This is a genomic window from Streptomyces sp. NPDC030799 (genome assembly GCF_055572255.1).
In genome coordinates this window covers 348486-405456 of the sequence record NZ_JBVIDS010000008.1, presented here as the reverse complement: position 1 = coordinate 405456, position 56971 = coordinate 348486, and the positions used below count along the sequence as shown (strand labels likewise).

Here is a 56971-nt window from a genome sequence, read left to right as displayed (position 1 = left end):
CGGGAGGTCGTCGGGCGGTACCAGATCGACGCCATGAACCTCGACATCGCGGCGGACGGCGACCGGCTCACGCTCGCGGTCGGCATCAAGCCGGAGATCCGCGCGGCGTCGGATGCGGAGATGCCGCCGGACCATCCGGCGGCAGAGATCGGCTTCCTGCCGGGGGACGGCGACGGGTACCTCGTGGTGGAGGGCGGTCTGAAGGGCCAACGGGGCTTCTTCTCCCGCGGGGCCGACGGCACGGTGACCGGGGTGGACCTGGCGGGGCGCCTCTTCACCCGGTCCTGACCCGTTCCGGGGGCCGGGGCGGTGCCGGTCAGCTTTCGGCGCCGCCCGGCCGCAGTCCCTCCAGCAGTGCCCGCAACCCAGCCGCGTAAGTACCGTCGGGTGCGTCGCCGTGCCCCGTAGCCGCAGCCGTGTCCAGCCGGGCCCGCAACCGCGGGAACGGCTGCGCCACCTGCGCCGCCCTGGCCAGCGTTTCCTTGAACTGCTCCTCGGCGTCCCCGCCGGCCCTGCGCACCTTGCGCGTCAGTGACGTCACCGCGGACGCGCCCAGCGCATTGCCGAGCACATACGTCACCAACGCCCCCGCCGCCCGGTCCGCCTCCTGCGCCGGGAAGCCGGCGGTCTCGAAGACGCCGAGGAGATGGTCGTCGTAACGGGCCTTGCCGGTGCCGTAGAGCAGATGGGAGCCGATCGCCTGCACCAGCCACGGATGCCGCACGAGCATCGCGTGCAGCCGGTCGGCCATCGCCGTGGCGACCCCCCGCCAGTCCGCCGCGTCGAGCGCCGGCAGCTCGACATCGTGCCACACCCGGTCGGCGGCGAGCAGCACGAGGTCGTCCTTGTTCTTGACGTGCCAGTAGACGGCGGTCGCCGCGGCCCCCAGCCGCTTGCCCAGACTGCGCATGTTCAGGCCTTCGAGGCCCTCGTCGTCCAGAAGCTCCACGGCGGTCCGGACGATCTGTTCCGGGGTCAGCGTGTCGCGCGGCATGGGCTCACGATAGGTGAGTCACCACGGACTTGTACAAAGTTCAGACCACCGCGCCCCGCCCGGGGTCGTCGTCCTCCTCGTCGTCCGTGCGCATGCGCAGCACCAGCGTGGCGAAGCCGCCGAGGAAGCCGCCGATGCCGAGGGTCGTCAGCCACCAGGTCATCTGCCAACCGAACAGCACCGCCAGCAGCAACAGGATCGGCCCCCCGACGACACCCAGCCAGGCGAACTTCGCCGTGGTGTCGGCGGTCGGCAGCGGCGGCGGCTCCGGCGGGACGAAGTGGCCCTCGTCGTCCTCGTCGAAGTCGTCCTCGGACGGCTCCGCAACGGAGTAGTCGCGCGGGCCGACACCGGGCGCGAAGGAGACCGAGCTGCCCAGCGGCCGGACCGGCGCCTTGTCGGTGTCGCCCCCGGCGTCCTTCTCCGGCTCCGGCAGCGCCAGGTCCTCCACCGGCTTGAAGGGCTTGGCGCCCGGCGGATCCGGCGGCTCCTCGCCGTACCCGGCGACGATGGCGCGCCAGGCGGCGTCCTCGTCGAAGGGCACCTTCTGCTCGTCCGGCTCGCGGCCCTCGCGGTCCTCGCGGTCGGACTCGTGCTCAGCCAACTGTGGCCGTCCCTTCCTTGCCGAGACTGGGTGCGAGCCGGCCGATGAAGGCGAGGCTCTCCTCGAAGACCCGGTCCGCATCCTCGTCCAACGTCGCCACGTGGTAGCTGTGTTCCAGCACGATCTCCGTCACGTTCGTGGACGACACCCGGCTCAGCACCCGGGCCGAGTCGGCCGCCGGGACGACATGGTCCTGGGCGCTGCGCAGCAGCAGCAACGGCTGGGTGACCTGGGGCAGCTCGCCGTCCAGCCGGCGCAGGAACACCCGCAGCGAGTGCGCCGCGTGCAGCGGCACCCGGTCGTAGCCCAGCTCGGCCGCGCCCGGCTTCGCGATGTCGCTGGCGATGCCCTTCGTCGTCCGCACGAGATGCCGCGCCACCGGAAGGGCGTACGCCGACAGGCCGTGCACCTTGTTCGCCGGGTTGACGAGGACGACACCCTGCACCCGCTCGCCGTGCCGGGCCGCGAGCCTGAGCGCCAGGGCGCCGCCCATCGACAGGCCCGCGACGAATACCCGGGAGCAGCGCTCGGCGAGGACGCGCAGCTCGCGGTCCACCTCCGCGTACCAGTCCTGCCAGCCGGTGACCTGCATGTCCTCCCAGCGCGTGCCATGGCCGGGCAGCAGCGGCAGCGACACGGTCAGGCCGTGCGCCGCATGGTGCTCCGCCCACGGGCGCAGCGACTGGGGCGAGCCGGTGAAGCCGTGGCAGAGGAGGACCCCCACCTCCCCGCCCTCGTGGCGGTACGGCTCGGCTCCGGGGAGGACCGGCACCTTCGACGCTCCTGTTCCTGAAGGGGCCCCCGCCGGTGGCCGGCAGAGGCGTGGGACAACGCGCGGATGTGGTTCACCGTACGCGACCGCACTGACACCGACCAGGGTCGTCGGGTCCATTGACGGTCCTCCGGGTTAAGGTCTGTTCGACGGAAACAGGAGGCACACGGGTGTTGTACGGGACGATGAAGGTCGCCATCGGAGGGCCGCTGAAGGTTGCCTTCAGGCCGTGGGTGGAGGGCCTGGAGAACGTACCGGCCGAGGGCGCAGCCATCCTGGCGAGCAATCACCTGTCCTTTTCGGACTCCTTCTTCCTGCCCGCGGTCCTCGACCGCAAGGTCACCTTCATCGCGAAGGCCGAGTACTTCACCACCCCGGGCGTCAAGGGCAGGCTGACGGCGGCCTTCTTCAAGGGCGTCGGACAGCTCCCGGTGGACCGCTCCGGGGCGCGCGGTGCCGGCGAGGCCGCGATCAAGAGCGGAATAGAGGTGCTGGAACGCGGCGAGTTGTTCGGTATCTACCCGGAGGGCACCCGCTCGCCCGACGGCCGCCTCTACCGGGGCAAGCCCGGCGGCCTCGCACGCGTGGCGCTCGCCACCGGCGCGCCGGTCATCCCGGTGGCGATGATCGACACCGAGAAGATCCAGCCCCCCGGCAAGGTGATGCCGAAGCTGATGCGGCCCGGCATCCGCATCGGCAAGCCGCTGGACTTCAGCCGCTACCACGGCATGGAGCACGACCGCTTCGTCCTGCGCGCCCTGACCGACGAGGTCATGTACGAGATCATGAAGCTCTCCGGCCAGGAGTACGTCGACATGTACGCGACGGCCGCCAAGCGGCAGATCGCGGAGGCGGCGAAGGCGGCCAAGGAAGCGGAGAAGGCCAAGGAGGCCCAGGAGAAGGAAGCCGGGAAGAAGAAGGCGGAAGGGTAAGCGGGGATCCGCGGAGCCGGGGGAGTCGGGGGGCCGGGGGACATGCCCGAGCGCGAGCGCGTCATGAGGATGTCGGTCGAGCTGCCGCTGTGGCGCGCGCTCACCGGCTACCGCGTGCTGACCATGCTGTACGCGATCGGCCTGGGGGCCACCAGGCACGGCCTCTACACGCACCCCTGGGTCGCCGTCGGCTACTTCGCCGTCCTGTTCGTCTGGACCCTCGCCACCCTGCCGAGGGTGCGCAACGCGGCGAGCTGCACCAAGGGCTTCCTGACCGTCGACCTGGCCATCGCCCTCAGCGGCGTCCTGATCACCCCGCTCGCCGACAGCCATCAGCGGATCGCGGGCGGCCCCACGCTGCCGTCGATATGGACCGGCGGTGCGGTGCTGGCCTTCGCGATCAAGGGCGGCTGGCGCTGGGCCGCCGCGGCCTCCACGCCGGTCGCGCTGGCGAACCTGGTCGAACGCGGCCATCCCGCCCGGGACACCGTGCACAGCCTGATCCTCCTCTGGGTGGCCTCGATCGCCGTCGGCTACGTCGTGGAGGTCGCCCGTGCCTCCGAGCGCACCCTGGCGCGCGCGCTGGAGATCGAGGCCGCGACCCGGGAGCGGGAGCGGCTGGCCCGGGACATCCACGACGGCGTGCTCCAGGTGCTGGCGATGGTGCAGCGGCGCGGCGCGGTGATCGGCGGCGAGGCGGCCGAGCTGGGGCGGCTCGCGGGGGAGCAGGAGGCGGCGCTGCGCACGCTGGTCTCCGGCGGTCTGGTGCCGGTCCCCCGGGTGTCGGAGGACGCCTCGGCCGGGGCGGTCGTACGGGCCGTGGAGGAGCCGTACGAGGAGGAACCGGACGGCCCGCTCGATCTGCGCTTCCTGCTGGCGCCGTACGCGGGTGCCCGGGTCAGCCTCGCCGAGCCCGGTGCACCGGTCGAGCTGCCCCGGCCGGCCGCGCGGGAGCTGGCCGCCGCGGTCGGCGCCGCCCTGGACAACGTGCGCAAGCACGCCGGGGCCGGCGCCCGGGCCTGGATCCTGGTCGAGGACGAGCCGGACGAGATCGTCGTGACCGTCCGGGACGACGGCCCCGGCATCCCCGAGGGCCGGCTCGTCCAGGCCGAGGGAGAGGGCCGGCTCGGCGTGGCCCAGTCGATCCGGGGGCGGCTGCGCGATCTGGGCGGCAGCGCCGAACTCGTCTCCGTCCCCGGACAGGGCACGGAAGTGGAACTGAAAGTACCGAAGGGCGCCGGTCGGGCGCGGGGGAAGAAGGCGGAGCGGCGATGAGCGAGCAGCAGGACCCGATCAAGGTCATGGTGGTGGACGACCACCCCATGTGGCGCGACGCGGTCGCCCGGGACCTCGCCGAGTCCGGCTTCGAGGTGGTCGCCACCGCGGGCGACGGCGAGCAGGCGGTCCGCCGTGCCAGGGCCGCCGCCCCCGACGTCCTCGTGCTGGACCTCAATCTGCCCGCCAAGCCCGGCGTCCAGGTGTGCAAGGAACTGGTCGGCCACAACCCGGCGTTGCGCGTCCTGGTCCTGTCGGCGAGCGGTGAGCACGCCGATGTCCTGGAGGCCGTGAAGTCCGGCGCGACCGGCTATCTGCTGAAGTCGGCCTCCACCGATGAGCTGCTGGACGCCGTGCGCCGTACCGCCGTCGGCGACCCCGTGTTCACGCCCGGCCTCGCCGGACTGGTCCTCGGCGAGTACCGCCGGCTCGCCGCCGAGCCCGTGCCCGCCCCCGACACCGACGAGCCCGGGGCGCCCCGGCTGACGGACCGGGAGACGGAGGTGTTGCGGCTGGTCGCCAAGGGCCTGAGCTACAAGCAGATCGCCGAACGCCTCGTCATCTCCCACCGCACGGTCCAGAACCATGTGCAGAACACCCTCGGCAAACTCCAGCTGCACAACAGGGTCGAGCTGGTGCGGTACGCCATAGAGCGCGGCCTGGACGACGAGTAGCGCACCGGAATCACTCTTCCCGCCCCTCCCGATGTGACACGGATCACCACTAGCGTGACTCTCTGTCAGGAAACCGTGGTGAAGGGACATTTCCATGCGGGTCGGAGTACTGACCGGAGGCGGCGACTGCCCCGGGCTCAACGCCGTCATCCGGGCCATCGTCCGTAAGGGCGTGCAGGAGTACGGCTATGACTTCGTCGGCTTCCGGGACGGCTGGCGCGGACCTCTCGAAGGCGACAGCGTGCGCCTCGACATCCCCGCGGTGCGCGGCATCCTGCCCCGCGGCGGCACCGTCCTCGGCTCCTCGCGCACCAACCCCCTCAAGGCGGAGAACGGCGTCCGCCGCATCAAGGAGAACCTGGCCAAGCAGGAGATCGACGCTCTGATCACGATCGGCGGCGAGGACACCCTGGGGGTCGCCGCGCGCCTGTCCGACGAGTACGGCGTGCCGTGTGTCGGCGTGCCCAAGACGATCGACAACGACCTGTCCGCGACCGACTACACCTTCGGCTTCGACACCGCGGTCGGCATCGCCACGGAGGCCATCGACCGACTCCACACCACCGCCGAGTCCCATATGCGCGTCCTCGTCTGCGAGGTGATGGGCCGTCATGCCGGCTGGATCGCCCTCCACTCCGGCCTCGCCGGCGGTGCCAACGTCATCCTCATCCCCGAGCAACGCTTCGACCTCGACCAGGTGTGCGCCTGGATCACCTCCCGGTTCAAGGCGTCGTACGCACCGATCGTGGTCGTCGCGGAAGGCGCGATGCCGAAGGACGGGGACGCGGTCCTGAAGGACGAGTCGCTCGACTCCTTCGGGCACGTCCGCCTGTCCGGCGTCGGCGAGTGGCTGGCGAAGGAGATCGAGAAGCGCACCGGCAAGGAGGCCCGCACCACCGTCCTCGGTCACATCCAGCGCGGCGGCACGCCCAGCGCCTTCGACCGCTGGCTGGCCACCCGCTTCGGCCTGCACGCCATCGACTGCGTCCACGACGGCGACTTCGGCACGATGGTCGCCCTGCGCGCCACCGACATCGTCCGCGTCCCCCTCGCCGAGGCCACGGCCAGGCTGAAGACGGTGGACCCGAAGCTGTACGAGGAGATCGGGGTGTTCTTCGGCTGACGGCAGCCCCAGGACGGCTACACGGTCGTACGGCGCAGCTGACCGACCAGTTCCCGTACGACCGTTGCCCCGTTCAGGGTCAGGATCGACTCCGGGTGGAACTGCACCCCGGCGAACCCCGGACCCCGCAGCGCGTGCACCTCACCGTCGGGGGCCCGGCTCACCTCCACCCCGTGCGCGGCCAGCTCACGGGCCGTCTCCTCGTCGCAGCGGGCCACGAAGCTGTTGTAGAAGCCGACCGTCTCTGGCCGTCCGAACAGGTCGATCGTGGTCTGCGCCCCCTGGTGGGGGACCTGCTTGCGGACGATCTCCAGCCCGAGCTCCGCCGCGATCAGTTCGTGCCCGAGGCAGACGCCGAGCACGCCGTACCGGTGCGCCCGGATCACCTCGGCGGTGAGATTCCGCAGGAACCGCATCTTGGCGTCGTCGAGCTCGCAGGGGTCACCGGGACCGGGCCCGAGGACGACCGGCCCCTCGTGCGCGAGCACCGCCCTCCGCAGTCCCGGCTCGTCGTACCGCCGGACGGTGACGTCCAGCCCGCTCGACCGCAGCATGTGCGCGAGCATCGCCGTGAAGGTGTCCTCGCCGTCGACGACGAGAGCCCGGCCGGTGCGCTCCTGTGCCGGTTCCTGCATCCGCAGCCAGAAGGGCGCGAGCGCGGCCCGCCGCCCGTCCAGCGCCGCCCGCACCCGCGGGTCGTCGGCCAGCCGGGGCCGCTGACGCTCCGCGTGCGGCCGGGACGGCCGTACTCCGAGGGCCGCCAGCACGCCCGCCGCCTTCGCGTGCGTCTCCGCGACCTCGCCCGCCGGGTCCGAGCCGCGCACCAGCGTGGCGCCGACCGGCACCCGCAGACGTCCACCGGCGGAGATGTCGGCGGTGCGGATCAGGATGGGGGAGTCCAGGGTCTGTGCGCCCCCGGAGTCGCGGCCGAGCAGGGCCAGCGCGCCCGCGTAGTAGCCACGACCGCCGACTTCGTGCCGCTCGATGACCCGGCACGCGTTCTGCACCGGCGACCCGGTCACCGTCGCCGCGAACATGGTCTCCTTCAGCACCTCCCGTGCGTCCAGGGAGGACTTCCCGCGCAGCTCGTACTCGGTGTGCGCGAGGTGGGCCATCTCCTTCAGCCGCGGCCCGACGACGACGCCGCCCATGTCGCCGACGGTGCACATCATCTTCAGTTCCTCGTCGACGACCATGGACAGCTCCTCGATCTCCTTGCCGTCGGCGAGGAAGGAGAGCAGGTGCTCCGGGGTCGGCCCCCCGGCGGGATACCGGTACGTCCCGCTGATCGGGTTCATGACGACGGTCCCGCCGGACATCCGGACGTGCACCTCGGGGCTGGCTCCCACCAGCGTCCGGTCCCCGGTGTGCACGACGAAGGTCCAGTAGGCGCCGCGCTCGTCCTGCAGCAGCCGCCGGAACAGCGCGAGCGCGTCGGCCCGGCCGAATCCCGGGATCTCGCCCTCGTACGTGCGCCGGATCACGAAGTTCGCCCCCTCGCCCCGGCCGATCTCCTCGTCCAGCACCCGGGCGACGATCTCGCCGTACTCCTCGTCGCCGACGTCGAAGCCACCGCCCTCGACGCGCACCTCGTGCGCCGGCAGCCGGCCCAGCGCCACGTCGAGCGGGATCTCGTACGACTCCTCGGGGGTCAGCACCAGCAGGGGGGTGCCGTCGTCGCGGACGTCGAAGCCGCGCTCGCGGATCTGCCGGAACGGGACCAGCGCGAGGCCCTCGCCGGGCAGGTCGGCGAGCCGGTCGTGGCCGGTCACCGGGCCGAGGAGCACTTCGACCGGGTGCGTGTCGCGGCCGGGCGTGCGGCGGCGGAGCAGGGCGAAGGGGCGGTCGTCGTGCAGGAGCTGTGCCAGGTCCATGGTTCCTCTTCCGTCGATGTCGGTGAGGAACGGCCCCGGACACACCGAAGGCCGCCCCTCGGGCGGCCTTCGCGAAGTCTGGTGTACGCGCGATCAGTGGGCCGCCGGATGAGCGGTCCACCACCAGGTGCGGGTCGAGTGCGCGAACATGCCCGGCACCCTACCCCATGCCGGGGGAGACCGCGGGACGCCGCCGACGGTTACGATCTTCGTTCTGTACTTGACATGTCCCATTCGCTTTTACGGAAGGTACGCATGGGATTCATACGGGGTTCCAGGCTCCTGGCCTGCCTGGCGGCCACGGCGGCGCTGCTGACCGGCCTCACGGCCCAGCCCGCCTCGGCCGCGGATTCGCCGACGGTGACGAAGCTCTCCCTCGGCGCCGACCAGTTCAAGCTGACCGACACCAGCTATGTCTCGGCCGCGAACAATCTCTACAACAACCACCTCACCAGCCACGCCAACCTCACGGACGTCGTCACCACCGACTACACGAAGAACTCCTCCGGTGCGACGGACAGCTGGCTGAACCTGCGCTCGATGCGCTCCTGCGCCGGCACCGAGACCAAGGCACTGCCCCCGGTGGGCACCAAGAAGGCCTGGTGCTGGTCGAACGCCCACACCGACGACACCAGCCCGCACTGGTGGCCGCAGGGCCTGAGCAGCACGGGCACCGCCGACGGCGGCGACGGCGCCATCCAGGGCAAGCACGTCGTGGCGGTCTCCTGGCACTACCGGACCCTCAGCAACGAGGACTCCAGGGACTGCACGACCAACAACCTGCTCAAGATGACCTTCATCGACCGGGACACCGGCAAGTACCGCCACGTCCTGCTCGCCGAGCCCACCGACTCGGGCAACAACTTCAAGTTCGTGACCGGCCACGGCGGCGGCATCGTCTGGTACGCGAACTACCTCTACGTCACGGACACCGCGAACGGCATCCGGGTCTTCGACATCAACAAGCTCGCCAAGGTCGACACCTACGGCTCCGGCGTGGGCACCTACGGGATCGACGGCGCCGGCCGGTCCAGCGCCTGCGGCTACCCGTACGTCCTGCCGGAGGTCCACTACTACAAGCAGGCGGGCACGCCGTCCGACTGCTCGGGCAACACCATCGACCCCGAGCAGCTGTGCTTCTCCTGGCTCTCGCTGGACAAGACCGGCGGCGGCCCCTTCAAGCTGGTCGCCGGCGAGTGGCAGGGCTACGTCGACGGCGCCCGCGTGGTGCGCTACCAGCTGAACCCGACCAGCTCCTCCACATACCCCGGCCTGCTCAACATGTCCGGCGGTAAATCCGTGATCCAGGACGCCTACGCCGCCTCCCGCTACCGGGGCCTGCAGGGCGGTATGACCTGGACCGACAGCCAGGGCGTGCTGAACTTCGGCTTCCACAAGGGGTGCGGCACCGTGCCCGGCGTGTACTCGCACACCTGGGTGGGCGACACCCGCGCCGCGACCAGCTGCGCGGCCGGCGGCAACTGGGCGGCGGGCCCGCCGCAGGCCCTGAGCTACTGGCCGAAGCTCGACGCCGACCAGGTCGACGAGGTGTGGGGGCTGACCGAGGGCATCTGTGCGGGCAGCGACCTGCGAACGGCGCACACCGAGTTCAAGGCCGCCACGGACGACAGCGACGTGTGCTGGAACTACAAGGGCACGGACAACCTCTCCCTGCGCACGGTCTTCGCCGTCGGTTTCACCGACCCGGCGGTGCAGAACCTGCACTGACGGTCTGCGCCGACGTTCCGGACGGGTCCGCCGTGCACACCTCGCGCGGCGGACCCCTGCGTCTCACCTGGTGAGCCCGCGGCATGTATGCGTGCGGTGACCCCGTAATGTGGAGAACGTGACCGTGAACGCAACCAGCCCGAGCGCTGGCAACACCTGGCGAAACCTGCCCGCGGCGCAGCAGCCCGAGTACCCCGACCCCGAGGCTCTGCGCGCAGTGATCGCGGACCTCGAGTCGTATCCGCCGCTCGTCTTCGCGGGCGAGTGCGACCAGCTGCGCGCCCGGATGGCGGCCGTCGCCAAGGGAGAGGCGTTCCTCCTCCAGGGCGGCGACTGCGCCGAGGCCTTCGACGCGGTGTCCGCCGACCACATCCGCAACAAGCTCAAGACGCTGCTCCAGATGGGTGCCGTCCTCACCTACGCGGCCTCGGTGCCCGTGGTGAAGGTCGGCCGTATCGCCGGACAGTACTCCAAGCCCCGCTCCAAGCCGACCGAGACCCGCGACGGCGTGACGCTGCCGACCTACCGCGGCGACTCCGTCAACGGCTTCGACTTCACCGAGGCCGCCCGCGTCCCGGATCCCGAGCGCCTGAAGCGGATGTACAACGCCTCCGCCTCCACGCTGAACCTGGTGCGCGCCTTCACCACCGGCGGTTACGCCGACCTGCGCCAGGTGCACGCCTGGAACCAGGACTTCGTGAAGACCTCCCCGTCGGGCCAGCGCTACGAGCAGCTCGCGCGGGAGATCGACAACGCGCTGAACTTCATGCGGGCCTGCGGTGCGGAGCCGGAGGAGTTCAAGACCGTCGAGTTCTTCTCCTCGCACGAGGCGCTGCTGCTGGACTACGAGTCCGCCCTGACCCGGGTCGACTCGCGCACCGGCAAGCTGTACGACGTCTCCGCGCACATGGTGTGGATCGGTGAGCGCACCCGGCAGCTGGACGGCGCGCACATCGAGTTCGCCTCGCAGATCCGCAACCCGATCGGCATCAAGCTCGGCCCGACCACGACGGCCGAGGAGGCGCTGCAGTACATCGACCGCCTCGACCCCGAGCGGGAGCCGGGCCGGCTGACCTTCATCGTCCGGATGGGCGCCGACAAGATCCGCGACAAGCTCCCCGAGCTGGTCGAGAAGGTCACGGTCTCCGGCGCGACGGTGGCCTGGGTGACCGACCCGATGCACGGCAACACCTTCGAGGCGGCCTCCGGGCACAAGACCCGCCGCTTCGACGACGTGCTCGACGAGGTCAAGGGCTTCTTCGAGGTCCACAAGGCGCTCGGCACCCACCCGGGCGGCATCCATGTGGAGCTGACCGGCGACGACGTCACCGAGTGCGTGGGCGGCGGCGACGAGATCTTCGTCGACGATCTGCACCAGCGCTACGAGACGGCCTGCGACCCGCGGCTGAACCGCAGCCAGTCGCTGGACCTGGCGTTCCTGGTCGCGGAGATGTACCGGGACCAGTAGGCACCTGAAGGGGCGCGGATCACACAGGATCCGCGCCTCCTCCTCTTTTGCGGGTGCCGGGGGATGGGTAAGGTTAGGTTTGCCTCACCGAGAAACGGGATGGCAGTACACAGAGCGATCCCGTCGGGAGGTGAATCCGCGTGTACGTCTGCAGCTGCTTCGGGATCACCGAGGCCCAGGTCCAGCAGCACGCGCAGGACGGTGCCTGCACCCCGCGCCAGATAGCCTCCGCCTGCAAGGCGGGCACGGACTGCGGCTCCTGCGTCCGCCGGATCCAGGCACTCCTCGGCCGGGGTGCCTGTCCGCGCCGCGAGCTGGCCGACCAGGGCAAGCCGGTGCTGGCGGAGATCGCCGCGGACATACCCGCCGACCTCCCCGAGGCGGCGTAGGGTTCAGCTGCTCTCCGGCTGCTCGATCAGCTGGGAGAGGTAGAGCGCCTCGCCGAGCTTCTCCAGCAGTTCCAGCTGGGTGTCGAGGTAGTCGATGTGGTGCTCCTCGTCGGCGAGGATGTCCTCGAAGATGTTGGCGGACGTGATGTCCCCCTTCTCGCGCATCACCTTGATGCCCCGCCGGAGCCGGTCGATCGCCTCGACCTCGATCTGCCGGTCGGCCTCGAACATCTCCCGCACCGTCTGCCCGACGCGGACGTGGAAGAGCCGCTGGTAGTTGGGCAGCCCCTCCAGGAACAGGATCCGGTCGGTGAGCACCTCCGCGTGCTTCATCTCGTCGAACGACTCGTGCCGCGTGTACTTGGCGAGCTTGTACCAGCCGAAGTTCTCCTGCATCTTCGCGTGCAGGAAGTACTGGTTGATCGCGGTCAGCTCGCCGGTGAGCTGCTCGTTGAGGAACTCGATGACCTCGGGGTCGCCCTGCATCGCAGCGGCTCCTTCCACACGGGTTACGGGAGAGGGTGCGGCGGCATGATCGCACCGGCAACGAAGATCGTCCAGTAAGTGTCTACTTAGTAGATACGTCCTGAGTTGGTGCTGCTTGTCCGATTCTTGAAAGGGTGGTCAAGGGCACTGCCCGAGGTCTGTCAGGATGGATACATGGGTCATCCGGTGGAGCGCGAGTCTGGAGCAGCGGCAGGGCCCGAGCTTCCGCCGGGTCAGCGGCTCCAGCGCGGCTGGCCGGTCACGCACTACGGGCCCGTACCGAAGTTCCGGCCCGAGCGCTGGGAGTTCCGGGTCTTCGGCGCCACCGCCGACGGTGACAAGCACGTCTGGAACCACGAGGAGTTCACGGCCCTGCCGTACACCACCGTGGTGGCCGATCTGCACTGCGTGACGAAGTTCAGCATGACCGGCGCGGAGTGGGGCGGCATCCCCGCCCGCACCCTCCTGGAGCTGGCCCCGCCGGCGCCCGACGTCACCCACGTGATGGTGTGGGCGGAGTACGGCTTCAGCTCGAACCTCCGCCTGTCGGACTTCACGTCCGAGCGCACCATCTTCGCCACCCACAAGGACGGCGAGCTGCTCACCGCCGAGCACGGCTTCCCGGTCCGGCTGATCGTGCCCCACCTGTACGCCTGGAAGGGCCCCAAGTGGGTCCGCGGCGTGGAGTACATGACCGCCGACCGCCGCGGCTTCTGGGAGGAGCGCGGCTACCACAACATCGGCGATCCCTGGAAGGAGCAGCGCTACTCCTACCAGGAGGCACCGGGCGAGGGCCCGGAACTCTGACCGGCCTCAGCCGTCCCTGAGCTTCTTCAGCCGCTCCACGTCCGCCGCGTGCCCCTCCTTACCGCCCGGCGTCTCGATGATCAGCGGGACGCCCGCGGTCGCCGGGTGGGTCATCAGGGCGCGGAAGGGGTCCTCGCCGATGTGGCCGGCGCCGATGTTCTCGTGCCGGTCCTTGTGCGCGCCGGCCACGTCCTTGGAGTCGTTCGCATGGATCAGCTTCAGCCGGCCCTCGCCGACGGTGCCGACCAGCAGGTCGAGCGTCCGGTGCATGCCGCTCGGGCCGGTCAGGTCGTGCCCCGCGGCGAAGATGTGGCAGGTGTCCAGGCACACGCCCAGCTTCGGATGGGCGTCCAGTGCCTCGAAGTACGGGCCGAAGTCCCAGGTGCGGGAGCACAGTGAGGCGCCCTGTCCAGCGGTCGACTCCAGCAGCAGGAACGGATCGTCGTCGTGGGTCAGCTCGTCCAGCAGCGGCAGCATGTGCTCGCGCACCTGCTTCAGCGCCACGTCCCGGGCCCGCCCGCCGGTGGCGCTCCCGGTGTGCACGACCACACCCAGCGCGCCGATCTCCCGCCCGCGCCGCAGCGAGTGCCTGAGCGACTCCACCGACCGCTCCACGGTCGCCTCGGTGTGCGAGCCGAAGTTGATCAGGTACGGGGCGTGCACGTACGCCGGGACGGACCGCTCGGCACACTCCTGCCGGAACGCCTCGTCCTGCCGCGGGTTCCCGGCGGGTGTGGCCCAGCCTCGCGGATTGGCCACGAAGACCTGCACGGTCTCCGCACGCAGCTCACGGGCGTACGACAGCCCCACGGAGTGCAGACCGCCGGCCACGGGGACATGACCGCCGACGGGGTTGCGCGGAAGGGGCGAGGGGACGGGCGGGGGCTGAACGGGACTCACCCGTTCAGGGTGTCATGCCCGCCACGGCCGCCGGACCACGGCCTGCGGTGACCCCCGTCACCGGATGGTGATGGTGATGGTCGACCCCTTGGGAGCCGTGTCGCCGCCCTCCACCGACTGCTTCTTCACGGTGTCACCGAACAGACCGAGCAGCCCGCGGTCCTCGTCCACCGTGAAGCCCGCGCCCTCCAGCGCCTTGTGGGCGTCGTCCACGCTGTCGCCGACCACGTCCGGCACCTCGACCATCTGCGGCCCCTTGGACAGCGTCAGCGTCACCGTGTCGCCCTCGGCGGCCGGGCTGCCGTCGCCCGGGCTCTGCCGGGCCACCTTGCCCTTGTCGACGTCGGAGTTGACCTGCTGCGGGGCGATCACCACCTTCAGGCCGGCGTCCGTCAGCTCCTGCTTGGCCTCGTCCAGGTCGTCACCGGTGACGTCCGGCACGTCGATCGGGCTGCCCTTGCTGACGGTCAGCGCGATCGCCGAGCCGGCGTGCCGTTTGGTGCCCGCCTTCGGCGTCGTGGCGATCACCGAGCCCTTGGCGACGCTCTCGCTGAACTCCCGGGTCACCATGCCCGGCTCCAGCCCGTCCGCCTTCAGCCGCGCCCGCGCCTCGGCCAGCGGGCGGCCCGCGACATCCGGCACGTTCACCGTCTCGGGGCCCAGCGAGATGGTCAGCGTCACCGCGTCGTGATCGCGGATCCGGGCGCCGGGCGCCGGGTCGGTGCCTATGACCGTGCCCCGCTGGACGGTGTCGTTGTACGCGCGCTTGACCTGTCCGACCTCCAGCCCGGCCGCCTCCAGCCGGTCCCGCGCCTGCGCCTCGGTCTTCGACAGCAGCGGCGGGACCTTCGTGAACTGGCCGGAGTTGATATACCAGACGCCGGCGCCCACGCCGAACACCACCAGCACGGCGGCGACGATCGTCAGCACCAGACGCCTCGGCCGCCGGGGCGCCGGCGGTGGCGCCTGCAGCCGGCTGGTGTGCTGGACGGCACTCCCGGCCGGCCCGTCCTCGTTGACGGGCAACGGCCGCGGCACGGTCAGCGAGCGCGGGATCACGCTCGTACGGTCCTCGGCGTTGTCGTGCTCCGCGGTGAGCGCCTGCGGCGGCACCGCGTCCAACTGCTCGGCGCTCAGGCCGAGGCGTGCCTCGCGCAGCTGGGCGAGCAGCGCCACGGCGTCGTACGGCCGGATGTCCGGGGTGCGCGCGGTCGCCGACGCGACCAGCTCGTCCAGCTCGTACGGCAGGCCCGGCACCAGCGCCGAGGGCGGCGGCACGTCCTCGTGGATGTGCTTGTAGAGCACCTGCGCGGGGGAGTCCCCGGAGTGCGGCTTGCCGCCGGTCAGCATCTCGTACAGCACGACACCGCAGGCGTAGACGTCGACCCGGGGATCGGCGGTGCCCTGTTCGATCTGCTCGGGCGCGAGATACGACACGGTCCCGAGGACGGCGCCGGTCGTGCTGGTCACCGTGTCCACGGACCGCACCAGCCCGAAGTCGGCGACCTTGACCCGGCCGTCATCCCCTATCAGCACGTTCTCGGGTTTCATGTCCCGGTGCACGAACCCGGCCCGGTGCGCGGCACCCAGCGCGGCCAGCACCGGCTCCAGGATGTCCAGCGCGGCCCGCGGCTGCAGTGCGCCCCGTTCGCGCAGCACGTCCCGCAGGGTGCACCCGGCGACGTACTCCATCGCCAGGTACACGTACGACCCGTCGGTCCCCTGGTCGAAGACCTGCACCACATTCGGGTGCGCCAGCCGCGCGACGGACTTGGCCTCCCGGATGAACCGCTCCACGAACGAACCGTCCGACGCGAGCGTCGGGTGCATCACCTTCAGCGCGAGAACGCGGTCCAGACGGATGTCCAGGGCCCGGTAGACCGTGGCCATCCCGCCGACCGCGATCCGTGCGTCGACGCGATAACGGCCGTCGAGCACCTGCCCGACGAGGGGGTCCTGAAGGGTCGTATCCACGCAGGGGAGTCTACGAGGGCCGACCGACAGTGCCGCACGCTGTGCTGTTCCGGGGACGGAATGCAGCACAGCTGTGACTCGCCCGCGATCAGAAGGCCGGGCGCTCGGGATCGAGGTGGGCGCGCCCCTCGGCCGGGGAGGAGGCCTCCGCGAAGTGCCTGCGCGGAATCCGCCCGGCCAGCCGGGCCAGCCGGCCGCCCTCCACCGCATGCCGCATCGCGGCGGCCATCAGCTCCGGCTCCTGCGCCCGCGTCACCGCCGAGGCCAGCATCACCCCGGCACAGCCCAGCTCCATGGCCAGCGCGGCGTCCGAGGCCGTGCCCGCTCCCGCGTCCAGAATCACCGGCACCCGCGCGTGCTCGACGATCAGCTGGAAGTTGTGGGGGTTGCGGATCCCGAGCCCGGACCCGATCGGCGACCCCAGCGGCATCACCGCCGCACACCCGACGTCCTCCAGCTTCCGTGCCAGCACAGGATCGTCATTGGTGTATGGCAGCACCGTGAACCCGTCGTCGACCAGCGTCTCCGCCGCCTCCAGCAGTTCCACCGGATCCGGCAGCAGCGTCCGCTCGTCGGCGATGACCTCCAGCTTGACCAGGTCCGTGCCCAGTGCCTCCCGCGCCAGCCGCGCGGTCAGCACGGCCTCGCCCGCGGTGAAACAGCCCGCCGTGTTCGGCAGCACCCGGATGCCCAGCTTCTCCAGCACCGACAGCACCGAGCCGTGCACGGACGGGTCCACCCGCCGCATCGCGACCGTCGTCAGCTCGGTGCCGGAGGCGGCCAGCGCCCGCTCCAGCACCTCCAGGCTGGGCGCACCGCCCGTGCCCATGATCAGCCGCGACGAGAACGCCGTACCCCCGAGGACCAGAGGATCGTCGGCCATGGCTCAGCCTCCCTGGACCGCGGTGAGGACTTCGACGCGATCGCCCTCGGCCAGCGCCGTGGCCGCCCACTGCGCGCGCGGGACGACGGTCTCGTTGACGGCGGCGGCCACTCCGGAGGGCGCCGCGACCAGCGACCGTACGACGGTGTCGAGAGCGGTACCCGGGACGATCTCCCGGCGCTCTCCGTTGACGGAGATGGAAAGGGTGACGGAGATGGTCATGCGGGCTGCTCCATGAGGACGGCGGCGCCGAAGCGCTGGGGCGTGAACGGACGGGCCACTTCCGGAAGTTGACCGCCGGTCAGCAGCTGGGCCAGTACATCGCCGGTGACCGGTGTGAGCAGCACCCCGTTGCGGTAGTGCCCGGTGGCCAGCAGCAGCCCGTCGAGCCCGGACGGGCCGAGCAGCGGCGCGTTGTCGGGGGAGCCGGGGCGCAGCCCGGCCCGGGTCTCGGTGAGCGGCAGTTCGGTGATGCCCGGCACCAGCTCATGGGCGTCGCGCAGCAGCTCGTACACCCCGCCCGCGGTGACGGTCGTGTCCCAGCCCAGCTCCTCGCTGGTGGCACCGACGACGAGTTCGCCGTTCTCGCGGGGCACCAGATAGACCTGGCTGCCGCGGACGACGGCCCGTACGGTGCGGCTGAGGAACGGCGCGTACCGGCGCGGCACCGTCAGCCGCAGCACCTGGCCCTTCACCGGCCGCACCGGCGGCAGCAGCGCCTCGGGCACGCCCGCGAGCCGTCCGCTCATGCTCCCGGCCGCGAGGACGACCTGGCCGGCGCGCAGCCCGGTGCCGTCCGCGAGCGTGACCCCGGCGGCCCGGTCCCGTACGACGTCCAGCCGTTCCGCCCACGCCCGGTGGAACACCACCCCGGCCCGCTCGCACGCGGTCACCAGGGCCGCCGCGAGCCGGCGCGGGTCGATCTGGTGGTCGCCGTCGACCCGCAGGCCGCCGCGCACCCCGGGCGCCAGCATCGGCTCCAGACGCCGGCAGTCCCGCCCGGACAGCCACTCGGACTCCAGGCCGCAGCGCCGCTGCAGGGCGTGCAGTTCCCGCAGATGTGCGCGGTCGTCGGCGTCGAGCGCGACCTGGAGGGTGCCGCAGCGGCGGTAGCCGAGGTCGTGGCCGGTCAGCTCGGTCAGCTCGGCCGCGAAGTCCGGGTAGCGGCGGGCCGATTCCAGATTCAGGGCGAGCAACGTCTCCTCGCCGTAGTGCAGTTCGGTGACCGCGGCCAGCATCCCCGCCGCGACCCGCGCGGCCCCGCCGCCGGGCTCGGGGTCCGCCACGGCCGTGGCGAGCCCGCGCTGCGCCGCGCGCCAGGCCGTGACCAGGCCGATGATGCCGCCCCCGATGACGAGGACGTCGGACGTGTCGGACGTACGTGACGACATGGGCGTCCAGCCCCTCCCTTCGCCGGCATGACCCGGATCAGGTTCGTACGGTCGGAGGCCGCCAGCCTCCCTCTCAGCCCGGTGCGTCCGGGCTCCCGCGAGTGCTTGTACGGTGGCCACCCTAGCCCGCCCCGCTCGTCACCCGTAAGGGAGCCCCTGCCCGTGCCCCGGTCGCTCGACGGACTGATCCTCGCCCCCGTGGCGGACCAAGCCCCAGGTCAGGTGGGCTCCCGCACCCGGTTCGCCTACCACGAGAAGGCTGGCGAGATCTGGGCCGAGTACGCGGGCGGCGACGTGGTACGCGGCCATCTGGTCGGCACCCGGGAGGGCGACCGGCTGGACTTCCGCTATGTCCAGCTGAGGACCGACGGCACGACCGCCTCGGGGCACTGTGTGTCCACGGTCGTCGAGCTGCCGGACGGGCGGGTACGCCTGGAGGAGACCTGGGAGTGGGAGTCGCGGGCGGGCTCCGGCACGAGTGTTGTGGAACAGGTCACCGAGCACGCCCGCTGACTGACGCTGCGTCACTGTCTATGGTGATCAGGTGAGCCAGCAGACAGCACAAGAGGGCACGTCACAGGGGCGGCGCGTGGTCGTCGTCGGCGCCGGCATGGCCGGGGTGCAGACCGCGGTCGCCCTGCGCGAACAGGGCTTCAAGGGCACCGTCACCCTCATCGGCGCCGAACCCCACCAGCCGTACGACCGGCCGCCGCTGTCCAAGGCCGTACTGCTCGGCAAGGCCGAGGACTCCGCCTTCGACGTGGACTTCGAGTCGCTCGGCGTCGAGCTGCGGCTCGGCTGCGAGGTACTGGGCGTGCGCCCCGCCGCACACGAGCTGGACACCGAGCAGGGCCCGGTGCCGTACGACGTCCTGGTCCTCGCCACCGGTGCCGAACCGATCAGCCTGCCCGGCACCGAGGGCGTCCCCGGCGTGCACCTGCTGCGCACCCTGGACGATGCCGAACGGCTGCGGCCGGTGCTCGCCCGGCAGCACGAGATCGTGGTCGTCGGCGCCGGCTGGATCGGCGCCGAGTTCGCCACGGCCGCCCGCGAGGCCGGCTGCGCGGTGACCGTCGTGGAGGCAGCCGACCGCCCGCTCGCCGGCGCCCTGCCCGCCGAGGTCGCCGCCCCGATGGCCGCCTGGTACGCCGACGCCGGCGCCGAACTGCGCACGCACGCGCGCGTGGAGCGCGTCGAGGCCGGCGCGGTTGTGCTCGCCGACGGCACCCGGCTGCCCGCGGGCGCCGTCGTCGTCGGCATCGGCGCCCGCCCCGCCACCATCTGGCTTGCCGGTTCCGGCATCGAACTGGGCCCGCACGGGGACGTCCTCGCCGACGACCGGCTGCGCACCTCCGTGCAGGACGTGTACGCCGTCGGCGACTGCGCCTCCTTCCCCTCTGCCCGCTACGGCGAACGGCTGCTCGTCCACCACTGGGACAACGCCCTGCAGGGCCCCCGCACGGTCGCCGCGAACATCCTCGGCGAGACCCCGGCGGTCTACGACCCGGTCCCGTACTTCTGGTCCGAGCAGTTCGGCCGCTTCGTGCAGTACGCCGGCCACCACGCCGCGGCCGACCGCATGGTGTGGCGCGGCGACCCCGAGGGCCCCGCCTGGTCGGTGTGCTGGCTGCGCGAGGACCGCCTGGTAGCCCTGCTGGCCGTGGGCCGACCGCGTGATCTGGCGCAGGGCCGCAGGCTGATCGAGGCGGGCCGGACCATGGACGCGCAGGCACTGGCCGATCAGGGAAAGCCCCTGAAGGATGCAACCGCTGACTGAACAGCGCCCTGGTGACAGCGCCCCGTGAGGGGCGCGGGCCCAGTGATGTGCGGCGTTGCCGCGTGGGCGCGAGCCACCCCGACGTGCCGCAGCCGAAGGACGACCCGTCGCGGCACCGGCGGAGCAGATCGCGGCCAGTCCGGCGGAGCGCCTACCCTTGGTGCCGTGACCGAGATTGACGCAAAGATCGATGCTCTCGTCCCCGCCTGGCTCACCCTCCCCGACATCGCCGAACAGCTCGGCGTCGAGGTGACGCGCGTGCGGCAGCTGGTCAAGGAGGGCCAGCTCATCGCCGTACGCCGAGGTGAGAACCGCGCGCTGCACGTCCCCGCCGCCTTCATCGACGGGGACAAGGTCGTCAAGGGCCTGTCCGGCACCCTGACGCTCCTGCGGGACGACGGCTTCACGGTCGAAGAGATGATCGAGTGGCTCTTCACCCCCGACCCGACCCTGCCCGGCACCCCCGCGCAGGCCCTGAGCGAGAATCGCGGCACGGAGGTGAAGCGCCGGGCCCAGGCGCTCGCCGTCTGAGCCGACCCGCAGCGCGCGCGGTGGCGTGCCGGCCCTCATGGCCGTACGCCACCCGCGCCGGCCGCCCGCACACCCATCAGGGGGGACCACGTATGTCCGACACCGCACGCGCCGCGCTCGCCGACGCCCGTCTGTACCTCTGCACGGACGCGCGCACGCGCCAGGGCGACCTGCCCGAGTTCCTGGACGCGGTCCTGGCCGGCGGTGTCGACATCGTCCAGCTGCGCGACAAGGGCCTGGAGGCCGCCGAGGAGCTGCAGCACCTGAAGGTCTTCGCGGACGCCTGCGCCCGGCACGGCAAGCTCCTCGCGGTGAACGACCGCGCGGACGTCGCGCACGCCGCCCGCGCCGATGTGCTGCACCTCGGCCAGGGCGACCTGCCGGTCCCCGCGGCCCGCGCCGTCCTCGGCGACGAGGTGCTGATCGGCCGCTCCACGCACGCCGAGTCCGAGGCCGCCGCGGCCGCCGTGCAGGACGGCGTGGACTACTTCTGCACCGGCCCCTGCTGGCCCACACCGACCAAGCCCGGCCGCCACGCTCCGGGCCTCGACCTGGTCCGGTACACCGCCGGCCTGGGCACCGAACGCCCCTGGTTCGCGATCGGCGGCATCGACCTGTCCAACCTCGACCAGGTGCTGGACGCGGGCGCCCGCCGGGTGGTCGTCGTCCGCGCGATCACCGAGGCCGACGACCCCGGGGCGGCCGCGGCGGAGTTCGCGAAGCGGCTGCGGCAGGCCTAGCGGAGCCTGCTGTGCACCGGCCTGTGCACCGTCCCTGTCCACATTTCTGTCCAAGGAGTGGACAGGGGAGCGGCAATTCGGGCAAATTTCCGGCATTCGGTTGGGGGAGCGCCGAGCCCTGGCTAACCTGCCACGTATGGCCCTCGGAACCGCATCCACCAGGACTGATCGCGCACGCACCGTGCGCGAGATCCTCGCCACCGGCAAGACGACGTACTCGTTCGAGTTCTCGGCACCGAAAACCCCGAAGGGCGAGCGGAACCTGTGGAGCGCGCTCCGGCGGGTCGAGGCGGTCGCGCCCGACTTCGTCTCCGTGACCTACGGCGCCGGCGGTTCCACCCGCGCCGGCACGGTCAAGGAGACCCAGCAGATCGTCGCCGACACCACGCTCACCCCGGTCGCCCACCTCACCGCGGTCGACCACTCCATCGCCGAGTTGCGCAACATCATCGGCCAGTACGCGGACGCCGGGATCCGCAACATGCTCGCCGTGCGCGGCGACCCGCCCGGCGACCCGATGGGCGAGTGGATCCCGCACCCGCGGGGCCTGACCTACGCCGCCGAACTCGTCCGGCTCATCAAGGAGTCGGGCGACTTCTGCGTGGGCGTCGCCGCGTTCCCGGAGATGCACCCCCGCTCCACGGACTGGGACACCGACGTCGCCCGCTTCGTGGACAAGTGCCGTGCGGGCGCCGACTACGCCATCACACAGATGTTCTTCCGGCCGGAGTCGTATCTGAGGCTGCGCGACCGGGTGGCGGCCGCGGGCTGTGACACCCCGGTGATCCCCGAGGTCCTGCCGGTCACCAGCGTGAAGATGCTGGAACGGTTGCCCAGACTCAGCAACGCCGTCTTCCCGGACGCCCTGAAAGAGCGGATCCTCACAGCGAAGGACGATCCGGCGGCGGTACGCTCCATCGGTATCGACTTCGCCACGGAGTTCTGCGCTCGGCTGCTCGCCGAGGGAGTGCCCGGACTGCACTTCATCACGCTGAACAACTCCACGGCGACCCTGGAAATCTACGAGAACCTGGGCCTGCACCACCCCCCGCAGGCCTAGACCGGCCGCACCGCGATACGACACACTGCGTAGCGGTCACTGGGAGAGGGGCGTACATGGGCTGGACGGTCCTCTACATCGCGTTCGGCGTCGTCGCACTGTGGCTGCTGGGCGAGGTGCTGCTGCAGTACAAGGCACGCCTGCGCTGGCGGCTCCTCGCGTTCGCCGGTTTCCTCGGTGTCGTCGTCGGCGTGCTGATGCCGTCCGTGATCGTGATCGGCGTCGGTGCCATCGCCTTCGCGGTCGGCCAGACCTTCGTCACGGTCTCCTTCCGCCGTGGCTTCGCCGCGGGCTGGGCGGTCAAACGCCCGGAGGCCGAGACCGGCGGCGCCAGCAAGCGCCGCCGCGGCAAGGCGGACCGGTACGACCCGGAGGGCGCCGGCCTGGAGCCCGGTGGCCCGGACGACGACCGGGATCCCGGCCGGGCCGTCCCCTCGCAGGGCCACGGCGACTACGACGACGACTACCGCGACGACGTCTTCACCCCGGCCGCCCGTCCCGGGGACCCCACCGCCGCCGAGACCACCGCCGTCTACGAGCCGCAGCCCCTGCCCGAGGACACCGGCTCCTACGGCGTCTACGGCGACACCGCCTACGCCGGCGCCACCCAGGCCCAGGGCACCGAGCAGCAGAGCTACGCCTACGACTACTCGGGCTACGGCCAGCAGGGCTACGGCTATGACACCGGTGGACAGCAGGCCTACGCCAACTACTCCGACCCGTACATCGGCAGCCAGCCCTACGGCGCTTCGTACGACACCGGCTACTCCGGGCAGTACGGCCAGCAGGGCTACACCCAGGATCCGTACGCCGGCGGCTACGGCGAGACCCCGGGGGGCGGCGCGTGGGTGCCGCAGCAGCGCACCGACGAGACCTACGGCGGTGAACTTCCGCAGGAGCAGCCCTACCCGTACCAGGGACACGGCCATGCACAGCAGCCGCAGCCCGGCGCCGGGTACGACGAGCAGTACCGTTTCTGAGACCTGAGCCCGCTCACTGGGAGCCGCGGAACTCCGGCCCCTCCACGATCAGACCCGCCACCAGCGCACCGGACATGCCCGCGTGCGGCAGTCCGCCGCCGGGGTGCGACCAGCCGCCGACGGTGAAGAGGCCGGCCAGGTCGGTGCTGTTGCCCGGGTGCAGCAGGCGTCCGGCGCCGGCCGCGAGCGCCGGGGCCGGTATCGCGCCGCCCGCCGCGCCCGTGGCCTCCTCGACGGCGGCAGGGGTGCGCACCTCCTTCCAGAGGATGCGGTCCCGCAGACCGGGCACGGCCCGCTCCGCCGCCGTGATCATGTCCTCGGCGTGGTCGTCGAAGACCTGCCGCTCGGTCCCGCCCCGTCCCTGAGTCCGGGCGGGGACCGCCGAGAACAGCACGACCGACTCATGGGTGGCGTCCGGGACCAGCGCCGGGTCGCCGGGCCGCAGGACCGTGACCGTCGGGCGCGCCGCCATCCCCCCGGGGCTGCCGAACAGCAGCTTCCGCTCGCTCTCCGGGTCCTCCGCGTGCACCACGGTCCGGTGGGCAGCACCCTCGGGCCGCCCGCCGCGCAGCGCCAGCAGCACGGTCAGCCGACTCGGCATCCCGCGCTGCGGCGCGACCGCGCCCTCAGCGCGCCGGACCGCGCCCGTGACCGTCCGGCCGGGGGCGTCCGGGGCGACACCGGCCACCACGAAGTCCGCCTCGGCCACCGTCCCGTCCCTCAACTCCAGGCCCGCCGCACGGCCTTCCTTCTCCAGGATCCGTACGACCTCCGCCCCGAAGACGAACTCGACCCGCCGCTGCACGCACCGCTCGTACACCGCGCGCGCCAACTCTCGGATGCCGCCGCGCACATACCAGGTGCCGAAGGCGTGCTCCATGTAGGGCAGCACGGCCGCGCTCGCCGGAACGGTCCGCGGATCGAGGCCGTAGGCGAGGGCGGAGCTCTCCAGCAGAGCCGCCAGACGCTCGTCGCACAGTTCGAGGGAGCCGATCTCGGACAGCGTGCGCGCGTACCGCGTGCGCAGCAGGCGCCGGTGCGGGACGGCCGGATACGGCTCCTTCTCGGCCAGCACCTGCCAGTTCGGCCACAGCGGCTCCTCCAGCAGCGGCCTGCGCGTGCGGTCCCAGGCCTCCCGGGCCCGCACCAGGAACGCCCCCCAGCGCTCGCCCGCGCCCGCACCCAGCGCCTCGTCCAGGGCCGCGACCACACCCGCGCGCGAGGCGTTCGGCAGCGACACCTCGGTGCCGTCCGCGAAGACATGCCGCGCGGACGGATCGACCTGGACCAGCTCGACGCAGTCCTCCAGCGGCTCCTTGCCGGTCTTGACGAACAGGTCGCGGTACACGGCCGGCAGGGTGAGCAGTCCCGGGCCGGTGTCGAAGGCGAACCCGTCCCGCTCGAACCGGCGCACCGCGCCGCCGTACGTCTCCGTACGCTCGTACACCGCCACCCGGTGGCCCGCGACGGCCAGCCGGGCAGCGGCCGCCATCGCGCCCATCCCGGCGCCGATCACCGCAATCCGTGCCATGCCTGCGACTTTATCGACCGCCACTGACAATCCGGTCCGCGGGCGTGGGGTCGCGTGCGGGTGTCTGAGTATGCGTACTCAGGCCGCGAGATGAGTATGTGCGCGGATGGGCCGCGACCTGGGCGAACGGCAGAGTGGAGGCACGGCAAGGGGCGCGGCCCGGCACCGCCGGCACGGGGCGGCGGAACGGGGCTCGCCACCTGGCCGCTCCTTCCGCCGATCCGTCGGCGGAAGCGAGTCGGGGGACCCGGGGACGACCACCCACGGGGGACCATCGGGGGAAGACCGTACGGGGGAGTACGGGGAGTGCGAAGGCGCCGGTCCGGCAGCGGACCGGCGCCTTCCTCGTGTGTTCAGCCCTTGCCGCTCACGCGGCCCTGGAGCAGCCGGGACAGGGCGGAGTGGACGTCGTCCAGCGAGCGCTCCGGCTGGAAGGACTTCCAGTCCAGCGCGGCCACCAGGACCATGCCGACCAGCGCGGCCGCCGTCAGCTGCACGTCGATCTCGTCGCTGAACTCGCCGGCCGCCACGCCTTCGCGCAGCACGCCCTCGACGACCGCGACGGCCTCCTGCCGGACCACCATCAGCGTGGACTGCCAGGCCCGGTTGGTGCGCCACAGCTCGGCCACGTACAGCTGGGTGAAGGCCGGGTAGCGATCGATGAAGACCAGGCCCGCGCGGACCATCGCGTCCAGCGCGTCCACCTTGCTGCCGCCCTCGGCCGCGGTCTGCTCGGCCGCCTCCTTCAGGGAGGCGGTGAGCAGGCCCACACCGTGCCGCAGCAGCTCCTCGAAGAGGACCGACTTGCTCGCGAAGTTGTAGTAGACCGTGCCTTTCGCGACCCCGGCCCGCTCCGCGATCTCGTCCACCGTGGTGGCGGAGAAGCCCTGCTCGGCGATGAGCGTGACGGCCGCCTCGTAGAGCTTCTGCCGGGTGGCCTCGCGGCGCGTGCTGCCGCCTGACCTGGCGCTGCTGCTTTCCATGGCCCTGATTCTCACAGGTACGCGCGCGTGCGGTGGCCGCTTGCCGATCACAGACTCAGCTCGGGGTGCAGCCGGTCCAGCGTCCACACCTGGCGCTGCCGGGCCGCGAGGGCGGTCAGCGCGAGCGCGCCCGCGGTGAACGCGGCGAGCACACCGCACGCCTGCCACACCGGGCCGAGCCCGCCGCCCGTGATCAGCCGGCGCAGCGCCTCCACGATGTAGCTCATCGGCAGGAACGGGTGGATCGCGTTGAAGAAGCGCGGGCTGGTCTGCACCGGATAGGTGCCGCCCGCCGAGGTCAGCTGGAGCATCAGCAGCGCGAGTACCAGGATCCGGCCGGCCGCGCCGAAGCGGGCGTTCAGCCACTGCACGATCGCCGCGAAGCACCCCGTGACCAGGCACAGGAAGCCGATCGTGCCCGCCGCGCGCAGCATCTGCAGACCGATCGCCCAGTGCAGTACGGCCATCAGGGCCACCACCTGGAGCACGCCCACCGCGGCCACCGGCAGCCAGCCCGCGAGCGCGATCCGCCAGGCCGGCGAACCGGCCGCCAGGGCACGCTGGTTGAGCGGCGGGATCAGCATGTAGGCGACCATCGCGCCCACCCACAGCGACAGCGGGATGAAGTACGGGGCGAAGCCGGTGCCGTAGTTCGGTGCCTTGTGCAGGTCGTGGGAGGCCAGCTGGACCGGGTCGGCCATCACGCCGGTGCGCTGGTCGCGGTCCTTCTTGTCGTAGTCCGGGATCTTCCCGGCGCCGTCGTGCAGTCCGCCGGCGAGCCTGTCCGAGCCGTCGGACAGCTTGTACAAGCCGCCGTTCAGGGTCTGCGCGCCCGAGGCGGCCGTGCCGATGCCCTTGTCCAGCGTGGTCGCGCCGGTCTGGGCGGTGCCGAGGCCGGTGTGCAGCTTCTTGGCGCCGGCGGCGACCTTCTGTGCGCCGGTGTTCAGCTCGTTGATCTTCGTGACGGCGTCGTCGACGTCCTCGTACAGATGGGGCGCGCGCTGTTCGAGTGCCGTGGCCTGCTTCTGGAGGGTGCCGAGGTTGTCCCGCATCGTCTTGAGGTCGCCGTCCTGGTCGGCGACGAGTGTGTTGAGGTCGTCCGCGACGGTGGCCACCTCGGCGGTGGCCGTCCTGGCCCGCTTGAGGTCGGCGCAGTTCGGGTCGGGTATCGCGGCGGTCTCGCAGCGCGCCTTGTAGATCGCGTCCAGGATGTCGGCGTTCGCGTGGGCGAGCTTCGCGGCGCCCGGGGCGTGTTTCACCAGGACGTCGAGGTTGTCCTTGACGGTCTTGGCCGAGTCGGAGACCAGGCGGGCGGTGTCCCCGATGGTCTTCTCGTTGTCCTTCAGGAAGGGGCCGGCCGTGCCGTAGACACCGTTGACCTTGTCGGCGAGTGCCTTCGTGCCGTCGGCGACCTGCCGCGAACCGTCCTGCAGGTCACCGGCGCCCGTGTTGAGCTTCTTCAGGCCCGTGGCCAGCTTGCCGCTGCCGCTCTTGGCGTCCTTCAGCCCGTCGGCGAGGTCCTTGGAGCCCTTCTCCGCCTTTCCGATACCGGTGTTCAGCTTGTCGGCGCCCTCGGCGGCCGTGACGGTCTTGTCGTGGATGTCGGAGAAGGAGACGAAGATCTTGTCCAGGAAGGTGCGCGAGGTCTTCGTGGAGGCGGCCGAGCGGACCTCGTTGAAGACGCTGCGCGAGATCTGGCCGACGATGTAGTTGTTCGCGTCGTTGGTGCGCACCTGAAGGGCGCCGGTCTGCGGGGAGTCGCCGGAACTGGAGGCGATCCGCCGGCTGAGGTCGGCCGGCAGGGTCAGCGACAGGTAGTACGTGCCGTCCTCGACGCCCCGGCGGGCCTCCTCGTCGCTCACCTGGTGCCATGCGAAGGTGCGGCTGTCGCGCAGCCCGTCGACGATGTCGTCACCGGCGGTGATCTTCTTCCCGCCCGCCGTGGCGCCCTTGTCGTCGTTCACCAGGGCCACCGGGATGCGGTCCAGACGGCCGTACGGGTCCCAGAAGGACCACAGGTACAGGGCGCCGTAGAGCAGGGGCAGCACGAGCAGGGCGACGAGGGCGGCGCGCGGCAGCCTCCCGCGCCCGAAGCGCCTCAGCTCAAGCGCGGCCAGCCTAGGCGAGCGCATCGACGTCCTCCTTCGGGTCGCTGTTCCCGCCGCTCTTGCGGGCGTCCGTCTCGCCGTCGGTCCGGCTGTCCGTCTCACCGTCCGTCCGGCCCTGCGTCTCGCCGCTCCGGCCGGCCTCCGCCTCGGTGTCCGCGGGTCCCGTCCGTACGACGACGCAGTCACCGGGGGCGGTGCGGCACACGACCGCCACCGTCGTCCCCGCGCGCGTGAGGGACCGCAGCACGTCCCACAGTTCGGCGCGCTCGCCGTCCGAGAGCTTCATGCCGATGTCGTCGACGCCGAGCAGTCCGGGCCGCCCCAGCAGGGCCAGCGCGAGGGACAGGCGCAGTTCCTGCGGTCGCTCCAGGTCACGCACGGCCGTCCGGGAGCCCTTGGGCAGCGTTTCGAGATCGAGTCCGGCGGCGGCCAGGGCCGCGTCGACGCGCAGCCGTGCCTCGTGCGTGCGCTGGGGGCGGGGGCGCAGCAGGTCGCGCAGGGAGTCGCCGAAGCGGCTCTGCAGCAGGGCCCGTTCGCGCAGGTGCTCGCCGACGGTCAGGGCCGGCTCCAGGTCCGTCACCCCGGCCACGTTGGCGACCGCGCTGACGCGGCGCAACCCGGCCATGTGCCGGGGGAGTTTGAATCCGCCGACGGTGGCCACTCCCTCGGTGGGCTTCATCCGTCCGGTGAGCGCGAGCAGCAGACAGGTGCGGCCGGAGCCGGACGGTCCCTCGATCGCGATGAGTGAGCCGGGTCCCGCGTCGAGGGTGATGCCTCGGAAGGCCCACCCTCGCGGCCCTTTGAGCCCGAGGCCCTCGGCCCGGACGTGCATGCCGTCCACAAGCCCCCCTGCCTTGTTTTTGAACTGACTGGTCAGTGCAAAAATACGCCCGAATCTGTGATCGAGGCAAAGCCCCAGGTCAGAACGGATTGTCAGTGCCATACCTCACGATGGGCACATACGGCATTCGTGCCGTCACCCAGACGACAGGAGGTTCGTCATGGCCAGCCCGTCCGCAGCCGCCGCCCGCCGGCGCCGCGCCACCGGCCCTGCCCCCTCACTGACCGGCCCGGCGAGCGACGTGCACCCCGTGCTCCGCCGGGCCACGGCCCCGCCCGCCGCCCTCGACCTGCTCGCCCAGGCCCGCGCCGGACTGGACGAGGCCACCGTCCTGGAAACACCGAACGAGCGCTATGCGACGGCCCACCTCGCCGCCCTGCGCACCGCCGCCGCGGTGCTCGCCGCCCTGGGCCGCCCCGAGACCTCCCCGCGCCGCCGCGCCCGGATCCGCAGCGCCTGGGAAGTGCTGCCCCAGATCGCCCCCGAACTGACCGAGTGGAGCGCGCTGTTCGCCTCCGGCGCCGCCCGCCGTGCCCGCGCCGAGGCCGGCATCCAGGGAGCGGCGAGCCGGCGGGACGCCGACGACCTGATACGGGACGTGGGCATGTTCCTGCGCATCGTCGAGCGGATGCTCGTCCTCCAGCCCGTTCTGCCCCAGCCCCGTCAGGACACCGGTGAGCCGGACGGCCCGAGAGCGCGCGGTGACCTTCCGGACGCCGGCTGACCACCGGCCGGAGGCGCGAGGGGCCGCGAGCGCCGCGCGAGACCCACCGGCCGTCCCCGGCCGAGGTGACCAGGCAGGGCACCGGAGGCAATAGGGTGGAGTCACCCGAAGCCTTCCGAGCCCTGCCGAGGAGTCAACTGCCGTGTCGGACCCGAGCCGCCCCCGCTCCTCTCTCCGTACCGCCGTGGTCTGGGAGGTCCTCCGGGACGCCCTCGACCGCCGGGTCAAGGCCACGGGACGGGAGTCGCTGGACGTTCTCGACACCGGCGGCGGCAGCGGCAACTTCGCCGTGCCCGTAGCCCGGCTCGGTCACCGCGTCACCGTGGTCGACCCCAGCCCGAACGCGCTGTTCGCACTGGAGCGCCGGGCCGCCGAGGCCGGTGTCGCCGACCGGGTCCGGGGCGTCCAGGGCGATGCGCACGGGCTGTTCGACGTGGTCGAGCGCGGTGGCCATGACGCCGTGCTGTGCCATGGCGTCCTGGAGTACGTCGACGACCCGGCCGAGGGCGTGCGCAACGCGGTCGCCGCACTGCGCTCCGAGGGCGTCCTCAGCCTGCTCGCCGCCGGCCTCGGCGGCGCCGTGCTCGCCCGCGCCCTCGCCGGCCACTTCACGGAGGCCCGGCAGGCGCTGACGGACCCCGACGGCCGCTGGGGCACCGGTGACCCGATGCCCCGCCGGTTCACCGCCGAGCAGCTCACCGCGCTGGTCGAGGGCGCGGGCCTGAAGGTCGGTGCCGTGCACGGCGTACGGGTCTTCGCCGACCTCGTCCCCGGCGTCCTCGTGGACACCGAACCCGGCGCCCTCGACGCGCTCCTGAAGCTGGAGGCCGCCGCGGCCGAGCTGCCCGCGTTCCACTCCGTCGCCACCCAGCTGCATGTCCTCGGTGAGACGCAGGGTGCGCCCCAGGCCTGAGCGGACTGCCGTGACCCGCCGCTGATCAGGGCCTTGGCAGCGGATGGAGTACGCCACAAGACGCCCGATCGTGGGGTTTGCGCCGTATGATCGAGGTACACCACCCGGCATGACGGGTCGGCCGCCGGGGAATGGAAGCCTCAGCGAGCCGGGACGGTCATGGCGGTTCAGGTTGGCCAATTGGCGTAGAGGGGCGGGTTTCACGGGGGCGATTCCCTGCCTATCCTGAAGGGACCCCCCGGGTCGCCCCGGCGACTGCACGATGAGGAGGACTCCGTGCCGCTCTCGGAGCACGAGCAGCGCATGCTCGAGCAGATGGAGCGAGCGCTGTACGCCGAAGATCCCAAGTTCGCGTCGGCGCTTGAGGGAAGCGGGCTGCGCACGTACACCCGGCGGCGGGTCTACCAGGCGGTCGCAGGCTTCCTCGTGGGTATCGCGCTCCTCATGGCCGGAATGGTCGCGCAGCTGATCTGGGTCAGCGTGGTGGGTTTCCTCGTCATGCTGGGCTGTGCCGTACTCGCCGTCACGGGCTGGCGCAAGGGTCCGAAGCCGGGCGAGCAGCCCGCGGGCGCCGTTCGCAGCCCGGCGCGGCCGAAGCGCTCCATGATGGACCGCATCGAGGAGCGCTGGCAGCGCCGCCGGGACGAACAGGGCCGGTAGCCGTACGGCGGTTTCCGCGCCGCCGGCAGACACCCGCAGACAGACGAGATCGAGGGGCGACCACCACCGGTGGTCGCCCCTCGACGTCGTCTCAGCCCTGCTGTTGCGACGGCCGGCGCAGGTGGGGCCTGGCCGCCGCCCGTGACCGGAGCGATGCCCACCTGGCCGCCACCGCCCACACCACCCGCACCGACGAGCGGGGCAGGAACAGGGCCCGCAGCCGTCCGCCGGTGCCGGCCCTGCCGCGCAGCCCCTCGATCACCCGGCGCACGTCCTCGGCCGCGCCTGCCGCGGGGCGCGGCCGGGGAGCGTACAGCACCTGCTCCACCGCGTCCGCGACCCGGTGCACCGCGGCACCGGCCGCCGGGTCCAGCTGCCCGAGCCGGACGATCCGGTCGGCCGCCCTGCGCGGGGTCAGTGACTCGTCCGGCGGGATGCCGTGATCCCAGGCGCTGTCGGTCAGCTCCTGCCAGGCGGCCAGGGTGTGCGCCGCCGCGCCCTGCTCGGACCGGGCGTGCCCGCCCAGCCGCACCGACCGCACCCGCAGCCGCCACAGCAGCGGTGAGCACGGCACCGCCAGCACCACCAGCGCGGCCAGGCCGATCAGCAGATACCACCCCGGGCCCGACCCGGCGCCGCCGCTGCTCGGGGCCGCCGCGGCGGACGCGGTGTCGCAGCCCTGCAGCTTGATCAGCTGGGGCGTGCAGCTCTCGCTCGCCGAGGGCGCCGCCGAGGGCGCCGTGGACGAGTGGTGCGAGGGCAGGTCCTGGTCCGGCAGCGAGGTGCCGGGCGTGTCCGACTGGGTGTACGACGGCGTCGTACCGCGGGTCGGGGTGGGCTCGAAGCGGGTCCAGCCGGCGCCCTCGAAGTACAGCTCGGGCCAGGCGTGCGCGTCCTTCTGGCTCACCGCGATGGTGCCGTCCGCCTGCGGGGTGCCCGGCGCGAAGCCCACCGCGACCCGGGCCGGGATGCCGAGGGTGCGGGCCATCGCCGCCATGGCGAAGGAGAAGTGGACGCAGAAGCCCTCCTTCTTCTTCAGGAAGTTCGCGATGGCCCCCGGGCCGCGGCCGACCTCCACCTGGGTGTCGTACTGGAAGCCGCCGGTGACGGCGAAGTAGTCCTGGAGCTTGACCGCTTCCTCGTAGTGGCTCCTCGCGCCCGCCGTGATCTCCTTGGCGGTCTTCGCGACCACCTTCGGCAGCGTGGTCGGCACCTGGGTGTACTCCCGCTTGAGGACCGCGGGCGGCTCCGGCGCGGAGGACAGCTGCGCCGCGGTCGGCTGCACATCCAGGCTGGTCACCTGGTACGCCGCCCCGCGCGTGGTCTGGCCGTGGTCGCCGACCACGGCCATGCCGACCGGCTCGTAGCGCCAGCGTCCGCCGATCTTCACCCCGCTCGGCGGGTACGGCATCGGCAGCCAGTCCTGGGCGTACCAGTCCGCCGCCGTGACCATGGTCGTCACCGTGCTGCGCTTGACGTCCGCGCCGAGGCCGATCGGTGTGGGGAAGCGGTCCGGTACCCCGACGACGTGCCGCTGGGCCGGCTTCCAGGTGGTGCCGTCGAAGTCGTCCAGGGAGGCGATCCGCAGATACAGGCCCGAGGTGTCGTTGCTGCTGGTCTTCAGGGACAGCACCTGGCGGTCGTTGTCCGTGTTCAGGTTGTCGCGCAGCGCCACCAGCAGGTTGACCGCGCCGCCCCCGGTTCCCCGGCCGCTGCCCACCCCCACGCCCGTGCCGGCGGCGTCGAGCAGGCCGCCCTGCATCGCGGGCAGGACCAGCGGGACCATCAGGGCCACACCCAGCGCGACCGCGCCGATCCGGCGTCCCGTGCGCACCGGGGCCACCGCGCCGGCCTCGGGGGAGCCCGGAGAACGGGGAGCGCCGCCGAAGACCCGGCCCCACTGGGCCAGCCGGTCCCGGCCCTCCGCGAGCAGCAGCATCAGATAGCCGGCCGCCGCCACCAGGAACCACAGCCAGTCGGCCCCGCCATGGGACAGCCCGGCGGCCACCGAGTACAGCGCGAGCAGCGGCAGCCCGGCCGGGGCCGCGCTGCGGAAGGTCACCGCGAGCGTGTCCACGAGCAGGCCGATCAGCAGGGCGCCGCCGATCAGCATCAGCTTGATGCCGTCGGTGAGCGGCGCCGGTATCGCGTACTCGTTGACGTCGTCGGAGCCCTGCTGGAGCAGGTCGGCGAAGTGCCGGAAGGCGTCCGGGCCGGGGAGCAGCCCGATGACCGCGTGCTGCCGTGCGAAGACCAGGGTCAGCAGCACCAGCGTGGCCAGCGCCTGCGCCGCCACGGTCAGCGGCCGGCCCAGCGGCACCCGGCGGGCCGCCGCACCCACCCCGGTCTGCACGGCCACCAGCGGCACCAGCTGCAGCAGCCAGGTCGGCTCGGCCACCAGGGGCAGCAGCGAGCAGGAGGCCATCAGCGTGGCCGCGGCCGCACACAGCGCCAGTCGTGCCCGCCCGCTCATGCCCTCGCCTCCCCGCTCACGGCGGCCAGACCGGAGCGCTCCCGGTCCGCCCCCTGCCACAGTCCGTTCAGCGCGGCGCCGCGCGGCACGCTCAGTGCCGTCCAGCCCGCCTCGCGCAGCATGCGCAGCCGCTCGGTGTGCGGGTCGTCCGGGCCCGGCACGTCGGTCGACTCGCGCACCCAGGTGTCCGGGTCCAGCACGAAGGCGACCGCACCGCCGCTGCGGCGGCTCATCTTGGCGACCGTCGCGGCCTGCTCCTCGTCCAGATCGCCCAGGAAGGCGACCAACAGGCCCTCGTTGCCGCCGCGCAGCACGTCGTAGGCCCGGGACAGGCCCGTGCCGGCGGAGTGGTCGATCACCGCGAGGGTGTCCATCATCAGCCCGGCCGCCTCCGCGGTCTCCTGGCCGGTCCCCGCGAACCCGTCGGCGCCCTCGCCGGGCACCACGCTGCCGCTGTCGGTCAGCAGCCGTACCGAAAAGCCCCGTTCGAGCATGTGCACCAGCACCGAGGCGGCACCGGAGACGGCCCACTCGAAGGCCGAGTCGGGGCCCGCGCCCTCGTAGGCACCGCCCCGGGTGTCCAGCAGCACGGTGCACCGCGAGCGCCGGGGCTGCTCCTCGCGGCGCACCATCAGCTCGCCGTAGCGCGCGGTGGACCGCCAGTGCACCCGGCGCAGATCGTCGCCGTAGCGGTAGCCGCGCGGGATCACGTCGTCCTCGCCCGCGAGGGCCAGCGAGCGCTGCCGCCCGTCGCCGTACCCCTGGGCCTCGCCGCTGAAGCGGACCGGGGCGAGCGGTTCCACGCGAGGGATGACGGTCAGGGTGTCGTACGCCGAGAAGGAGCGGGTCAGTTCGCACATCCCGAAGGGGTCCGTCAGGCGCAGCTGGAGCGGGCCCAGCGGGTACCGGCCGCGCAGGTCGGAGCGGACCCGGTAGGACACCTCGCGGTGACCGCCCGGCTCCACCCGGTCCAGCACGAAACGGGGCCGCGGTCCGAGGACGTACGGCACCCGGTCCTGGAGCATCAGCAGGCCGGTGGGCAGCCGGGAGACGTTGTCCATCCGCAGATGCACCCGGGCCTCGCTGCCCGCCGGTACCCGCCCGGGGGCGAGCCGGCGGGTGCCGGCCACCCGGTAGCGCGTGCGGTACACCACGGTCGCGCAGATCAGCGGCAGCGCGGCCAGCAGCAGGCCGACCCGCAGCAGATCGCTCTGGCCCAGGACGTACGCGCAGATCGCGGCCGCGATCCCGGCCGCCAGGAAGGAACGGCCACGGGTCGTCAGACCCGCCAGGGCCGTACGGACGCCGCCCGTCTCCCCGCGGCCGGCCTCCGCCTGCCCGCTCCCCCCGGTGCTCATCACAGACTCCGCGGAGGCTGCTGGGGATACGCCGGGACGCCACGGCCGAGGCCGCCGAAGCCCGGTGCCTGCTGTCCCGGTGCCGCGGGCACGGCGGTGCGCTGGAGGATCTCCTGCACGACCTGCTCGGCCGTACGACGGTTCAGCTGGGCCTGCGCGGTGGGCAGCAGGCGGTGTGCGAGAACGGCGACGGCGAGCGCCTGGACGTCGTCCGGCAGCGCGTACTCCCGGCCGGCGAGGGCCGCGGACGCCTTCGCCGCGCGCAGCAGGTGCAGCGTCGCGCGCGGGGAGGCGCCGAGTCTGAGGTCGGGATGGGTGCGGGTGGCGGCGACCAGCTCCACCGCGTACCGCCGGACCGGCTCGGAGACGTGTACGGTGCGCACCGCCTCGATCAGCTTCACGATCTCGTGGGCGTGCGCCACCGGCTGCAGGTCCTCCAGCGGGCTCACTCCGCCGTGGATGTCGAGCATCTGCAATTCGGCCTCCACGCTGGGATAGCCGACGGAGACGCGGGCCATGAAGCGGTCGCGCTGGGCCTCGGGCAGCGGGTAGGTGCCCTCCATCTCGACCGGGTTCTGGGTGGCCACCACCATGAAGGGACTGGGCAGTTCGTACGTCTGCCCGTCGATGGTGACCTGCCGCTCCTCCATGGACTCCAGCAGCGCGGACTGGGTCTTGGGCGAGGCGCGGTTGATCTCGTCGCCGATCACGATCTGCGCGAAGATGGCGCCCGGCTTGAACTCGAAGTCCCGGCGCTGCTGGTCCCAGATGGACACCCCGGTGATGTCCGAGGGCAGCAGGTCGGGCGTGAACTGGATACGCCGCACCGAGCAGTCGATGGACCGCGCCAGCGCCTTGGCCAGCATCGTCTTGCCGACCCCGGGGACGTCCTCGATCAGCAGATGGCCCTCGGCGAGCAGCACGGTCAGCGCGAGCCGTACGACCTCGGGCTTGCCCTCGATCACGCCTTCCACCGAACCGCGCACCCGTTCCACCGTGGCGGTCAGATCTGTGAGGCTCGCTCGATCGTCATAGGTCGTCACCCGGCCCTCCTCGGCCCGTTCTTTCCGGGCCGACGCTGCTTGCGAAACCGGCCCACCCCGAAACACGGACACCACGCGGGAACAGTTCCGCGTGATGTCACACCCCGCATTCTTGCCGCCGTTACCGATTCGTGTCACTCGCCTGTGGACAACTGCCCGCACGATGTCGGTCTTACGTCTTTTTCGACCGCATTTTCGATACAGGGGCGCCGGGATGCTTTCGGGGCGGCCGGCCGGTGTGCCCGGTCAGGCCGGGTCGACCTCGCGCAGCGCACCGGTGCGCACGTCGAAGACGAAACCGCGCACGTCGTCGGTGTGCAGCAGGAACGGCGAGGTGCGCACGCGCTGCATGGACTGGCGTACGTCCTGGTCGACGTCCCGGAAGGCCTCCACCGCCCACGCCGGGCGCTGGCCGACCTCCATCTCCAGGTCGTGCCGGAAGTCCTCGGTGATGGACTCCATGCCGCAGCCGGTGTGGTGGATGAGCACGACGCTGCGGGTGCCGAGCGCGCGCTGGCTGATGGTCAGGGAGCGGATCACGTCGTCGGTGACGACACCGCCCGCGTTGCGGATGGTGTGACAGTCACCGAGCTGCAGGCCGAGCGCCTTGTGCAGGTCGAGGCGGGCGTCCATGCACGCCACCACGGCGACCTTGAGAACGGGACGGGCGTCCATGCCCGGGTCGGCGAACTCGGCGGCGTACCGCTGGTTGGCCTCCACCAGGCGATCGGTCACGGTGCCGCCATTCGGTATGGCGCCTTCGGATCCAGTGGGAACTGCTGCAGAAGTCGTCATAGTCATGACGTTACTGGTCACGGCAGGGCCTGGCTTGCTGTGATAGGGGACAAAGAACGTCATCACGGCTTGTTGTGAGCCAACCCACAGGTGGGACGAACATGGTCCGGACGGGTGAACACCGTCGAATTGCGGCTCCCGCCGCGATGCGGTAGGCGACGCGCAGGCCGGTTGATTGACCGCGAGACACGGTGGACTAAAGTGGCGCGAAGCGGGAGACGCGGCTCTCCCTGCTGGTGAAACCCCCGGAGACCCCGGCTCACACCCGGGCCGTCTCCCCACGTGCGCGGCGCGTACGTACGGCTCGGCCTCCTCCCGCTCCCGGTCCGGCTGACGCTTCCGGCGCCGGCAGGCCTCCCCTTCGCGAGCTGGCGGGGACCCGGCGGTGCGTGCGTCATCGCGCCGGAAGAGTGAGAGGCCCCCTTGAGCCAGAGTCGACACGTCCCGGTGATGCTCCAGCGGTGCCTGGACCTGCTGGCGCCCGCCCTGGAGCGCCCGGGAGCGGTGGTCGTCGACTGCACCCTCGGGCTCGGCGGGCACAGCGAGGCGCTGCTGACCCGGTTCCCCGAGGCGCGGCTGATCGGCCTCGACCGGGACAAGGAGGCGCTGCGGCTGTCCGGCGAGCGGCTGGCGCCCTTCGGTGAGCGCGCCACCCTCGTGCACGCCGTCTACGACGAGCTGCCCGACGTCCTGCACCGGCTGCGCATCGCGCGCGTGCAGGGCGTCCTGTTCGACCTCGGGGTCTCCTCCATGCAGCTGGACGAGGCCGACCGCGGCTTCGCCTACGCCCAGGACGCGCCGCTGGACATGCGGATGGACCAGACGACCGGCGTCAGCGCCGCCGAGGTCCTCAACACCTATCCGGCGGGTGAACTGGTGCGCATCCTGCGCGCCTACGGCGAGGAGAAGCAGGCCAAGCGGATCGTGGCCGCGATCGTGCGCGAGCGTGCGAAGGAGCCGTTCAGCAACAGCGCCCGGCTGGTCGAGCTGATCCGGGACGCTCTCCCGCAGGCCGCCAAGCGCACCGGCGGCAACCCCGCCAAGCGCACCTTCCAGGCGCTGCGGATCGAGGTCAACGGGGAACTGTCCGTCCTGGAGCGGGCGATCCCCGCTGCGGTGAAGGCCCTCGACGTCGGCGGGCGCATCGCCGTGCTCTCGTACCACTCGCTCGAGGACCGGCTGGTCAAGCAGGTGTTCGCGGCCGGCGCCGCGTCCACCGCGCCGCCCGGGCTCCCGGTCGTGCCCGAGCGCTACCAGCCGCGGCTCAAGCTGCTCACCCGGGGTGCCGAACTTCCCACCGAGGAAGAGGTCGCCGAGAACCGCCGGGCCGCACCGGCCAGGCTGCGCGGCGCCGAGCGCATCAGGGAGGACGCCGAGTGAGCCGGACGGGTCGGTTGGATTCCCGAACTGACCGGGGGAGCCGTGAGTAGGAAACCCGCACTGAGAGGGCGGGCCGCGCGGCTCGCCCGGCTCTTCCCGGCCGGCCGCGCCCGGGCCGCCCGCACCCCGTTCGTCCTGCTCGTCGTCCTGCTGCTCGGCGGCGGTCTCATCGGGCTGCTGGTGCTGAACTCCGCGCTCAGCGAGGGCTCCTTCAAACTCGACGCCCTGCAGAAGGAGACGAGGAGCCTCACCGACGAGGAACAGGCCCTCCAGCGGGACATCGACGCCTACTCGGACCCCGCCGCCCTCCAGCGCCGGGCCCGCCGACTCGGCATGGTCCCCGGCGGCGACCCGGCCTTCCTCGACCCCGACGGCACCGTCAAGGGCGTACCGCAAGTCGCGAGCCCCGGGCCCGCCGCCCTCACCGCCCCGGTCGCCCCCGAGGCCATGGCCCCGGCCGCCGCCCTTTCCACACCCCCGTCCACGCCCGCCTCCGCCCCACCGGCGCAGGGACAGCCCCAGCCCGTCCCCGCACCCTCCGCCCCGGCGGCGGCCGCGCCCCCGCCGCCCACCGCCCTCCAGCCCATCCCCACCCCGACTCCCGGCAGGTGACGGAAGTGTCCGACAGGGAAGCGCCGCGCCGTCGTGTGCCGGGGCCTGTGCATGCGCTCGGCCCGGGTGGCGGTGCGGTTGGTCGCCGGTTCCGGTGCGGTTCGGGTGCGGCCCCGCGTGCGTCGCGCTGTTGTCCGGCGCGGGCCCGGGTGCGCGCCGTCCCCCAGTCCATTGCGACCCCGACTCCTGGCAGGTGACGGAAGTGTCCGACAGGGAAGCGCCGCGCCGTCGTGTGCCGGGGCCTGCGAAGCCGCCGCGGCCGAGGAGTGCCGTGCGGCGGCAGCCCGGGCCCGGTGCGCGTCCGGCCCGGCGGCCGAGCGGCGCACGGCCCCCGGCCCAGCGCCCCCTCCGGCTCGGCAGCGCCCGGCCCCGGCTGCGGATGGTCAGCCTGGCCCTGACCCTGGTGCTGCTCGCCTTCGTCGTACGGCTGCTCCAGGTGCAGGCCGTCGACGCCAGCGCGTACGCCGCGCGGGCCGAGCAGAACCGGTATGTCGTGCACACGCTGGCCGCCGACCGCGGCGGCATCACCGACCGCAACGGTGTGGCCCTCGCCATCAGCGAGGACGCCTACGACATCACGGCCGACCCCACGATGTTCAGCAGGAAGCAGCTGAAGATCGACGACGGGCCGGAGCAGGCCGCCGCGCTGCTCTCGCCGATCCTCGGGCAGAGCCAGGCCGAGATCGTGAACAGACTTCGGCCCAAGGACAGCAGCTCCCGGTACACCCGGCTCGCCACCCGGCAGACCCCGCAGGTCTGGAAGCAGATCAAGGACCTGAAGAGCGCGCTCGCCAAGAAGGCGGAGACGGACCACACCACCGCCAACGTGCTGGCCGGTGTCTTCGCCGACCCCAGCAGCCAGCGCGTGTACCCCAACGGTGACCTCGCCGCCGGGATACTGGGATGGGTCAACTCCGACGGGCAGGGCGGCGGCGGTATCGAGCAGGAGATGAACAAGCAGCTGGCGGGCAAGGACGGCAAGATCCGCTATGCCCAGTCCGGCGGGCGCGAGGTGCCCACGGCCGGGTCCAACGAGACACCTGCCGTGCCCGGCTCCGACGTCGAGCTGACCATCGACCGCGACATCCAGTGGGCCGCGCAGAACGCCATCACCGATCAGGTGAGGAAGTCCGGCGCGGACCGCGGGTACGTCGTCGTCCAGGACACCCGCACCGGCCAGGTCCTGGCCATGGCCAACGCACCCGGCTTCGACCCGAACAACCTGTCCAGGGCGGACGCGGAGGCCATGGGCAACGCGGCCCTCCAGGACGCCTACGAGCCCGGCTCCACCGCCAAGGTGATGTCCATGGCGGCCGTGCTGGAGGAGAACGCCGCGACCCCGCTCACCCACGTCGTCGTCCCCAACCGGCTGCACCGCGGCGACCGGCTCTTCTCGGACGACGTCGACCACGACACCTGGTACCTCACCCTCAACGGCGTCCTCGCCAAGTCCAGCAACATCGGCACCATCCTGGCCACCGGCCAGCTCGGCAGAACGCAGTCCGAGGCGAACAAGGTCCTCTACTCCTACCTGCGCAAGTTCGGCATCGGCAGCTACACCGGACTCGGCTTCCCCGGCGAGACCCCCGGCATCCTCTCGCCGTACCGGAAGTGGTCCACTTCGCAGCAGTACACGATTCCTTTCGGCCAGGGCTTCTCCCTCAACGCCCTGCAGGCCGCCTCCGTGTACTCGACCATCGCCAACGGCGGGGTCCGGATCCAGCCGACCCTGGTGCGCGGCACCAAGGGTCCCGACGGTCGCTTCACCCCCGCGCCCAAGCCCAGGAAGACCAGGGTCGTCAGCCAGAAGACCGCCGCCTCCCTCGCCCAGATGCTGGAGTCCGTCGTGGACGACGAGCAGGGCACCGGCATCAAGGCCCGCATCCCCGGCTACCGGGTCGCGGGCAAGACCGGCACGGCCAACCGTGTGGATCCGGCCACCGGCAGGTACCACGGATACACCTCGTCGTTCGCCGGCTTCGCGCCCGCGGACAACCCCCGCATCACCGTCTACTGCGCCATCCAGAACGCCACCTCCGGCAGCTACTACGGCGGCCAGATCTGCGGTCCCATCTACAAGCAGGTGATGGAGTTCGCGCTGAAGACGCTGCAGGTGCCGCCGACCGGGGCGCAGCCCGCCAACCTGCCCGTCGACTACAAGCCCTGATCAGCACCTCGGAAACACCAGGAACCAGCCGTGACAACGATCACCCCGGAACCCGGGAACCAAGGCGCCCTGCGCCCCTCACTTCGCTCCGGAGCGGGTGCGCCGGGTACGCTCACCGCCGTGCCACACGCTGATCAGTCCCAAACCACCCAGAAGGGCGCTTCCGTGACATATCCGGGACCGCCGCGACCGGCCGAGGTCTCCGCCACACCCCTCGCGGAACTGGCCGATCAGCTGGGTGCCGCCGTGCCGGACGCCGCCGCCGAGATCACGGGGATCACCCACGACTCGCGCGCCGTCCGCCCCGGCGACCTGTACGCCGCCCTCCCGGGCGCCCGTCTGCACGGCGCCGACTTCGTCACCCAGGCCGCCGGCCTGGGCGCGGCCGCCGTGCTCACCGACCCGACGGGCGCCGAGCGCGCCGCCGCGACCGGACTGCCGGTCCTGGTCGTCGACGACCCGCGCGGACGGATGGGCGAGCTGGCGGCGACGATCTACGGCCGCCCCGGCCGGGACCTGCTCCAGATCGGCATCACCGGTACCTCCGGCAAGACCACCACGGCCTATCTGGTCGAGGGCGGTCTGCGCACCGCGAAGTCCACCGGTCTCGTCGGCACGGTCGAGATGCGCATCGGCGACGAGCGCATCAAGTCCGAGCGCACCACCCCCGAGGCCACCGACCTGCAGGCGCTCTTCGCCGTCATGCGCGAACGCGGCGTCGAGGCGGTCGCCATGGAGGTGTCCAGCCACGCCCTGGTCCTCGGCCGGGTCGACGGCTGCGTCTTCGACATCGCCGTGTTCACCAACCTCAGCCCGGAACACATGGAGTTCCACTCCGACATGGAGGACTACTTCCGGGCCAAGGCGCAGCTGTTCACGCCGGAACGCAGCAGGCTCGGCGTGGTCAACGCCGACGACGAGTACGGCCGCCGGCTCGCCGAGGAGGCGACCGTCCCGGTCGTCACCTTCTCCGCCGAGGGGCACCCCGACGCCGACTGGCGCGCCGAGCACGTCCAGGTCGGTCCCATGGACTCGACCTTCACCGTCGTCGGCCCGAACGGCGAGCGCGTCCACGCCAAGTCGCCGCTGCCGGGCCCCTTCAACGTGGCGAACACCCTCGCCGCCATCGTCGCCCTCGCCGCGGCCGGCCTCGACCCGCAGGCCGCCGCCGACGGCATCGCCGCCGTACCGGGCGTCCCCGGCCGCCTGGAGCGCGTGGACGCCGGGCAGCCCTACCTCGCGGTCGTGGACTACGCCCACAAGACCGACGCGGTGGAGTCGGTGCTCAAGGCGCTGCGCAAGGTCACCAAGGGCCGGCTGCACGTCGTCCTCGGCTGCGGCGGCGACCGTGACCGGACCAAGCGTGCCCCGATGGGCGCCGCCGCGGCCCGGCTCGCCGACACGGCCGTACTGACCTCCGACAACCCCCGCTCCGAGGACCCCCTCGCGATCCTCGCGACCATGCTCCAGGGCGCGGCCTCCGTGCCCGCGCACGAGCGCGGCGAGGTGCTCCTGTTCGAGGACCGGGCCGCCGCGATCGCCGCCGCCGTGGGCCGCGCCCGGGCCGGCGACACCGTGCTGGTCGCGGGCAAGGGCCACGAGCAGGGCCAGGACATCGCCGGCGTGGTCCGTCCCTTCGACGACCGCCAGGTGCTCCGCGAAGCCATCCAGAAAACCCAGGGATGAAAATCCAGAAGACCCAGGGGATGAACTTGTGATCGCCCTCTCCCTCGCCGAGATCGCAGCAGTCGTCGGCGGGCAGACGCACGACATACCGGATCCGTCCACGCAGGTCACGGGCCCGGTCGTCCGGGACTCCCGAGAGGTGGAGCCCGGCAGCCTGTTCGCCGCCTTCGTCGGCGAGCGCGTGGACGGCCACGACTTCGCGGCGCAGGTCGTCGAGGCGGGCGCGGTCGCCGTACTGGCGTCGCGCCCGGTCGGCGTGCCCGCGATCGTCGTCGAGGACGTCCAGGCCGCCCTCGGCGCCCTCGCCCGGCACGTGGTCGAGCGGCTCGGCGCGACCCTCGTCGCCCTGACCGGCTCGGCGGGCAAGACCAGCACCAAGGACCTGATCGCGCAGGTGCTCCGGCGCAAGGCGCCGACCGTGTTCACGCCCGGCTCGCTCAACAACGAGATCGGGCTGCCGCTGACCGCCCTGTCCGCCACCGAGGAGACACAGTTCCTCGTGCTGGAGATGGGTGCCCGCGGCATCGGGCACATCCGCTACCTCACCGGCCTCACCCCGCCGAAGATCGGCCTGGTGCTCAACGTCGGCACCGCCCACATCGGCGAGTTCGGCGGCCGCGAGCAGATCGCGCAGGCCAAGGGCGAGCTCGTCGAAGGCCTTCCGTCGGCCGAGGACGGCGGCGCCGCCCTCCTCAACGCCGACGACCCGCTGGTCAGGGCCATGGCCTCGCGTACCAAGGCGAAGGTGGTCCTTTTCGGAGAGTCGGCCGAAGCGGACGTACGCGCCGAGAACGTACGACTCACGGACAGCGGACAGCCCTCCTTCAGGCTTCTCACACCCTCCGGTGCATGCGATGTGACCATGCGCCTGTACGGTGAGCACCACGTGTCGAACGCGCTCGCCGCGGCCGCCGTCGCCCATGAGCTGGGCATGTCCGCGGAAGAGATCGCCACCGCGCTCTCCGAGGCGGGCTCCCTCTCCCGCTGGCGCATGGAGGTCACCGAGCGCCCGGACGGCGTGACCATCGTCAACGACGCCTACAACGCCAACCCCGAGTCCATGCGGGCCGCCCTGAAGGCGCTCGCGGCCATGGGCAAGGGGCGCCGCACGTGGGCGGTGCTCGGCCGGATGGCCGAGCTGGGGGACGAGGCGCTCGCCGAGCACGACGCCGTCGGACGGCTCGCCGTCCGGCTCAACGTCAGCAAGCTCGTCGCCGTCGGGGGGCTCGAAGCCTCCTGGCTGCAACTGGGCGCATATAACGAGGGTTCGTGGGGTGAGGAGTCGGTGCACGTGTCCGACGCACAGGCGGCGATCGACCTGTTGCGCAGCGAGTTGCGCCCGGGGGACGTCGTACTCGTGAAGGCGTCCCGTTCGGTGGGGCTCGAGAGCGTTGCCCAGGCGCTCCTCGAGACCGGTGCCGAGGGTGAGGTTGCCGCCCGATGATGAAGCAGATCCTGTTCTCAGGAGTCATTGGCCTCTTCCTGACGCTGGTCGGCACCCCGCTGCTGATCAAGCTCCTCGCCCGCAAGGGCTACGGCCAGTACATCCGTGACGACGGCCCGCGCGAGCACGCCAGCAAGCGCGGTACGCCGACCATGGGCGGCATCGCCTTCATCCTGGCGACGATCGCGGCGTACTTCCTGAGCAAGCTCATCACCGGTTACCCGCCCACCTACTCCGGGCTGCTGGTCCTCGGGCTGATGTTCGGCATGGGCCTGGTCGGCTTCCTCGACGACTACATCAAGATCGTCAAGCGGCGTTCGCTGGGTCTGCGGGCCAAGGCGAAGATGGCCGGCCAGCTGATCGTCGGCATCGGCTTCGCGGTGCTGTCGCTGATGTTCGCCGACGCGCGCGGCAACACCCCGGCCTCCGACAAGCTGTCGTTCATCACCGACTTCGGCTGGAAGATCGGCCCGGTCCTGTTCGTGATCTGGGCGCTGTTCATGATCCTCGCGATGTCGAACGGCGTGAACCTCACCGACGGTCTGGACGGTCTGGCCACCGGCGCCTCCGTGCTCGTCTTCGGTGCCTACACGTTCATCGGCACCTGGCAGTTCCAGGAGTCCTGCGCCAACGCGCAGACCCTGACCAACCCGGCCGCCTGCTACGAGGTGCGCGACCCGCTCGACCTCGCGGTGATCGCCTCCGCGCTGATGGGCGCCTGCCTGGGCTTCCTGTGGTGGAACACCTCGCCGGCGAAGATCTTCATGGGCGACACCGGCTCGCTCGCCCTCGGCGGTGTCCTCACCGGTCTGGCCATCCTCTCCCGCACGGAGCTGCTGCTGGCCATCATGGGCGGCCTGTTCGTCCTCATCACCATGTCGGTCGTCATCCAGGTCGGCTCCTTCCGGCTCACCGGAAAGCGTGTCTTCCGGATGGCGCCCCTGCAGCACCACTTCGAACTCAAGGGCTGGTCCGAGGTCCTGGTCGTGGTCCGATTCTGGATCATTCAGGGCATCTGTGTGATCGTCGGACTGGGCCTCTTCTACGCAGGATGGGCAGCGGACAAGTGACCTCCACCTCGGAGCTCTTCGACTTCCAGGGCAAGCACGTCACCGTCGCCGGGCTCGGCGTCTCCGGCGTCCCGGCGGCCAAGGTGCTGCACGCGCGCGGGGCGATCGTCACGGTCGTCAACGACGGCGACGACGCACGCGCGCGTGAGCAGGCCGCCGAACTGGAGGCGCTCGGCATCACCGTGCGGCTCGGCGACGGGGCCTCACTGCCGGAGGGCACCGAGCTGATCGTCACCGCGCCCGGCTGGCAGCCCGACAAGCCGCTGTTCCTGGCGGCCGGAAAGGCGGGCGTGCCGGTCTGGGGCGACGTCGAGCTGGCCTGGCGCCTGCGCGGGCCCGACGCGGCGCCCTGGCTGGCCGTCACGGGCACCAACGGCAAGACCACGACCGTGCAGATGCTCGCGTCGATCCTGAAGGCCGCGGGCCTGCGCACGGCCGCCGTCGGCAACATCGGCGTCTCCCTGCTGGACGCGGTCCTCGGCGAGGAGAGCTACGACGTCCTCGCCGTGGAGCTCTCCAGCTACCAGCTCCACTGGGCGCCCTCCCTGCGGGCGCATTCGGCCGCGGTCCTCAACCTCGCGCCGGACCACCTGGACTGGCACGGCTCCATGGAGGCCTACGCCCGCGACAAGGGCCGTATCTACGAGGGCAATCGGGTCGCCTGCGTGTACAACGTCGAGGACAAGGCCACCGAGGACCTGGTGCGCGAGGCGGACGTGGAGGAGGGCTGCCGGGCCATCGGGTTCACCCTCGGCACCCCCGCACCCTCCCAACTCGGCGTCGTCGACGGCATCCTGGTCGACCGCGCCTTCGTGGAGAACCGGCAGAAGAACGCCCAGGAGCTGGCCGAGGTCTCCGACGTCAACCCGCCGGCCCCGCACAACATCGCCAACGCCCTTGCCGCGGCGGCCCTCGCGCGTGCCTTCGGGGTGTCCGCCAAGGCCGTGCGCGAGGGCCTCAGGGCCTTCCGGCCGGACGCCCATCGCATCGCGCGCGTCGCCGACATCGACTCGGTGACGTACGTGGACGACTCCAAGGCGACCAACACGCATGCCGCCGAAGCATCTTTGGCGTCATATGAGTCGATTGTATGGATTGCGGGCGGTCTGGCGAAGGGGGCGACCTTCGACGAGCTCGTCGCCAAGTCGGCGAAGCGACTTCGCGGTGCCGTACTGATCGGTGCCGATCGCGCCCTGATCCGCGAGGCCCTCGCGCGACACGCGCCGGAAGTACCCGTGGTGGACCTCGACCGGACCGACACTGGGGCGATGCTCCAGGCGGTGACGGAAGCGAAGCGGCTCGCGCAGCCCGGTGACACGGTGCTGCTGGCCCCGGCCTGTGCCTCCATGGACATGTTCACCAACTACAACCAGCGCGGTGACGCGTTCGCGGCGGCGGTCCGCGAACTCGAAGCCTGACCCCGGCCGCCTGCCGGGCGGATCTTGGGAGGGACGCGTGGGACGGTCGACGTTCAGCGGAGGCGCCGATGCCCAGTAGCCGTACCGGCCGGCCACCCGTGCAACGGGCGTCCCGGCGTCCCGCCGTTCCCGGGTCCTCGCGCGACAACCCCGTACAACGGCTCTACACCCGCGCGCGAAAGGCCTGGGACCGCCCGCTGACCGCCTACTACCTGATCCTCGGCGGCAGTGTGCTGATCATCGTGCTGGGCCTGGTGATGGTCTACTCGGCCTCCCAGATCACCGCGCTGCAGATGTCGCTGCCGGGGTCGTACTTCTTCCGCAAGCAGCTGCTGGCCGCCGCGCTGGGCGGCGTACTGCTGTTCGCGGCCTCCCGCATGCCGGTGAAACTGCACCGGGCGCTGGCGTACCCGATCCTGGCCGGTGCCGTCTTCACGATGGCCCTGGTGCAGGTGCCGGGGATAGGGATGGCGGTCAACGGCAACCAGAACTGGATCTCCCTCGGCGGCTCCTTCCAGATCCAGCCCAGCGAGTTCGGCAAGCTCGCCCTGGTGCTGTGGGGTGCGGACCTGATCGCGCGCAAGCAGGAGCGGAAGCTGCTGACCCAGTGGAAGCACATGCTGGTGCCGCTGGTACCGGTCGCCTTTGTGCTGCTCGGGCTGATCATGCTCGGCGGCGACATGGGTACCGCGATCATCCTCACGGCGATCCTGTTCGGCCTGCTGTGGCTCGCCGGGGCGCCGACGCGGCTGTTCGCCGTGGTGCTGCAGATCGCCGCCCTGATCGGTTTCGTCCTCATCAAGACCAGCCCCAACCGGATGGCCCGGCTCTCCTGCATCGGCGCGACCGAGCCCAAGGCCGGCGTCGCCGACTGCTGGCAGGCCGTGCACGGCATCTACGCCCTCGCCTCCGGCGGACTCTTCGGCTCCGGACTCGGTGCAAGTGTGGAAAAATGGGGTCAACTGCCGGAAGCCCACACCGACTTCATCTTCGCCGTCACCGGTGAGGAACTGGGCCTGGCGGGGACGCTGTCGGTGCTCGCCCTGTTCGCGGCTCTAGGCTATGCGGGTATCCGCGTGGCCGGACGCACGGAGGACCCCTTCGTGAGGTATGCCGCGGGAGGCGTGACCACCTGGATCACCGCCCAGGCGGTGATCAACATCGGTGCGGTGCTCGGTCTGCTGCCGATCGCCGGCGTCCCCCTCCCGCTGTTCTCCTACGGAGGATCCGCCCTGCTGCCGACCATGTTCGCCATCGGGCTGCTGATCGCCTTCGCGCGCGACGAGCCCGCTGCGCGGGCAGCGCTTGCGATGCGGCAACCCCGCTTTGGTAGAAAGCGGGCGGGAGGTTCCGGTTCCGGCCGGAGGCCTCGGAGATGGAACACGATGCGACGGCGTGCCTCATCGGCGCGTTCGTCCGGAGAGCGGTGAATTTCGGTGCATGTCGTACTCGCCGGCGGGGGCACCGCGGGCCACATCGAGCCCGCGCTCGCCCTCGCGGACGCCCTGCGCAGGCAGGACCCGACCGTGGGGATCACGGCCCTGGGCACGGAACGCGGTCTGGAGACCAGGCTCGTCCCGGAGCGCGGCTACGAGCTGGCGCTGATCCCGGCGGTGCCGCTGCCCCGCAAGCCAACCCCCGAGCTGATCACCGTCCCGGGCCGGCTGCGCGGCACGATCAAGGCCGCCGAGCAGATCCTGGAGCGCACCAAGGCGGACGTCGTGGTCGGCTTCGGCGGTTACGTCGCCCTGCCGGGCTACCTGGCCGCCAAGCGGCTCGGCGTGCCCATCGTGATCCACGAGGCGAACGCCCGCCCGGGCCTGGCCAACAAGATCGGCTCCAGGTACGCCGCCCGGGTCGCCGTCTCGACGCCGGACAGCAAGCTGCGCGACGCCCGCTACATCGGCATCCCGCTGCGCCGCTCCATCGCCACCCTGGACCGCGCCGCCGCCCGTCCCGAGGGCCGCCACCGTTTCGGCCTCGACCCGAACCTGCCCACACTGCTCGTCTCCGGCGGCTCCCAGGGCGCCCGGCGGCTGAACGAGGTGGTCCAGCAGGTCGCCCCGTGGCTGCAGCAGGCGGGCATCCAGATCCTGCACGCGGTCGGCCCGAAGAACGAACTGCCGCAGGTGCAGCAGATGCCGGGAATGCCGCCCTATGTCCCGGTAAGTTACCTGGACCGGATGGACCTCGCGTACGCCGCGGCCGACATGATGCTCTGCCGCGCGGGCGCGATGACCGTCGCCGAACTCTCCGCCGTCGGGCTCCCGGCCGCCTATGTCCCGCTGCCCATCGGCAACGGCGAACAGCGGCTCAACGCCCAGCCGGTGGTCAAGGCCGGCGGCGGACTCCTCGTCGACGACGCGGAGCTGACGCCCGAGTGGGTGCAGCAGAACGTCCTGCCCGTGCTCGCCGACCCGCACCGGCTGTACGAGATGTCCCGAGCGGCAAGCGAGTTCGGCCGCCGGGACGCCGACGAGCTGCTCGTCGGCATGGTGTACGAGGCGATCGCCTCGCGCCGTTAGGACCGTATGACGAAAGGGCAATGAGGGTGGCCGGACCGACTACCGCCGAGCGCGGTGAACGCCAGCAGGAGTCGTCCGGTCCGCCGCCCGGCCGACGGTCCGGGAAACTGCGCCTTCGTACGATCGTCATTCTGGCTGTGGCCGCCGCCGTGCTCCTCGGTGCCGGTACCGCCTGGGTGTTGTACGGCTCCTCATGGCTGCGCGTCGACCATGTGTCGGTGTCCGGCACGCGCGTACTCACGTCCGCCGAGGTGCGCGACGCGGCGGCGGTGCCGGTCGGTGCGCCGATGATTTCCGTCGACACCGAGGGCATCGAGGCACGATTGCGCCGGAAATTGCCCCGGATTGACACGGTTGATGTAGTCCGTTCCTGGCCCCATGGAATCGGGCTGAAAGTGACTGAGCGCACTCCGGTTCTACTGCTCCGAAAGGGCGGAGACTTCACCGAAGTCGATGACGAAGGTGTCCGTTTCGCCACGGTTTCACAGGCGCCGAATGCCGTTCCGATGCTGGAATTGTCCGTCTCCCGCACGGGTTCAGGCGCCGCCGGCTTCCGGCGTTTCGGCACCGACCGGCTGGTGCGTGAGGCGGTCCGGGTGGCCGGCGATCTGCCGGCCGCCGTCGCGAAGCGGACCCGGACCGTCCAAATCCGTTCCTTTGACGCCATCTCGCTGGTGCTGGCCGACGGCCGCACGGTCCTGTGGGGCAGCGGCGAGAACGGCCGTGCCAAGGCACGGACCCTCACAGCTCTCATGAAAGCAGCTCCCGGCGCGCGGCACTTCGATGTCAGCGTCCCCACCGCCCCTGCGTCATCGCGGAGTTGACGCACATCAGCGCAGGCCAGCACCCTGGTTGGGCACTGCTACGGCTGATCACATAGGGTGAAAAGAAAAACGGGAGGTTCGGCGTGTTCGTTGAACGGGCGCCACTTGTCGACTTAGTGTCCTGTTCAGAAGACTCCAGGGAACAGACACACTGGTAACCCTAAACTTCAGGGTTAGGGTTCGGGTCGGCGCTACGGACCGTCCCATTCGGCATCCGTCGTCCCGGCGCGGGGCACCGCACGGCGGCGACAACGTAATTCGAGGCGAGAGGCCTTCGACGTGGCAGCACCGCAGAACTACCTCGCAGTCATCAAGGTCATCGGTGTCGGCGGCGGTGGTGTCAATGCCATCAACCGGATGATCGAGGTCGGTCTCAAGGGCGTCGAGTTCATCGCCATCAACACCGACGCACAGGCGCTGTTGATGAGCGACGCCGACGTCAAGCTCGACGTCGGCCGGGAACTCACCCGCGGACTCGGCGCCGGAGCCAACCCGGCCGTCGGCCGCAAGGCCGCCGAGGACCACCGCGAGGAGATCGAGGAGGTCCTCAAGGGGGCCGACATGGTCTTCGTGACGGCCGGTGAAGGCGGCGGCACCGGCACCGGCGGCGCACCCGTCGTGGCCAACATCGCGCGCTCCCTCGGCGCCCTCACCATCGGCGTGGTCACGCGCCCGTTCACCTTCGAGGGACGGCGCCGCGCGAACCAGGCCGAGGACGGCATCGCCGAACTGCGCGAAGAGGTCGACACCCTCATCGTGATCCCCAACGACCGGCTGCTGTCCATCTCGGACCGCCAGGTCTCGGTCCTGGACGCGTTCAAGTCCGCCGACCAGGTCCTGCTCTCCGGTGTCCAGGGCATCACCGACCTCATCACCACACCGGGTCTGATCAACCTCGACTTCGCCGACGTGAAGTCGGTCATGTCCGAGGCCGGTTCCGCCCTCATGGGCATCGGCTCGGCCCGCGGCGACGACCGCGCGGTGGCCGCCGCCGAGATGGCGATCTCCTCGCCGCTGCTGGAGGCGTCCATCGACGGCGCCCGCGGCGTGCTGCTCTCCATCTCCGGCGGCAGCGACCTCGGCCTGTTCGAGATCAACGAGGCCGCCCAGCTGGTCAGCGAGGCCGCCCACCCCGAGGCCAACATCATCTTCGGTGCGGTCATCGACGACGCCCTCGGCGACGAGGTACGGGTCACCGTGATCGCCGCCGGCTTCGACGGCGGTCAGCCGCCGGCCCGCCGGGACAACGTCCTCGGGTCGGCCTCGTCCTCGACGGCCCCCCGCCGCGAGGAGCCCGCCCCGGCACGCCCGGCCGAGCCCAGCCGGCCGGCCTTCGGCTCGCTCGGCAGCGTGACGCCGAAGGAGGAGCCGGAGCCGGCGCCCGAGCCGGTGCCCGACATCCCGGTCGCCCCGCCGGTGACGCCGGCGCCCCGGACCTACTCGGACAGCGCGGCCGAGGAACTGGACGTCCCGGACTTCCTCAAGTGATAGGACGGCGCGAGAGCGTGAGCGGCGCGCACTTCGCCTTCACCGACCGGTGGGGCGGGGTGAGCGCCGCTCCGTATGAGGAGCTGAATCTGGGCGGCGCGGTCGGCGACGACCCCGAGGCCGTACGGGCCAACCGGGACATCGCCGCCAAGACGCTCGGCCTCGACCCGGCCCTGGTCGTCTGGATGAACCAGGTGCACGGCGCCGATGTGGCCGTGGTGGACGAGCCCTGGGAAGACCGCCCGGTGCCCGAGGTCGACGCGATCGTCACCACCCGCCGCGGGCTCGCCCTCGCCGTCCTCACCGCCGACTGCGTGCCGGTGCTGCTGGCCGACCCCGTGGCGGGGGTCGTGGCGGCCGCCCACGCCGGACGGCCCGGCATGGTCAAGGGGGTCGTCCCCGCGGCCGTACGGGCCATGGCCGAACTCGGCGCCGAGCCCGGCCGGATCGTCGCGCGCACCGGGCCGGCCGTCTGCGGGCGGTGCTACGAGGTGCCGGAGGCGATGCGCGCCGAGGTGGCGGCCGTCGAGCCGGCGGCGCACGCTGAGACGAGCTGGGGCACGCCGGCGGTCGATGTGAGCGCCGGGGTGCACGCGCAGCTCGACCGGCTCGGGGTGTGCGACCGGGCGCAGTCACCGGTGTGCACGCTGGAGTCGGACGACCACTTCTCGTACCGCCGTGACCGCACGACCGGGCGGCTCGCGGGCTATGTGTGGCTGGACTGATGGGGCATGACGGACCGTAAGACCGAACTCGCCGCAAATCTGGCGAAAGTGGAGGAGCGCATCACCGCCGCGTGTGTGGCGGCGCGGCGCGAGCGGGAGGAGGTGACCCTGATCGTGGTCACCAAGACCTACCCGGCGAGCGATGTGCGGATCCTGTCGGAACTCGGTGTGCGTCATGTCGCCGAGAACCGTGACCAGGACGCGGCCCCGAAGGCCGCCGCGTGCGCGGATCTGCCACTGAAATGGCACTTTGTCGGTCAATTGCAGACCAACAAGGTTCGTTCGGTAGTCGGTTATGCCGATGTCGTGCAGTCCGTCGACCGCGCCCGGCTCGTCACCGCGCTGTCGAAGGAGGCGGTGCGGGCGGAGCGCGAGGTCGGCTGCCTGATCCAGGTCGCGCTGGACGCGGGCGTGAGCGGCCGCGGCGAGCGCGGAGGCGTGTCCCCGGCCGGAATCGAAGAGTTGGCCGACCTCGTCGGCGAGGCGCCCGGGCTGCGGCTCGACGGACTGATGACCGTCGCTCCGCTCACCGGGGAGTACGCGGGACGCGAACAGGAGGCGTTTCAGCGGCTCATGGATTTGTCGACTGACCTGCGCCGAACCCATCCGGCTGCAACCATGGTGTCAGCAGGGATGAGTGCGGACCTCGAACAGGCCGTGGCCGCCGGAGCGACACATGTGCGCGTCGGCACTGCGGTACTCGGAGTCCGCCCCAGGCTCGGGTAACGTCGCCAGGAAGTCGGACCACAGCAGAAAATATGGTCAATGCCTGTGAAGGCGGGCACAACGACCACGTGGATCGCAGGCACTTGGCAGTCGTCAGCCGATCCACCACAGAGCGGAGGACTCAGAGCATGGCCGGCGCGATGCGCAAGATGGCGGTCTACCTCGGCCTCGTGGAGGACGATGGGTACGACGGCCGCGGATTCGACCCCGACGACGACTTCGAACCCGAGTTGGACCCGGAGCCCGAGCGAGACCACCGACGGCATGAATCGTCACACTCGTCGCACAGCGCACATCAGCCCCAAAGGGATGAAGAGGTGCGAATCGTGCAACCGCCCGCGCCGCGTGAGCCGGTGGCCCGTTCGACGGCGCTCGCCGCGGAAACCGGACGCCCGGCGCGGATCGCGCCCGTGGCATCCATCACACAAGAACGTCAGTCCCTCGAGAAGAACGCACCGGTGATCATGCCCAAGGTTGTGTCCGAGCGAGAGCCTTACCGGATCACCACGCTTCACCCCCGGACCTACAACGAAGCCCGTACCATCGGGGAACACTTCCGTGAGGGCACGCCGGTGATCATGAATCTGACTGAGATGGACGACACAGACGCGAAGCGACTTGTCGACTTTGCGGCCGGTTTGGTGTTTGGTCTTCACGGCAGCATCGAGCGGGTGACGCAGAAGGTGTTCCTGTTGTCTCCTGCTAACGTCGATGTCACGGCGGAGGACAAGGCCCGCATCGCAGAGGGCGGGTTCTTCAACCAGAGCTGAGACGCAACAACCGGATCGAGGCTCGGAAGAGCATGGAACAGGGGAGAGGGAAGCGCAGGCCATGAGCGTGTTCGTCACGGTGGTCCACACCGCGCTGCTGGTGTTCCTCGCCGTGCTCATCTTCCGGCTGGTCATGGATTACGTGTTCCAGTTCGCCCGCTCGTGGCAACCCGGCAAGGCGATGGTGGTCGTACTGGAGGCCACCTACACTGTCACCGATCCACCGCTGAAGCTTCTGCGGCGGTTCATTCCGCCGCTGCGTCTCGGGGGCGTGGCGCTCGACCTGTCCTTCTTCGTACTGATGATCATCGTCTACATCCTCCTCTCGATCACGGGGAACTTCGTGGGATGAGGATGGACGATACGGTCTTGCCGACTGCCGATGACTACGTTGAGGTGAAGAGATGCCGTTGACCCCCGAGGACGTGCGGAACAAGCAGTTCACGACCGTCCGCCTCCGAGAAGGCTATGACGAGGACGAGGTCGATGCCTTCCTCGACGAGGTCGAAGCCGAACTGACCCGTCTGCTCCGCGAGAACGAGGACCTGCGCGCCAAGCTGGCCGCGGCGACCCGTGCGGCCGCGCAGAACCAGCAGAACATGCGCAAGGGCCCGCCGGAGCAGGACCAGCAGCAGCATCCTCAGCAGCAGGGCATGCGAGGTCCCGGCGCGCCGGTGCCCGCCGGCATATCGGGCCCGCCGCAGCAGCAGATGGGTGGCCCCATGGGTGGTCCGCCCCAGCTGCCGAGCGGTGCCCCGCAGCTGCCCGCCGGTCCCGGCGGCCAGGGCGGTCCGCAGGGTCCCGGCCCGATGGGTCAGGGTCCGATGGGCCAGGGCCCGATGGGCGGTCAGCCGCCCATGCAGCAGCAGATGGGCGGTCCGATGGGCGGCCCCATGGGCGGTCCGATGGGCGGCCCCGGTCAGGGCCCCGGTGGCGACAGCGCCGCCCGTGTCCTCTCGCTGGCCCAGCAGACCGCCGACCAGGCGATCGCCGAGGCCCGCTCCGAGGCCAACAAGATCGTCGGCGAGGCCCGCAGCCGCGCCGAGGGTCTGGAGCGTGACGCCCGTGCCAAGGCCGACGCCCTGGAGCGGGACGCGCAGGAGAAGCACCGTGTCGCGATGGGCTCCCTGGAGTCCGCCCGCGCCACGCTGGAGCGCAAGGTCGAGGACCTGCGCGGCTTCGAACGCGAGTACCGCACGCGCCTGAAGTCGTACCTGGAGTCCCAGCTGCGCCAGCTGGAGACCCAGGCCGACGACTCGCTGGCCCCGCCGCGTACCCCGGCCACCGCGTCCCTGCCGCCGTCCCCGGCGCCCTCCATGGCTCCGGCCGGCGCGAGCGCCCCGTCGTACGGCGGCAACCAGACGATGGGCGGCAACCCCGCTCCGTCCGCCCCGTCCTACGGCGGCCAGCAGCAGATGACCCCGGCCATGACCCAGCCCATGGCCCCGGTCCGCCCGCAGGGCCCGTCCCCGATGGGCCAGGCACCCTCGCCGATGCGCGGGTTCCTGATCGACGAGGACGACAACTGAGCACCGGGCACTAGTACGACAACGGCGTCGGCAGCGCTCAATAGGGCGGGCCCCTTGGACTTCGGTCCTGGGGGCCCGCCCTTTTTACGCGGGTTGCGTTACTCGCATGTGTGAGAAGGGCCCGGCCTCCTCAATGGAGCCGGGCCCTTCGCACACCGCTCGGCGCTTACGCCTTGCGCAGCCGGAACGTGAGGGACAGCCCCTCGTCGGTGAACGGCTCGCCGAAGCTGCCGTCGCCCTCACCCTGCTGGAAGTCGGTCGACAAGACCTCCTCGGCGATCAGTTCCGCGTGCTCGGCCAGCGCAGCGACCACCGCAGGGTCGGTCGATGCCCAGCGCAGTGCGATCCGGTCGGCCACATCCAAACCGCTGTTCTTGCGGGCCTCCTGGATCAGCCGGATCGCGTCACGGGCCAGCCCCGCCTGCCGCAGCTCCTCCGTGATCTCCAGGTCCAGCGCGACCGTGGCCCCGGAGTCGGAGGCCACCGACCAGCCCTCACGCGGGGTTTCCGTGATGATCACCTCGTCCGGAGCGAGGGTGACCGTCTCACCGTCGACCTCCACCGAGGCCGTGCCCTCACGCAGGGCGAGGGACAGCGCGGCGGCATCGGCACCGGCGATGGCCTTGGCCACCTCCTGCACCCGCTTGCCGAACCGCTTGCCCAGCGCCCGGAAGTTGGCCTTGGCGGTCGTGTCCACGAGGCTGCCGCCGACCTCGGACAGCGACGCCAGCGAGGAGACGTTCAGCTCCTCGGTGATCTGCGTGTGCAGCTCCGGGTCCAGGGACTCGAAGCCGGTCGCCGCGATCAGCGCGCGCGACAGCGGCTGACGCGTCTTGACGCCCGACTCCGCGCGCGTGGCCCGGCCCAGCTCCACCAGCCGGCGGACCAGGACCATCTGCCGGGACAGCTCCGGGTCGATCGCCGACAGGTCGGCCTCCGGCCAGGAGGCCAGGTGCACGGACTCCGGCGCGCCCGGGGTCACCGGCACGACCAGGTCCTGCCACACCCGCTCGGTGATGAACGGGGTGATCGGCGCCATCAGCTTCGTGACCGTCTCCAGCACCTCGTGCAGCGTGCGCAGCGCGGCCTTGTCGCCCTGCCAGAAGCGGCGCCGCGAACGGCGGACGTACCAGTTCGACAGGTCGTCGACGAACGCGGACAGCAGCTTGCCGGCGCGCTGGGTGTCGTACGCCTCCAGCGCCTGGGTCACCTGGTCGGTGAGCGCGTGCAGCTCGGACAGCAGCCAGCGGTCCAGGAGTGGCCGGTCGGCCGGCGCCGGGTCGGCCGCCGACGGCGCCCAGTTCGACGTACGGGCGTACAGCGCCTGGAAGGCGACCGTGTTCCAGTACGTCAGCAGCGTCTTGCGGACGACCTCCTGGATGGTGCCGTGGCCGACCCGTCGGGCCGCCCACGGGGAGCCGCCGGCCGCCATGAACCAGCGGACCGCGTCCGCGCCGTGCTGGTCCATGAGCGGGATCGGCTGCAGGATGTTGCCCAGGTGCTTGGACATCTTGCGGCCGTCCTCGGCGAGGATGTGACCGAGGCAGACCACGTTCTCGTACGACGACTTGTCGAAGACGAGCGTGCCGACGGCCATCAGCGTGTAGAACCACCCGCGGGTCTGGTCGATCGCCTCGGAGATGAACTGCGCCGGGTAGCGGCTCTCGAACAGCTCCTTGTTCTTGTACGGGTAGCCCCACTGCGCGAACGGCATGGAACCCGAGTCGTACCAGGCGTCGATGACCTCCGGCACGCGCGTGGCCGTCTTGCCGCAGCCGTCGTGGCGGCAGGCGAAGGTGACCTCGTCGATGAAGGG

General features: G+C 71.5%; 54 protein-coding genes and 1 riboswitch (2 of these 55 only partly in view). Of the genes, 34 read left to right on the top strand and 20 right to left on the bottom strand.

Going from position 1 to position 56971, the window contains the following annotated elements:
- Positions 1–288, top strand: partial view of a serine hydrolase domain-containing protein gene (locus ACZ41I_RS22500; protein ID WP_468514893.1) — the 3' end only. The gene continues 1083 nt to the left of window position 1, outside the view; 288 of the gene's 1371 nt are visible here — the last part of the coding sequence; its start codon lies off the left edge, out of view; its stop codon occupies positions 286–288.
- A 28-nt stretch (positions 289–316) separates the two neighbouring features.
- Here the strand turns inward: ACZ41I_RS22500 and ACZ41I_RS22495 are convergent, their stop codons facing one another.
- From ACZ41I_RS22495 to ACZ41I_RS22485, 3 genes are read right to left on the bottom strand one after another with little or no spacing between them, the layout of a single operon-like run.
- A complete protein-coding gene (locus tag ACZ41I_RS22495; protein ID WP_468514892.1) occupies positions 317–994 on the bottom strand; it encodes a TetR/AcrR family transcriptional regulator in 678 nt (225 codons plus the stop codon).
- Positions 995–1034: 40 nt separating this feature from the next.
- Entirely contained in the window at positions 1035–1598 is a 564-nt protein-coding gene (locus ACZ41I_RS22490) for a hypothetical protein (protein WP_468514891.1), read from the bottom strand.
- A complete protein-coding gene (locus tag ACZ41I_RS22485; protein ID WP_363218950.1) occupies positions 1591–2370 on the bottom strand; it encodes an alpha/beta hydrolase in 780 nt (259 codons plus the stop codon). The genes ACZ41I_RS22490 and ACZ41I_RS22485 overlap by 8 nt, the downstream gene beginning before the upstream one ends.
- Before the next feature lie 185 nt (positions 2371–2555).
- Between ACZ41I_RS22485 and ACZ41I_RS22480 the strand changes: the two genes are divergently transcribed.
- The 4 genes from ACZ41I_RS22480 (at position 2556) to ACZ41I_RS22465 (ending at position 6374) form a co-directional block, all read left to right on the top strand.
- Entirely contained in the window at positions 2556–3302 is a 747-nt protein-coding gene (locus tag ACZ41I_RS22480; protein ID WP_399770490.1) for a lysophospholipid acyltransferase family protein, read from the top strand.
- Between the two features lie 42 nt (positions 3303–3344).
- Entirely contained in the window at positions 3345–4577 is a 1233-nt protein-coding gene (gene macS, locus ACZ41I_RS22475) for a MacS family sensor histidine kinase (RefSeq protein ID WP_468514890.1), read from the top strand.
- Complete coding sequence (locus ACZ41I_RS22470; protein WP_468514889.1) at positions 4574–5251, top strand: response regulator; 678 nt, start codon at positions 4574–4576, stop codon at positions 5249–5251. Before macS ends, ACZ41I_RS22470 begins: the two co-directional genes overlap by 4 nt.
- Before the next feature lie 94 nt (positions 5252–5345).
- Positions 5346–6374: a 6-phosphofructokinase gene (locus tag ACZ41I_RS22465; protein ID WP_363218952.1), complete on the top strand. Its 1029-nt coding sequence runs from the start codon at positions 5346–5348 to the stop codon at positions 6372–6374.
- A 17-nt stretch (positions 6375–6391) separates the two neighbouring features.
- On the opposite strand, the gene ACZ41I_RS22460 is transcribed toward ACZ41I_RS22465, so the two are convergent.
- Positions 6392–8248, bottom strand: a complete 1857-nt coding sequence (locus ACZ41I_RS22460; RefSeq protein ID WP_468514888.1) for an anthranilate synthase family protein — start codon at positions 8246–8248, stop codon at positions 6392–6394.
- Positions 8249–8341: 93 nt separating this feature from the next.
- The gene (locus ACZ41I_RS22455; protein WP_078493144.1) at positions 8342–8398 is read right to left on the bottom strand and encodes a trp operon leader peptide; all 57 of its coding nucleotides are present in this window, start codon (positions 8396–8398) and stop codon (positions 8342–8344) included.
- Positions 8399–8503: 105 nt separating this feature from the next.
- Here ACZ41I_RS22455 and ACZ41I_RS22450 point away from each other — a divergent pair, with 105 nt between their 5' ends.
- From ACZ41I_RS22450 to ACZ41I_RS22440, 3 genes are all read left to right on the top strand, one after another.
- Positions 8504–9976: a hypothetical protein gene (locus ACZ41I_RS22450; RefSeq protein WP_468514887.1), complete on the top strand. Its 1473-nt coding sequence runs from the start codon at positions 8504–8506 to the stop codon at positions 9974–9976.
- Positions 9977–10094: 118 nt separating this feature from the next.
- A complete protein-coding gene (locus ACZ41I_RS22445; protein ID WP_468514886.1) occupies positions 10095–11444 on the top strand; it encodes a class II 3-deoxy-7-phosphoheptulonate synthase in 1350 nt (449 codons plus the stop codon).
- A 140-nt stretch (positions 11445–11584) separates the two neighbouring features.
- Positions 11585–11833, top strand: a complete 249-nt coding sequence (locus tag ACZ41I_RS22440) for a (2Fe-2S)-binding protein (protein WP_363218958.1) — start codon at positions 11585–11587, stop codon at positions 11831–11833.
- Positions 11834–11836: 3 nt separating this feature from the next.
- Here ACZ41I_RS22440 and bfr read toward each other — a convergent pair whose 3' ends face one another.
- Positions 11837–12319 carry a bacterioferritin gene (bfr, locus tag ACZ41I_RS22435; protein ID WP_363218959.1) on the bottom strand — a complete coding sequence of 161 codons (483 nt, stop codon included), beginning with the start codon at positions 12317–12319 and terminating at the stop codon, positions 11837–11839.
- Positions 12320–12493: 174 nt separating this feature from the next.
- Between bfr and ACZ41I_RS22430 the strand changes: the two genes are divergently transcribed.
- Positions 12494–13126: a sulfite oxidase-like oxidoreductase gene (locus ACZ41I_RS22430; RefSeq protein WP_363218960.1), complete on the top strand. Its 633-nt coding sequence runs from the start codon at positions 12494–12496 to the stop codon at positions 13124–13126.
- Positions 13127–13132: 6 nt separating this feature from the next.
- On the opposite strand, the gene ACZ41I_RS22425 is transcribed toward ACZ41I_RS22430, so the two are convergent.
- From ACZ41I_RS22425 to thiO, 5 genes are all read right to left on the bottom strand, one after another.
- The gene (locus tag ACZ41I_RS22425; RefSeq protein WP_363218961.1) at positions 13133–14026 is read right to left on the bottom strand and encodes a deoxyribonuclease IV; all 894 of its coding nucleotides are present in this window, start codon (positions 14024–14026) and stop codon (positions 13133–13135) included.
- A gap of 57 nt (positions 14027–14083) precedes the next feature.
- Positions 14084–16000, bottom strand: a complete 1917-nt coding sequence (pknB, locus tag ACZ41I_RS22420; RefSeq protein WP_399769960.1) for a Stk1 family PASTA domain-containing Ser/Thr kinase — start codon at positions 15998–16000, stop codon at positions 14084–14086.
- Between the two features lie 88 nt (positions 16001–16088).
- Entirely contained in the window at positions 16089–16883 is a 795-nt protein-coding gene (locus ACZ41I_RS22415) for a thiazole synthase (protein WP_363218964.1), read from the bottom strand.
- Positions 16884–16886: 3 nt separating this feature from the next.
- A complete protein-coding gene (gene thiS / locus ACZ41I_RS22410; RefSeq protein ID WP_363218965.1) occupies positions 16887–17105 on the bottom strand; it encodes a sulfur carrier protein ThiS in 219 nt (72 codons plus the stop codon).
- The gene (gene thiO, locus ACZ41I_RS22405) at positions 17102–18274 is read right to left on the bottom strand and encodes a glycine oxidase ThiO (protein ID WP_399769963.1); all 1173 of its coding nucleotides are present in this window, start codon (positions 18272–18274) and stop codon (positions 17102–17104) included. Before thiO ends, thiS begins: the two co-directional genes overlap by 4 nt.
- A riboswitch (TPP riboswitch) is annotated at positions 18272–18383 on the bottom strand. (Overlaps the previous gene by 3 nt.)
- A 53-nt stretch (positions 18384–18436) precedes the next feature.
- Here thiO and ACZ41I_RS22400 point away from each other — a divergent pair.
- From ACZ41I_RS22400 to ACZ41I_RS22375, 6 genes are all read left to right on the top strand, one after another.
- Positions 18437–18787: an avidin-fold protein gene (locus ACZ41I_RS22400; RefSeq protein WP_399769965.1), complete on the top strand. Its 351-nt coding sequence runs from the start codon at positions 18437–18439 to the stop codon at positions 18785–18787.
- Between the two features lie 31 nt (positions 18788–18818).
- Positions 18819–20051 carry an NAD(P)/FAD-dependent oxidoreductase gene (locus ACZ41I_RS22395; protein WP_468514885.1) on the top strand — a complete coding sequence of 411 codons (1233 nt, stop codon included), beginning with the start codon at positions 18819–18821 and terminating at the stop codon, positions 20049–20051.
- 165 nt (positions 20052–20216) lie between these two features.
- Positions 20217–20582, top strand: a complete 366-nt coding sequence (locus tag ACZ41I_RS22390; protein WP_055707421.1) for an Rv2175c family DNA-binding protein — start codon at positions 20217–20219, stop codon at positions 20580–20582.
- Between the two features lie 92 nt (positions 20583–20674).
- Positions 20675–21322, top strand: coding sequence for a thiamine phosphate synthase (gene thiE / locus ACZ41I_RS22385; RefSeq protein ID WP_468514884.1), 648 nt, complete (start codon positions 20675–20677; stop codon positions 21320–21322).
- Positions 21323–21458: 136 nt separating this feature from the next.
- Positions 21459–22382 (top strand): methylenetetrahydrofolate reductase [NAD(P)H], encoded by a 924-nt coding sequence (gene metF / locus ACZ41I_RS22380; protein ID WP_468514883.1) that lies wholly within the window; start codon positions 21459–21461, stop codon positions 22380–22382.
- A 56-nt stretch (positions 22383–22438) separates the two neighbouring features.
- Complete coding sequence (locus ACZ41I_RS22375) at positions 22439–23362, top strand: SCO2102 family sporulation regulator (protein ID WP_468514882.1); 924 nt, start codon at positions 22439–22441, stop codon at positions 23360–23362.
- A 13-nt stretch (positions 23363–23375) separates the two neighbouring features.
- Here ACZ41I_RS22375 and ACZ41I_RS22370 read toward each other — a convergent pair whose 3' ends face one another.
- From ACZ41I_RS22370 to ACZ41I_RS22355, 4 genes are all read right to left on the bottom strand, one after another.
- Positions 23376–24893, bottom strand: a complete 1518-nt coding sequence (locus tag ACZ41I_RS22370) for a phytoene desaturase family protein (protein WP_468514881.1) — start codon at positions 24891–24893, stop codon at positions 23376–23378.
- A gap of 353 nt (positions 24894–25246) precedes the next feature.
- Positions 25247–25876, bottom strand: a complete 630-nt coding sequence (locus tag ACZ41I_RS22365) for a TetR/AcrR family transcriptional regulator (protein ID WP_363219880.1) — start codon at positions 25874–25876, stop codon at positions 25247–25249.
- Between the two features lie 47 nt (positions 25877–25923).
- Positions 25924–28008, bottom strand: a complete 2085-nt coding sequence (locus ACZ41I_RS22360) for a YhgE/Pip family protein (protein ID WP_468514880.1) — start codon at positions 28006–28008, stop codon at positions 25924–25926.
- Complete coding sequence (locus ACZ41I_RS22355) at positions 27995–28816, bottom strand: ATP-binding cassette domain-containing protein (RefSeq protein WP_468514911.1); 822 nt, start codon at positions 28814–28816, stop codon at positions 27995–27997. Before ACZ41I_RS22355 ends, ACZ41I_RS22360 begins: the two co-directional genes overlap by 14 nt.
- Before the next feature lie 169 nt (positions 28817–28985).
- On the opposite strand from ACZ41I_RS22355, the gene ACZ41I_RS22350 reads away from it, so the two are divergent.
- The 3 genes from ACZ41I_RS22350 (at position 28986) to ACZ41I_RS22340 (ending at position 31122) form a co-directional block, all read left to right on the top strand.
- Positions 28986–29549 carry an SAV_6107 family HEPN domain-containing protein gene (locus ACZ41I_RS22350; protein ID WP_468514879.1) on the top strand — a complete coding sequence of 188 codons (564 nt, stop codon included), beginning with the start codon at positions 28986–28988 and terminating at the stop codon, positions 29547–29549.
- Between the two features lie 142 nt (positions 29550–29691).
- On the top strand, positions 29692–30462 hold the full coding sequence (locus ACZ41I_RS22345) for a methyltransferase (protein ID WP_363219884.1): 771 nt from the start codon (positions 29692–29694) through the stop codon (positions 30460–30462).
- A 276-nt stretch (positions 30463–30738) separates the two neighbouring features.
- Complete coding sequence (locus tag ACZ41I_RS22340) at positions 30739–31122, top strand: DUF3040 domain-containing protein (RefSeq protein WP_363219885.1); 384 nt, start codon at positions 30739–30741, stop codon at positions 31120–31122.
- Between the two features lie 91 nt (positions 31123–31213).
- On the opposite strand, the gene ACZ41I_RS22335 is transcribed toward ACZ41I_RS22340, so the two are convergent.
- The 4 genes from ACZ41I_RS22335 to ACZ41I_RS22320 form a co-directional block, all read right to left on the bottom strand.
- On the bottom strand, positions 31214–33595 hold the full coding sequence (locus ACZ41I_RS22335) for a transglutaminase TgpA family protein (RefSeq protein WP_468514878.1): 2382 nt from the start codon (positions 33593–33595) through the stop codon (positions 31214–31216).
- The gene (locus ACZ41I_RS22330; protein ID WP_468514877.1) at positions 33592–34953 is read right to left on the bottom strand and encodes a DUF58 domain-containing protein; all 1362 of its coding nucleotides are present in this window, start codon (positions 34951–34953) and stop codon (positions 33592–33594) included. Before ACZ41I_RS22330 ends, ACZ41I_RS22335 begins: the two co-directional genes overlap by 4 nt.
- Positions 34953–35996: an AAA family ATPase gene (locus ACZ41I_RS22325; protein ID WP_363220260.1), complete on the bottom strand. Its 1044-nt coding sequence runs from the start codon at positions 35994–35996 to the stop codon at positions 34953–34955. The genes ACZ41I_RS22330 and ACZ41I_RS22325 overlap by 1 nt, the downstream gene beginning before the upstream one ends.
- Before the next feature lie 246 nt (positions 35997–36242).
- Positions 36243–36791 carry a beta-class carbonic anhydrase gene (locus ACZ41I_RS22320; protein WP_363220259.1) on the bottom strand — a complete coding sequence of 183 codons (549 nt, stop codon included), beginning with the start codon at positions 36789–36791 and terminating at the stop codon, positions 36243–36245.
- 423 nt (positions 36792–37214) lie between these two features.
- On the opposite strand from ACZ41I_RS22320, the gene rsmH reads away from it, so the two are divergent.
- From rsmH to ACZ41I_RS22240, 16 genes are all read left to right on the top strand, one after another.
- Positions 37215–38171 carry a 16S rRNA (cytosine(1402)-N(4))-methyltransferase RsmH gene (rsmH, locus tag ACZ41I_RS22315; RefSeq protein WP_468514876.1) on the top strand — a complete coding sequence of 319 codons (957 nt, stop codon included), beginning with the start codon at positions 37215–37217 and terminating at the stop codon, positions 38169–38171.
- Between the two features lie 42 nt (positions 38172–38213).
- Positions 38214–38783 (top strand): cell division protein FtsL, encoded by a 570-nt coding sequence (gene ftsL / locus ACZ41I_RS22310; protein ID WP_468514875.1) that lies wholly within the window; start codon positions 38214–38216, stop codon positions 38781–38783.
- 202 nt (positions 38784–38985) lie between these two features.
- Positions 38986–40950 carry a penicillin-binding transpeptidase domain-containing protein gene (locus ACZ41I_RS22305; protein WP_468514874.1) on the top strand — a complete coding sequence of 655 codons (1965 nt, stop codon included), beginning with the start codon at positions 38986–38988 and terminating at the stop codon, positions 40948–40950.
- A gap of 165 nt (positions 40951–41115) precedes the next feature.
- Positions 41116–42636, top strand: coding sequence for a UDP-N-acetylmuramoyl-L-alanyl-D-glutamate--2,6-diaminopimelate ligase (locus tag ACZ41I_RS22300; protein ID WP_468320212.1), 1521 nt, complete (start codon positions 41116–41118; stop codon positions 42634–42636).
- A 28-nt stretch (positions 42637–42664) separates the two neighbouring features.
- A complete protein-coding gene (locus ACZ41I_RS22295; protein WP_363218722.1) occupies positions 42665–44080 on the top strand; it encodes a UDP-N-acetylmuramoyl-tripeptide--D-alanyl-D-alanine ligase in 1416 nt (471 codons plus the stop codon).
- Positions 44077–45150 carry a phospho-N-acetylmuramoyl-pentapeptide-transferase gene (gene mraY, locus ACZ41I_RS22290; protein WP_363218721.1) on the top strand — a complete coding sequence of 358 codons (1074 nt, stop codon included), beginning with the start codon at positions 44077–44079 and terminating at the stop codon, positions 45148–45150. Before ACZ41I_RS22295 ends, mraY begins: the two co-directional genes overlap by 4 nt.
- Positions 45132–46568 (top strand): UDP-N-acetylmuramoyl-L-alanine--D-glutamate ligase, encoded by a 1437-nt coding sequence (murD, locus tag ACZ41I_RS22285; RefSeq protein WP_399769994.1) that lies wholly within the window; start codon positions 45132–45134, stop codon positions 46566–46568. Before mraY ends, murD begins: the two co-directional genes overlap by 19 nt.
- Before the next feature lie 68 nt (positions 46569–46636).
- Positions 46637–47998: a putative lipid II flippase FtsW gene (gene ftsW / locus ACZ41I_RS22280; RefSeq protein WP_468514873.1), complete on the top strand. Its 1362-nt coding sequence runs from the start codon at positions 46637–46639 to the stop codon at positions 47996–47998.
- A 6-nt stretch (positions 47999–48004) separates the two neighbouring features.
- Complete coding sequence (gene murG / locus ACZ41I_RS22275) at positions 48005–49093, top strand: undecaprenyldiphospho-muramoylpentapeptide beta-N-acetylglucosaminyltransferase (RefSeq protein WP_351247096.1); 1089 nt, start codon at positions 48005–48007, stop codon at positions 49091–49093.
- 26 nt (positions 49094–49119) lie between these two features.
- Positions 49120–49917, top strand: coding sequence for a cell division protein FtsQ/DivIB (locus ACZ41I_RS22270; RefSeq protein ID WP_468320208.1), 798 nt, complete (start codon positions 49120–49122; stop codon positions 49915–49917).
- Between the two features lie 279 nt (positions 49918–50196).
- Entirely contained in the window at positions 50197–51405 is a 1209-nt protein-coding gene (gene ftsZ, locus ACZ41I_RS22265) for a cell division protein FtsZ (RefSeq protein WP_363218717.1), read from the top strand.
- The gene (pgeF, locus tag ACZ41I_RS22260; RefSeq protein ID WP_363218716.1) at positions 51402–52130 is read left to right on the top strand and encodes a peptidoglycan editing factor PgeF; all 729 of its coding nucleotides are present in this window, start codon (positions 51402–51404) and stop codon (positions 52128–52130) included. The genes ftsZ and pgeF overlap by 4 nt, the downstream gene beginning before the upstream one ends.
- 6 nt (positions 52131–52136) lie before the next feature.
- A complete protein-coding gene (locus ACZ41I_RS22255) occupies positions 52137–52856 on the top strand; it encodes a YggS family pyridoxal phosphate-dependent enzyme (RefSeq protein WP_468514872.1) in 720 nt (239 codons plus the stop codon).
- Between the two features lie 128 nt (positions 52857–52984).
- On the top strand, positions 52985–53626 hold the full coding sequence (locus tag ACZ41I_RS22250) for a cell division protein SepF (RefSeq protein ID WP_351247086.1): 642 nt from the start codon (positions 52985–52987) through the stop codon (positions 53624–53626).
- A 61-nt stretch (positions 53627–53687) separates the two neighbouring features.
- Positions 53688–53978 carry a YggT family protein gene (locus tag ACZ41I_RS22245; protein ID WP_363218714.1) on the top strand — a complete coding sequence of 97 codons (291 nt, stop codon included), beginning with the start codon at positions 53688–53690 and terminating at the stop codon, positions 53976–53978.
- Positions 53979–54030: 52 nt separating this feature from the next.
- Positions 54031–55155, top strand: a complete 1125-nt coding sequence (locus tag ACZ41I_RS22240) for a DivIVA domain-containing protein (RefSeq protein ID WP_399770003.1) — start codon at positions 54031–54033, stop codon at positions 55153–55155.
- Between the two features lie 166 nt (positions 55156–55321).
- Here ACZ41I_RS22240 and ileS read toward each other — a convergent pair whose 3' ends face one another.
- On the bottom strand, positions 55322–56971 hold the 3' portion of the coding sequence (gene ileS / locus ACZ41I_RS22235; RefSeq protein ID WP_468514871.1) for an isoleucine--tRNA ligase. It continues 1494 nt past the right edge of the window; the window shows 1650 of its 3144 coding nt (coding positions 1495–3144); its start codon lies off the right edge, out of view; it ends in the stop codon at positions 55322–55324.

Bases quoted from the DNA above. Each gene is read 5' to 3' on its own strand.
- ACZ41I_RS22495 (WP_468514892.1), bottom strand. From the start codon at position 994: ATGCCGCGCGACACGCTGACCCCGGAACAGATCGTCCGGACCGCCGTG.
- ACZ41I_RS22480 (WP_399770490.1), top strand. From the start codon at position 2,556: ATGAAGGTCGCCATCGGAGGGCCGCTGAAGGTTGCCTTCAGGCCGTGG.
- macS (WP_468514890.1), top strand. From the start codon at position 3,345: ATGCCCGAGCGCGAGCGCGTCATGAGGATGTCGGTCGAGCTGCCGCTG.
- ACZ41I_RS22470 (WP_468514889.1), top strand. From the start codon at position 4,574: ATGAGCGAGCAGCAGGACCCGATCAAGGTCATGGTGGTGGACGACCAC.
- ACZ41I_RS22465 (WP_363218952.1), top strand. From the start codon at position 5,346: ATGCGGGTCGGAGTACTGACCGGAGGCGGCGACTGCCCCGGGCTCAAC.
- ACZ41I_RS22460 (WP_468514888.1), bottom strand. From the start codon at position 8,248: ATGGACCTGGCACAGCTCCTGCACGACGACCGCCCCTTCGCCCTGCTC.
- ACZ41I_RS22450 (WP_468514887.1), top strand. From the start codon at position 8,504: ATGGGATTCATACGGGGTTCCAGGCTCCTGGCCTGCCTGGCGGCCACG.
- bfr (WP_363218959.1), bottom strand. From the start codon at position 12,319: ATGCAGGGCGACCCCGAGGTCATCGAGTTCCTCAACGAGCAGCTCACC.
- ACZ41I_RS22430 (WP_363218960.1), top strand. From the start codon at position 12,494: ATGGGTCATCCGGTGGAGCGCGAGTCTGGAGCAGCGGCAGGGCCCGAG.
- ACZ41I_RS22415 (WP_363218964.1), bottom strand. From the start codon at position 16,883: ATGGCCGACGATCCTCTGGTCCTCGGGGGTACGGCGTTCTCGTCGCGG.
- thiS (WP_363218965.1), bottom strand. From the start codon at position 17,105: ATGACCATCTCCGTCACCCTTTCCATCTCCGTCAACGGAGAGCGCCGG.
- thiO (WP_399769963.1), bottom strand. From the start codon at position 18,274: ATGTCGTCACGTACGTCCGACACGTCCGACGTCCTCGTCATCGGGGGC.
- thiE (WP_468514884.1), top strand. From the start codon at position 20,675: ATGTCCGACACCGCACGCGCCGCGCTCGCCGACGCCCGTCTGTACCTC.
- metF (WP_468514883.1), top strand. From the start codon at position 21,459: ATGGCCCTCGGAACCGCATCCACCAGGACTGATCGCGCACGCACCGTG.
- ACZ41I_RS22375 (WP_468514882.1), top strand. From the start codon at position 22,439: ATGGGCTGGACGGTCCTCTACATCGCGTTCGGCGTCGTCGCACTGTGG.
- ACZ41I_RS22370 (WP_468514881.1), bottom strand. From the start codon at position 24,893: ATGGCACGGATTGCGGTGATCGGCGCCGGGATGGGCGCGATGGCGGCC.
- ACZ41I_RS22365 (WP_363219880.1), bottom strand. From the start codon at position 25,876: ATGGAAAGCAGCAGCGCCAGGTCAGGCGGCAGCACGCGCCGCGAGGCC.
- ACZ41I_RS22360 (WP_468514880.1), bottom strand. From the start codon at position 28,008: ATGCGCTCGCCTAGGCTGGCCGCGCTTGAGCTGAGGCGCTTCGGGCGC.
- ACZ41I_RS22355 (WP_468514911.1), bottom strand. From the start codon at position 28,816: ATGCACGTCCGGGCCGAGGGCCTCGGGCTCAAAGGGCCGCGAGGGTGG.
- ACZ41I_RS22350 (WP_468514879.1), top strand. From the start codon at position 28,986: ATGGCCAGCCCGTCCGCAGCCGCCGCCCGCCGGCGCCGCGCCACCGGC.
- ACZ41I_RS22335 (WP_468514878.1), bottom strand. From the start codon at position 33,595: ATGAGCGGGCGGGCACGACTGGCGCTGTGTGCGGCCGCGGCCACGCTG.
- ACZ41I_RS22330 (WP_468514877.1), bottom strand. From the start codon at position 34,953: ATGAGCACCGGGGGGAGCGGGCAGGCGGAGGCCGGCCGCGGGGAGACG.
- ACZ41I_RS22320 (WP_363220259.1), bottom strand. From the start codon at position 36,791: ATGACGACTTCTGCAGCAGTTCCCACTGGATCCGAAGGCGCCATACCG.
- mraY (WP_363218721.1), top strand. From the start codon at position 44,077: ATGATGAAGCAGATCCTGTTCTCAGGAGTCATTGGCCTCTTCCTGACG.
- murD (WP_399769994.1), top strand. From the start codon at position 45,132: ATGGGCAGCGGACAAGTGACCTCCACCTCGGAGCTCTTCGACTTCCAG.
- ftsW (WP_468514873.1), top strand. From the start codon at position 46,637: ATGCCCAGTAGCCGTACCGGCCGGCCACCCGTGCAACGGGCGTCCCGG.
- ACZ41I_RS22255 (WP_468514872.1), top strand. From the start codon at position 52,137: ATGACGGACCGTAAGACCGAACTCGCCGCAAATCTGGCGAAAGTGGAG.
- ACZ41I_RS22250 (WP_351247086.1), top strand. From the start codon at position 52,985: ATGGCCGGCGCGATGCGCAAGATGGCGGTCTACCTCGGCCTCGTGGAG.
- ACZ41I_RS22245 (WP_363218714.1), top strand. From the start codon at position 53,688: ATGAGCGTGTTCGTCACGGTGGTCCACACCGCGCTGCTGGTGTTCCTC.
- ACZ41I_RS22240 (WP_399770003.1), top strand. From the start codon at position 54,031: ATGCCGTTGACCCCCGAGGACGTGCGGAACAAGCAGTTCACGACCGTC.